At 54.2% G+C, this 57,671-nt stretch carries 56 protein-coding genes (2 of these 56 running past the window's edge); 15 read left to right on the top strand and 41 right to left on the bottom strand.

What is annotated here, in order from left to right:
• The 5 genes from argH to OGV38_RS01000 all read right to left on the bottom strand — a co-directional run.
• Positions 1–181: the beginning of an argininosuccinate lyase gene (gene argH / locus OGV38_RS01020; protein WP_286472850.1), read on the bottom strand. Its footprint begins 1,112 nt before the window's first position; only the first 181 of its 1,293 coding nucleotides appear in the window; the start codon lies at positions 179–181; its stop codon lies off the left edge, out of view.
• 456 nt (positions 182–637) lie between these two features.
• The gene (yfeX, locus tag OGV38_RS01015; RefSeq protein WP_049041039.1) at positions 638–1,537 is read right to left on the bottom strand and encodes a porphyrinogen peroxidase; all 900 of its coding nucleotides are present in this window, start codon (positions 1,535–1,537) and stop codon (positions 638–640) included.
• Positions 1,538–1,631: 94 nt separating this feature from the next.
• Positions 1,632–2,207 carry an RpoE-regulated lipoprotein gene (locus OGV38_RS01010; RefSeq protein ID WP_053388615.1) on the bottom strand — a complete coding sequence of 192 codons (576 nt, stop codon included), beginning with the start codon at positions 2,205–2,207 and terminating at the stop codon, positions 1,632–1,634.
• A 59-nt stretch (positions 2,208–2,266) separates the two neighbouring features.
• Entirely contained in the window at positions 2,267–2,716 is a 450-nt protein-coding gene (locus tag OGV38_RS01005; protein ID WP_016157098.1) for a DUF2919 domain-containing protein, read from the bottom strand.
• Complete coding sequence (locus OGV38_RS01000; protein ID WP_003038048.1) at positions 2,703–3,128, bottom strand: GNAT family acetyltransferase; 426 nt, start codon at positions 3,126–3,128, stop codon at positions 2,703–2,705. The genes OGV38_RS01005 and OGV38_RS01000 overlap by 14 nt, the downstream gene beginning before the upstream one ends.
• 211 nt (positions 3,129–3,339) lie before the next feature.
• On the opposite strand from OGV38_RS01000, the gene amiA reads away from it, so the two are divergent.
• Together amiA and hemF are read left to right on the top strand one after the other, a co-directional pair.
• The gene (amiA, locus tag OGV38_RS00995; RefSeq protein WP_016153942.1) at positions 3,340–4,209 is read left to right on the top strand and encodes an N-acetylmuramoyl-L-alanine amidase AmiA; all 870 of its coding nucleotides are present in this window, start codon (positions 3,340–3,342) and stop codon (positions 4,207–4,209) included.
• Between the two features lie 2 nt (positions 4,210–4,211).
• Positions 4,212–5,111: an oxygen-dependent coproporphyrinogen oxidase gene (hemF, locus tag OGV38_RS00990; protein ID WP_016157099.1), complete on the top strand. Its 900-nt coding sequence runs from the start codon at positions 4,212–4,214 to the stop codon at positions 5,109–5,111.
• Between the two features lie 67 nt (positions 5,112–5,178).
• On the opposite strand, the gene eutR is transcribed toward hemF, so the two are convergent.
• The 18 genes from eutR to maeB form a co-directional block, all read right to left on the bottom strand.
• Complete coding sequence (gene eutR, locus OGV38_RS00985; protein ID WP_019077354.1) at positions 5,179–6,231, bottom strand: HTH-type transcriptional regulator EutR; 1,053 nt, start codon at positions 6,229–6,231, stop codon at positions 5,179–5,181.
• Positions 6,232–6,279: 48 nt separating this feature from the next.
• Positions 6,280–6,810, bottom strand: a complete 531-nt coding sequence (eutK, locus tag OGV38_RS00980; protein WP_016157100.1) for an ethanolamine utilization microcompartment protein EutK — start codon at positions 6,808–6,810, stop codon at positions 6,280–6,282.
• An 11-nt stretch (positions 6,811–6,821) separates the two neighbouring features.
• Positions 6,822–7,481: an ethanolamine utilization microcompartment protein EutL gene (gene eutL / locus OGV38_RS00975; protein WP_016153946.1), complete on the bottom strand. Its 660-nt coding sequence runs from the start codon at positions 7,479–7,481 to the stop codon at positions 6,822–6,824.
• Between the two features lie 9 nt (positions 7,482–7,490).
• Entirely contained in the window at positions 7,491–8,387 is an 897-nt protein-coding gene (gene eutC, locus OGV38_RS00970; protein WP_016153947.1) for an ethanolamine ammonia-lyase subunit EutC, read from the bottom strand.
• A 20-nt stretch (positions 8,388–8,407) separates the two neighbouring features.
• On the bottom strand, positions 8,408–9,769 hold the full coding sequence (gene eutB, locus OGV38_RS00965; RefSeq protein WP_003038029.1) for an ethanolamine ammonia-lyase subunit alpha: 1,362 nt from the start codon (positions 9,767–9,769) through the stop codon (positions 8,408–8,410).
• A gap of 11 nt (positions 9,770–9,780) precedes the next feature.
• A complete protein-coding gene (gene eutA / locus OGV38_RS00960; protein ID WP_286472849.1) occupies positions 9,781–11,184 on the bottom strand; it encodes an ethanolamine ammonia-lyase reactivating factor EutA in 1,404 nt (467 codons plus the stop codon).
• Positions 11,181–12,413, bottom strand: coding sequence for an ethanolamine utilization protein EutH (gene eutH, locus OGV38_RS00955; RefSeq protein WP_016153950.1), 1,233 nt, complete (start codon positions 12,411–12,413; stop codon positions 11,181–11,183). Before eutH ends, eutA begins: the two co-directional genes overlap by 4 nt.
• Positions 12,414–12,440: 27 nt before the next feature.
• Positions 12,441–13,628 (bottom strand): ethanolamine utilization ethanol dehydrogenase EutG, encoded by a 1,188-nt coding sequence (gene eutG, locus OGV38_RS00950; RefSeq protein ID WP_016153951.1) that lies wholly within the window; start codon positions 13,626–13,628, stop codon positions 12,441–12,443.
• Positions 13,618–14,457 (bottom strand): ethanolamine utilization protein EutJ, encoded by an 840-nt coding sequence (gene eutJ / locus OGV38_RS00945; protein ID WP_016153952.1) that lies wholly within the window; start codon positions 14,455–14,457, stop codon positions 13,618–13,620. The genes eutG and eutJ overlap by 11 nt, the downstream gene beginning before the upstream one ends.
• A 12-nt stretch (positions 14,458–14,469) precedes the next feature.
• Positions 14,470–15,873, bottom strand: a complete 1,404-nt coding sequence (locus tag OGV38_RS00940) for an aldehyde dehydrogenase family protein (protein ID WP_016153953.1) — start codon at positions 15,871–15,873, stop codon at positions 14,470–14,472.
• An 11-nt stretch (positions 15,874–15,884) separates the two neighbouring features.
• Positions 15,885–16,172, bottom strand: coding sequence for an ethanolamine utilization microcompartment protein EutN (gene eutN / locus OGV38_RS00935; protein ID WP_016153954.1), 288 nt, complete (start codon positions 16,170–16,172; stop codon positions 15,885–15,887).
• Between the two features lie 114 nt (positions 16,173–16,286).
• Complete coding sequence (gene eutM / locus OGV38_RS00930; RefSeq protein WP_003835054.1) at positions 16,287–16,580, bottom strand: ethanolamine utilization microcompartment protein EutM; 294 nt, start codon at positions 16,578–16,580, stop codon at positions 16,287–16,289.
• 36 nt (positions 16,581–16,616) lie between these two features.
• A complete protein-coding gene (gene pta, locus OGV38_RS00925) occupies positions 16,617–17,633 on the bottom strand; it encodes a phosphate acetyltransferase (protein ID WP_269517388.1) in 1,017 nt (338 codons plus the stop codon).
• Positions 17,630–18,433 (bottom strand): ethanolamine utilization cob(I)yrinic acid a,c-diamide adenosyltransferase EutT, encoded by an 804-nt coding sequence (gene eutT, locus OGV38_RS00920; RefSeq protein WP_049282277.1) that lies wholly within the window; start codon positions 18,431–18,433, stop codon positions 17,630–17,632. Before eutT ends, pta begins: the two co-directional genes overlap by 4 nt.
• A 9-nt stretch (positions 18,434–18,442) precedes the next feature.
• Positions 18,443–19,147: an ethanolamine utilization acetate kinase EutQ gene (eutQ, locus tag OGV38_RS00915; RefSeq protein ID WP_049270083.1), complete on the bottom strand. Its 705-nt coding sequence runs from the start codon at positions 19,145–19,147 to the stop codon at positions 18,443–18,445.
• Complete coding sequence (gene eutP, locus OGV38_RS00910; RefSeq protein WP_016153958.1) at positions 19,125–19,604, bottom strand: ethanolamine utilization acetate kinase EutP; 480 nt, start codon at positions 19,602–19,604, stop codon at positions 19,125–19,127. Before eutP ends, eutQ begins: the two co-directional genes overlap by 23 nt.
• A 12-nt stretch (positions 19,605–19,616) precedes the next feature.
• Positions 19,617–19,952 (bottom strand): ethanolamine utilization microcompartment protein EutS, encoded by a 336-nt coding sequence (gene eutS, locus OGV38_RS00905; protein ID WP_003037995.1) that lies wholly within the window; start codon positions 19,950–19,952, stop codon positions 19,617–19,619.
• A gap of 160 nt (positions 19,953–20,112) precedes the next feature.
• Complete coding sequence (maeB, locus tag OGV38_RS00900; RefSeq protein ID WP_016153959.1) at positions 20,113–22,392, bottom strand: NADP-dependent oxaloacetate-decarboxylating malate dehydrogenase; 2,280 nt, start codon at positions 22,390–22,392, stop codon at positions 20,113–20,115.
• Positions 22,393–22,672: 280 nt separating this feature from the next.
• On the opposite strand from maeB, the gene tkt reads away from it, so the two are divergent.
• Entirely contained in the window at positions 22,673–24,667 is a 1,995-nt protein-coding gene (gene tkt, locus OGV38_RS00895; protein ID WP_016157105.1) for a transketolase, read from the top strand.
• On the opposite strand, the gene OGV38_RS00890 is transcribed toward tkt, so the two are convergent.
• The 3 genes from OGV38_RS00890 to aegA all read right to left on the bottom strand — a co-directional run bounded on the left by OGV38_RS00890 (position 24,657) and on the right by aegA (position 28,536).
• On the bottom strand, positions 24,657–25,700 hold the full coding sequence (locus tag OGV38_RS00890; protein WP_103766637.1) for a DUF1176 domain-containing protein: 1,044 nt from the start codon (positions 25,698–25,700) through the stop codon (positions 24,657–24,659). The two genes, tkt and OGV38_RS00890, sit on opposite strands and share 11 nt — an antisense overlap.
• 123 nt (positions 25,701–25,823) lie before the next feature.
• Complete coding sequence (nudK, locus tag OGV38_RS00885; protein ID WP_016157107.1) at positions 25,824–26,399, bottom strand: GDP-mannose pyrophosphatase NudK; 576 nt, start codon at positions 26,397–26,399, stop codon at positions 25,824–25,826.
• Positions 26,400–26,556: 157 nt separating this feature from the next.
• Positions 26,557–28,536, bottom strand: a complete 1,980-nt coding sequence (gene aegA, locus OGV38_RS00880) for a formate-dependent uric acid utilization protein AegA (RefSeq protein ID WP_016157108.1) — start codon at positions 28,534–28,536, stop codon at positions 26,557–26,559.
• A gap of 263 nt (positions 28,537–28,799) precedes the next feature.
• On the opposite strand from aegA, the gene narQ reads away from it, so the two are divergent.
• Both narQ and acrD read left to right on the top strand, forming a co-directional pair.
• Positions 28,800–30,497, top strand: a complete 1,698-nt coding sequence (gene narQ, locus OGV38_RS00875; RefSeq protein ID WP_016157109.1) for a nitrate/nitrite two-component system sensor histidine kinase NarQ — start codon at positions 28,800–28,802, stop codon at positions 30,495–30,497.
• A 184-nt stretch (positions 30,498–30,681) separates the two neighbouring features.
• Positions 30,682–33,795 (top strand): multidrug efflux RND transporter permease AcrD, encoded by a 3,114-nt coding sequence (gene acrD / locus OGV38_RS00870; RefSeq protein WP_286472848.1) that lies wholly within the window; start codon positions 30,682–30,684, stop codon positions 33,793–33,795.
• 75 nt (positions 33,796–33,870) lie between these two features.
• Here acrD and ypfM read toward each other — a convergent pair whose 3' ends face one another.
• A complete protein-coding gene (gene ypfM, locus OGV38_RS00865) occupies positions 33,871–33,930 on the bottom strand; it encodes a protein YpfM (RefSeq protein ID WP_001386977.1) in 60 nt (19 codons plus the stop codon).
• A gap of 389 nt (positions 33,931–34,319) precedes the next feature.
• Here ypfM and OGV38_RS00860 point away from each other — a divergent pair, with 389 nt between their 5' ends.
• Genes OGV38_RS00860 through OGV38_RS00850 form a run of 3 tightly spaced genes read left to right on the top strand, consistent with a single transcriptional unit; the run spans position 34,320 to position 36,035 of the window.
• Entirely contained in the window at positions 34,320–34,676 is a 357-nt protein-coding gene (locus OGV38_RS00860; protein WP_016153966.1) for an ArsC family reductase, read from the top strand.
• Positions 34,677–34,679: 3 nt separating this feature from the next.
• On the top strand, positions 34,680–35,807 hold the full coding sequence (gene dapE, locus OGV38_RS00855) for a succinyl-diaminopimelate desuccinylase (RefSeq protein ID WP_049270076.1): 1,128 nt from the start codon (positions 34,680–34,682) through the stop codon (positions 35,805–35,807).
• Positions 35,808–35,834: 27 nt separating this feature from the next.
• Positions 35,835–36,035, top strand: coding sequence for a YpfN family protein (locus OGV38_RS00850; protein ID WP_003835080.1), 201 nt, complete (start codon positions 35,835–35,837; stop codon positions 36,033–36,035).
• Between the two features lie 48 nt (positions 36,036–36,083).
• Here OGV38_RS00850 and ypfH read toward each other — a convergent pair whose 3' ends face one another.
• The 6 genes from ypfH to dapA all read right to left on the bottom strand — a co-directional run bounded on the left by ypfH (position 36,084) and on the right by dapA (position 42,636).
• On the bottom strand, positions 36,084–36,782 hold the full coding sequence (gene ypfH, locus OGV38_RS00845) for an esterase (RefSeq protein WP_016157110.1): 699 nt from the start codon (positions 36,780–36,782) through the stop codon (positions 36,084–36,086).
• A 73-nt stretch (positions 36,783–36,855) separates the two neighbouring features.
• Entirely contained in the window at positions 36,856–38,871 is a 2,016-nt protein-coding gene (locus OGV38_RS00840; protein WP_049041582.1) for a tRNA(Met) cytidine acetyltransferase TmcA, read from the bottom strand.
• Positions 38,872–38,886: 15 nt separating this feature from the next.
• The gene (gene ypfJ, locus OGV38_RS00835) at positions 38,887–39,753 is read right to left on the bottom strand and encodes a KPN_02809 family neutral zinc metallopeptidase (RefSeq protein ID WP_016153970.1); all 867 of its coding nucleotides are present in this window, start codon (positions 39,751–39,753) and stop codon (positions 38,887–38,889) included.
• Between the two features lie 128 nt (positions 39,754–39,881).
• Positions 39,882–40,595: a phosphoribosylaminoimidazolesuccinocarboxamide synthase gene (purC, locus tag OGV38_RS00830; protein WP_286472846.1), complete on the bottom strand. Its 714-nt coding sequence runs from the start codon at positions 40,593–40,595 to the stop codon at positions 39,882–39,884.
• A gap of 111 nt (positions 40,596–40,706) precedes the next feature.
• Positions 40,707–41,741: an outer membrane protein assembly factor BamC gene (gene bamC / locus OGV38_RS00825; RefSeq protein WP_016153971.1), complete on the bottom strand. Its 1,035-nt coding sequence runs from the start codon at positions 41,739–41,741 to the stop codon at positions 40,707–40,709.
• Between the two features lie 16 nt (positions 41,742–41,757).
• Positions 41,758–42,636 (bottom strand): 4-hydroxy-tetrahydrodipicolinate synthase, encoded by an 879-nt coding sequence (gene dapA, locus OGV38_RS00820; protein WP_016153972.1) that lies wholly within the window; start codon positions 42,634–42,636, stop codon positions 41,758–41,760.
• A 145-nt stretch (positions 42,637–42,781) separates the two neighbouring features.
• Here dapA and OGV38_RS00815 point away from each other — a divergent pair, with 145 nt between their 5' ends.
• Both OGV38_RS00815 and bcp read left to right on the top strand, forming a co-directional pair.
• Positions 42,782–43,354 (top strand): glycine cleavage system transcriptional repressor, encoded by a 573-nt coding sequence (locus OGV38_RS00815; RefSeq protein WP_019077363.1) that lies wholly within the window; start codon positions 42,782–42,784, stop codon positions 43,352–43,354.
• Entirely contained in the window at positions 43,354–43,824 is a 471-nt protein-coding gene (bcp, locus tag OGV38_RS00810) for a thioredoxin-dependent thiol peroxidase (RefSeq protein WP_003835095.1), read from the top strand. The genes OGV38_RS00815 and bcp overlap by 1 nt, the downstream gene beginning before the upstream one ends.
• A gap of 115 nt (positions 43,825–43,939) precedes the next feature.
• Here the strand turns inward: bcp and iadA are convergent, their stop codons facing one another.
• The 4 genes from iadA to OGV38_RS00790 form a co-directional block, all read right to left on the bottom strand.
• Positions 43,940–45,103, bottom strand: a complete 1,164-nt coding sequence (gene iadA / locus OGV38_RS00805; RefSeq protein WP_049041580.1) for a beta-aspartyl-peptidase — start codon at positions 45,101–45,103, stop codon at positions 43,940–43,942.
• Positions 45,104–45,114: 11 nt separating this feature from the next.
• A complete protein-coding gene (locus OGV38_RS00800) occupies positions 45,115–45,576 on the bottom strand; it encodes a YjiG family protein (RefSeq protein ID WP_286472845.1) in 462 nt (153 codons plus the stop codon).
• Between the two features lies 1 nt (position 45,577).
• A complete protein-coding gene (locus tag OGV38_RS00795; RefSeq protein ID WP_269517389.1) occupies positions 45,578–46,237 on the bottom strand; it encodes a nucleoside recognition domain-containing protein in 660 nt (219 codons plus the stop codon).
• A gap of 166 nt (positions 46,238–46,403) precedes the next feature.
• Positions 46,404–47,468, bottom strand: a complete 1,065-nt coding sequence (locus OGV38_RS00790) for an AI-2E family transporter (RefSeq protein ID WP_016153975.1) — start codon at positions 47,466–47,468, stop codon at positions 46,404–46,406.
• 226 nt (positions 47,469–47,694) lie between these two features.
• On the opposite strand from OGV38_RS00790, the gene bepA reads away from it, so the two are divergent.
• On the top strand, positions 47,695–49,158 hold the full coding sequence (gene bepA, locus OGV38_RS00785; RefSeq protein ID WP_269517390.1) for a beta-barrel assembly-enhancing protease: 1,464 nt from the start codon (positions 47,695–47,697) through the stop codon (positions 49,156–49,158).
• Between the two features lie 87 nt (positions 49,159–49,245).
• Positions 49,246–49,605, top strand: a complete 360-nt coding sequence (arsC, locus tag OGV38_RS00780; RefSeq protein ID WP_046275209.1) for an arsenate reductase (glutaredoxin) — start codon at positions 49,246–49,248, stop codon at positions 49,603–49,605.
• Between the two features lie 35 nt (positions 49,606–49,640).
• On the opposite strand, the gene OGV38_RS00775 is transcribed toward arsC, so the two are convergent.
• The 4 genes from OGV38_RS00775 to OGV38_RS00760 all read right to left on the bottom strand — a co-directional run bounded on the left by OGV38_RS00775 (position 49,641) and on the right by OGV38_RS00760 (position 54,063).
• Entirely contained in the window at positions 49,641–50,342 is a 702-nt protein-coding gene (locus OGV38_RS00775) for a DnaA inactivator Hda (RefSeq protein ID WP_200049399.1), read from the bottom strand.
• Between the two features lie 95 nt (positions 50,343–50,437).
• The gene (gene uraA, locus OGV38_RS00770; RefSeq protein ID WP_286472843.1) at positions 50,438–51,727 is read right to left on the bottom strand and encodes a uracil permease; all 1,290 of its coding nucleotides are present in this window, start codon (positions 51,725–51,727) and stop codon (positions 50,438–50,440) included.
• A gap of 95 nt (positions 51,728–51,822) precedes the next feature.
• Positions 51,823–52,449, bottom strand: coding sequence for a uracil phosphoribosyltransferase (upp, locus tag OGV38_RS00765; protein ID WP_003835110.1), 627 nt, complete (start codon positions 52,447–52,449; stop codon positions 51,823–51,825).
• A gap of 183 nt (positions 52,450–52,632) precedes the next feature.
• Complete coding sequence (locus OGV38_RS00760; RefSeq protein WP_155574448.1) at positions 52,633–54,063, bottom strand: 6-phospho-beta-glucosidase; 1,431 nt, start codon at positions 54,061–54,063, stop codon at positions 52,633–52,635.
• A gap of 295 nt (positions 54,064–54,358) precedes the next feature.
• Here OGV38_RS00760 and purM point away from each other — a divergent pair, with 295 nt between their 5' ends.
• The 3 genes from purM to ppk1 all read left to right on the top strand — a co-directional run.
• A complete protein-coding gene (purM, locus tag OGV38_RS00755; protein ID WP_019077369.1) occupies positions 54,359–55,396 on the top strand; it encodes a phosphoribosylformylglycinamidine cyclo-ligase in 1,038 nt (345 codons plus the stop codon).
• A complete protein-coding gene (gene purN, locus OGV38_RS00750) occupies positions 55,393–56,034 on the top strand; it encodes a phosphoribosylglycinamide formyltransferase (RefSeq protein ID WP_286472842.1) in 642 nt (213 codons plus the stop codon). Before purM ends, purN begins: the two co-directional genes overlap by 4 nt.
• A 214-nt stretch (positions 56,035–56,248) precedes the next feature.
• Positions 56,249–57,671, top strand: partial view of a polyphosphate kinase 1 gene (gene ppk1 / locus OGV38_RS00745; protein WP_003835119.1) — the 5' portion only. It continues 644 nt past the right edge of the window; the window shows 1,423 of its 2,067 coding nt (coding positions 1–1,423); it begins with the start codon at positions 56,249–56,251; its stop codon lies beyond the right edge, outside the window.

The following is a 57,671-nucleotide window of genomic DNA, read 5'->3' as shown; positions in this document are numbered from 1 at the left end:
TAATCGCATTCGCTTCATCCTGCGTGATAATCCCCTGACGGCCCAGCATAGTGGCGTGAGCAATACTCCCCTGAATATCAAAAGGGCAGAGACGTTGTTCCAGCATAATGGTCGCATTATAAGATTCGACCAGTTTATTTGTAGGCATATCAAAACGCCCACCCCATAATTTTGTAGACATAAAACCTCCAATGACCCTTTGTTGCAAAATAGTTAAATATGAATTCCGTTATTTTTCGGTCATTTTCAGATTACAAGACAGTCATTTTAATTGTCAACAAATGAAGGCATTAAATCAATTTATAGCGAAATTAATTACACTTATTATTTATTTTGTTTTCATAAATTGCATTTAAAAACCTGATCTTCCTCACATTTAAATTGTGATTTAATTCAGATATATTCAGAATTTTTAAAGTAATAAATTGGTATTAATAGTTTATTAATTCTAAATAATTCCATTTAATACCGTTGTCATAACCGAGAAACTGGCAGGTAAATAATAATGAACGTGGGAGGTGATTTTTCAGGATAAGCGTCAACGCGAGTGCATTATCAGCATAGCGGACGTTGGGTGATTCAGGGGAGAGCTATATTGTGCCAGATGGCGGCATCAGCGCCATCTGGCATCAAAAAATTACAGGGCCAGCAAACGATCCAGCGATGGCGCGAAATAATAGCCGCCGGTCACCGGTTTAGTGAAGCGCAGCATCGCATCGCGCTTGCCGTCAGTGTCGCCAAACATGCTCAGCAGTTGCTGCTCGATGTTGTGCAAACGGGCGCAATAGGCACAGAAATAGAGGCCGTGTGTACCGCTGGCGGTACCGTATGGCAGGCTCTGGCGCACAATTTTCAGTCCTTTACCGTCTTCTTTGAGATCGACGCGGCTCAGGTGAGAAGTAACCGGACGGTCATCACCGTCGATCTCTTCGTTGGCTTCCTTGGTACGCCCAATCATCATTTCCTGGTCATGAATGCTCATGCGGTTAAGCTGCTTCAGGTTATGTTCCCAACGCTGCACAAACACATAGCTGCCACCAGCATCCACGCCATCTTTAATAACCGCGACTTCACGGCGCGTTTCAACGCCTGCCGGGTTTTCCGTTCCGTCAACAAAGCCGCTGAGATCGCGCTCTTCAACCCAACGGAAACCGTGGATCTCTTCTTTGACTTCAATACTGTCGCCAAAGGCTTCCATTGCCGCCTGTGCAACGGAGAAATTCACGTCATGACGCAAAGAGAGAATATGAATCAGCACATCATACTGGGTAGCTGGCGCAAGACCTTTACCGTAAGGGATAAAGTCTTTTAACTCTTCTGCGCCAACGCCGCCGCTCAGTGTACGCCAGGTGTTGTTGCCAAAAGCAACAACCGCGCCCAGATGCGCATCCGGGAACTTCGCTTCAAAGGTCGCCAGCTTATCGGCGAAGGTTTTGCTGGCCCCACGCAGGGCCTCAACGTCGCCTTTAACATTGGCTTCAATCCAAATCGCCGCACGGCAATGTTCTGGCAAAATGCCACTCTGAACCTGAGACATTGTTCCTCCTGAAAAAAAAGATGCCACGACATCGTGGCATTGATGGGCGCTATTCTACCTGTTTTTTTAACAAGCCGATTTGTTCAGACGCAAATTAACGCCGCCAGATAATTTTGCTTACTTTCCATGCTTTCAACGTATCGTCAGACGGCATTAAGCCCTCAGGCCCGCTCCACTCACCGGAAAAGATGTAGCTAATATGTTGACTTCCCTCAGCTTTGCATTCAACGCCCGCGCTGTCATCGCCAGTCGCCTTCTGACAATTACCAAAGGCTTTAGTGTAAAGGTCGCTAAACGGTGTACCGATTTCGACACCCGCAGAAGAGGGAATATCGCTGTCGACTACATCAATACGGCTAATCGTTCCCTGATTGCCATTGATAACCATCGCCAGCTTGTCATCTTTCATCGCTTCATAAAAGCGCACCACATTACCGTTATCGGTCTTCATCCCGCTACGCAGGCGGTAATCACCGTCCAGCGCATCAGCAATGGTTTTTTCATCCAGCGGGGTTGCGCCAGTTAACGCTCCGACGCCCTGCTCAGTGACCTGCGTTGAAGAACCAAACCAGTTCCACGGATTGGCGGCAGACCAGTTCACCGATGACAACGTTGAACACCCGGTCAATAGCAGCGGCATCGCGCATAAAGTCAAACGCAGTGATTTCATTTCACTTCCTTCCTTATTTATCAACGTTGCTTGGAGTCCGGTTTCGCCAAAAAGTGCCGTTATTCTTTCTCGAGGGAAAAACAGGCGCGCAGACGTTGATTAGTTAACAGCCAGATCAGCGCAACGACATCCGCCACCAGCAGCGCCAGCCCGACACCGTTGACCGGATCGCCTGCCAGCCACATCACCGGCTGCCAGCACAGTAGCACCAGTTGAGCGAGGATCAGTAATCCTCGCAGCCAGCGCCATACCACCGGAAACGCAAAGCGTCGCCCGCTGAGTAAAAATGCCAATACCGCGGGAACGCCTGGAAGCAAACCCAGCCAGAAAGCGTCGTGATCGGGATAAAACAGATTCAGCAGCGTGTTGCCCTGCTCGCGGGAAGAACCGGCAATCACAAACAGAACCCAAGTGCGCGCCTGCAGCAGCAGCACGCACCAGAAGAGAAAAGGCAGGCGCAGACGCCCATGAGCGTCATAGTCGGCCGGATGAAACTCAGTACTCTTCATCTTCGATCAAACGCTTGCCCAGATTGAGTACATCCGCATGTTCATAACCCAGACGTTCATACATACCCTGTACGACGTCATTATCGTCACGCACCATGATTTGAATCTTCGGACAACCGCGGGCAATGAGCTTTTTCTCCAGCCGGTTGAGCAGCGCATTGGCAATGCCGCGACCGCGAAACTCAGGATGCACGCCCAGGTAATAGGCCGAGCCGCGATGCCCGTCATATCCGCCCATCACCGTACCGACCACCTCGCCATTCACTTCAGCGACCAGGAACAAGCTGACGTCATGATTGACTTTACGCTCAATGTCCATTTCAGGGTCGTTCCATGGACGCAGCAAATCACAGCGCTCCCAGAGGGTGATCACCTCTTCGAAATCTTCCTGGCGAAAAACGCGTATTTCCATGGTATTGGTTACCTTTTCAGGACGTTAAAAAGCGATTATGGCGCGAACGGCTGATTTAGCCAATATCTGACGCGAAGCGGCGGAAAAAATGGCATAATACGGAATTGTCACGTATTGAAATGAAAAGTAAAACAATTCTTATCCCGATCCGTCGCAACGGACAACGCGATACGATATAACGTTTAGAACCTTTTTTTACAACTCAGGCCGTATGAGCACTTTTAAACCACTAAAAACACTCACATCGCGCCGCCAGGTGTTGAAAGCCGGGCTGGCCGCCCTAACGCTGTCAGGCATGTCGCAAGCCATCGCTAAAGAAGAAGCGCTTAAGACCAGCAATGGGCACAGCAAACCGAAAGCGAAAAAAGCCGGCGCTAAGCGCGTTGTTGTCCTTGATCCGGGTCACGGAGGGATTGATACCGGCGCAATTGGTCGCAATGGGTCGAAGGAAAAGCACGTGGTACTGGCGATTGCCAAAAACGTGCGCTCGATTCTACGCAACCAGGGGATTGATGCGCGCCTGACGCGCTCCGGCGATACATTTATTCCGCTTTACGATCGCGTCGAGATCGCTCATAAGCATGGCGCTGACCTGTTCATGTCGATTCACGCCGATGGTTTTACCAATCCGAGCGCTGCAGGTGCGTCGGTCTTTGCGTTGTCCAATCGCGGTGCCAGTAGCGCCATGGCGAAGTATCTGTCCGATCGTGAAAACCGGGCCGATGAAGTGGCCGGGAAGAAGACCACCGATAAAGACCATTTGCTGCAGCAGGTGCTGTTCGATCTGGTGCAAACGGATACCATTAAAAACAGCCTGACGTTAGGCTCGCATATTCTCAAGAAGATCAAGCCGGTACATCGTCTTCACAGTCGCAGCACGGAACAAGCCGCCTTCGTGGTGCTAAAATCACCATCAATTCCGTCGGTACTGGTCGAAACCTCGTTCATTACCAACCCGGAAGAAGAACGTCTGCTGGGCACGGCGGCATTTCGCCAGAAAATCGCCACCGCTATCGCCAATGGCATCATCAGCTATTTCCACTGGTTTGATAACCAGAAAGCACACTCGAAGAAACGTTAACCATGAAGCCCGATGCACAGCGCGTAAAACAGTTCCTGCTCAGCCTGCAAGATGATATTTGCCAGCAGTTATCCGCCGTAGACGGCGCCGAGTTTGTTGAGGATAACTGGCAACGTGAAGCAGGCGGCGGCGGGCGCAGCCGGGTGCTGCGTAACGGCGGTATTTTCGAGCAAGCGGGCGTCAACTTCTCCCACGTTCACGGCGAGGCAATGCCGGCCTCGGCTACCGCACATCGCCCCGAGCTTGCGGGACGCAGCTTTGAGGCCATGGGCGTCTCGCTGGTGGTACATCCGCAGAATCCCTACATTCCGACCAGTCACGCCAACGTGCGATTTTTTATCGCGGAAAAACCGGGCACTGACCCGGTCTGGTGGTTTGGCGGCGGCTTTGACTTAACGCCCTACTACGGCTTTGATGAGGATGCAGTTCACTGGCACCGCACGGCGCGAGATCTGTGCCAGCCGTTCGGCGAAGACGTTTATCCCCGTTACAAGAAGTGGTGCGATGACTACTTCTTCCTCAAGCATCGCAACGAACAGCGCGGCATTGGCGGGCTGTTTTTCGATGATTTGAATACGCCGGATTTCGACCACAGCTTCGCCTTTATGCAGGCGGTAGGTCAAGGCTATACCGAAGCGTATCTGCCCATCGTTGAGCGCCGCAAAGCAATGAGCTGGGGCGAACGTGAACGCAATTTTCAGCTTTACCGTCGCGGACGCTATGTGGAATTTAACCTGGTGTGGGATCGCGGCACGTTATTCGGTCTGCAGACCGGCGGCCGTACGGAATCGATTCTGATGTCGATGCCGCCGCTGGTGCGCTGGGAGTATGACTGGCAGCCGGAAGCGAACAGCCCGGAAGCCGCCCTTAGCGCGTTTATTCAGGTTCGCGACTGGGTGTAACCCCAGACAATACCAGCCCCCAGGCCGGATAAAACGCATTTGCGTCGCATCCGGCACATTCATCGCATCATGCCCACTGGCGCATGCGCTGATGCAGCGTCAATGAAGGTTTTTCCGCAAACAGCTGCTGGTAGTCGGTGGCAAATTGCCCTAAATGCCAGAATCCCCACTGCATGGCGGCGTCTTTCACCGTCGTACTCTGCGACCACGGGCTTATCAGCTCGCGACGTACGGCGTTCAGGCGAATGCGTTTTAACCAGGCATTCGGACCGATACCAAGGATCGCGTGAAAGGCGTTTTGCAACGTCCGGCGGCTGACGTGCAGTTGATTACACAGATCGAGCACGGTCAGCGGTTCTGACATATTTTCCAGCACATATTCCCGCGCACGCGACAGCAGGCGACGATAGCTCTGATGGCTGATGCTCTCAGCCGTGATAATCGGCTGCGCCTCTTCCAACATAGTGCCCATCGCCAGCAGCAGGTTATCGCCCAGCACTTTGCGTACCGCAGGTTGATGGAGGTTTTCCGGATTTTCGCTAAACGTCGCCAGCGCCTGCTGCACAAAGCCCCATAACGCGGCTTTGTGTTGTTCTTTAACTTCCAGCGCCGACTGGTTGCGCAGCATATGCAGCACTCTTTCCGGGTTATGCAGGAAGTTGGCCTGACGGGCAATCGCCTCTTCCGAAATGACGACGCCCAGAATGGTGTAATCATCCGGCGTACTCAGTTCAAACTCTGTCCCGCCAGGGCGGGTGGCAATTTCAGCGTTCCCCAGACACTGGGTGCCAATAAATCCCTGTTCGCCGCGCGTGGCCGGAATACCAAACCAGAAAGAATTCGGCCAGACAAGACACGACTGACGCAACGCCAGTCCGGTGTATTCACGGAACACCTGAATATCATCGAGCAGGATTTCCGTGAACTCGCCATGAAATTTTCCCGGATGCAACTGGTCGTAGATCTGCTGCCATGCGGTAATCGTCAGCGCATGCTCATACACATCCGTTGTTCGCCGCTGGTGAACGTTGTCCACCTCCACTTTCGGCGTAAGTTTAACGTCTTCGGGTAATGCTTCATGATAAAGATGGTGCAGGTTTGCAGTACGGTTCTTTTTCATGATCTCTTAAGCCGGAAGCTTCAACGAAGCCCCCGGCCCTCCGACAGGTTAATTTTTTAAGCGATAGCGACTACTGCGTTTACGCAACGCTCCGTCAGAAAAGAGCTGTTCCAGCGCCTTTCTGGCTTCATCAAGTGACCAGCCAAAGTGGGCAGCCACTTCCCCTGCCGTCATTCCTTGACGGACCGATGCCAACAGCGTCAGAAGTTGATCAGAGGATTCAGGCGTCAACGGAGCGTCCTGCGTCTTCTGCGTTTTTACATCTGTTTTCACTTCTGGCTTCTGTTCTGGTTTCTTCGGCTGGCGCTTAAAACCGCCGATCAGCCACTGGGTATCATCGTCCGGTCGGCCGATTTCCTTACGGCTGATAACACGGCCTGTACGCGCAGCAGCGGCGCTGCCGGCATCCAGCGCTGCGCGGCACGCCGCCAGATCGCCTTCCACCACCAGCGTCAACCGGCCAGGATCGAGCACTTCGTGGCTAAGCAGGCGCACGTTCGCGGCTTTCAGCATGGCATCCGCCGCATCCACGGCAGCGACCATGCCATCCACTTCCAGTAATCCCAGTGCATTGATCATCACAACCTCTCTTACGCGCGCTGGATTGGGTTACGAGCAATATCCAGAACGGCATCGGCAAAGGCGTTACATGCAGCTTTACAAGCGGCCTGGCTACCGGTCATAAACGCAGCCGAATAGTTGGTTTCTGACGGCGGCGGAACGTAGGTCACCAGTTGTACATCAGCCGATTTCAGCGCAGCATCAATACCAAATGTCGCTTCCAGCGGCGGTGCCACCAGATACGCCATCGGATCGCCAAGCCGGCATCCTGCGGTCGCCGAGAGATACGAACCGGTACGCGAAACCACATGCGCCAGGAAGGCGGTATCTTCTGCGTCATTCGCCCACTGAAACGCCGCGCCGCTTTCAATATTGGCTACCATCGCGTCCAGACCTGCACGAACTTCTGCCGGGTTGGGTCCACCGAGCATAATCAGCACTTCACCCGAAGTTGGAGAGGGACTGTGCGCCGCGCCGGCATACAGCGAGCGGCCATAAACCACTTCCACCATTGCCTGTTTTGTCGCTTCGTCTGCGGCAATATACGCCACGTCATCAGAATCTGCTGTGATGAGTCCGAGGCTACGTATATGTGGCGGTAATTTAAGTTCACGGGCAAAACCGTCATTTACCGAGGCAATCACGCGCATTGCGGTGACTGAAGGTCTAATCAAATCTAATGCTGGCATGATGCCTCCTTAACGGGTCATATTGATGCCGGATGCTTTTTGCTCCAGCATGCGCTTGGCCAAATCCACAATGACCGCCGCCGCTTCAACCGGTGGCGTACCGCCCTGGTGAATGTTCGAGATACAGGTACGGTCAGCTTCAACGGTCGTCGCCACACGCGGCGAATAGACGGCGTAGCAAGAAAGGCTTTCCGACTGGCCCAGGCCCGGACGTTCCCCAACCAGCAGGATCACCGCTTTCGCGCCCAGCAGTTCGCCGATCTGATCTTCGATTTTCACGCGACCATAGCGAACAAAGAACGGCGTCCCGACCTTCAATCCGGCCTGTTTTAAGCCAGACAACAGCGGCGGCAGGATCTCTTCGTAGTTAGCGGTGATAGCGTCCGTAGACAGGCCATCAGAGATAATCACCTGCACATCCGGGTTCATTACACACTGTGATTTCAGCGCTTCAATGGCTTCCGCACTCAGACGACGCCCCAGATCCGGACGCGTCAGATACAGGTTTTTGTCACTGATTTCCGAGCGCACTTCCAGCAGCCCCTGGGCTTTTACCCACTCTTCCGGCACTTCTTTCAATACCGTATCTTTCGAACGCGAGTGGTCGGCCAGGAAGCGCAGCAGCGCCTGGGTACGCGGACGTGGACCGGCTCGACCGGTACATACACGCGCCGCAGTGCTGCGACGCAGTTCAGTCAACACCTCTGCGCGGTGCGGATTCTCAACGCCAATCCACGCTTTAGCCTCGGCTGAGCCTAAATCCATCGCACAGCTTTCACCGGTCGGCGCGGCGCACTGGGTGGTGCTGCATTGCGCTTGTACTGCCGGCGCTTGCGCCTGCGGCTGCGACTCACCCATTGACGCCATCACGCTGCGTACAATTTCTTCAATCTGTTTTTGATCCATCGTGTGTCATCCCCGCGTCATCAGAAGAACAGTGACGGATCGCCCGCCCGTTTGGTCAGGCGACCGTTTGCCATAATGCCCATGGTTTCCAGCCAGCGTTCAAACTCCGGCGACGGACGCAGGTTCAGCAACTGGCGCACGGTCGCGGTGTCGTGGAAGGCGGTGGTCTGATAGTTGAGCATGATGTCGTCACCGAGCGGCATGCCCATGATGTAGTTGCAGCCAGCGGTGGCGAGCAGAATCATCAGGTTTTCGTTGAGGTTCTGGTCAGCATCAGCATGGTTGGTATAGCAGCAGTCGCAGCCCATTGAGATGCCGCTCAGCTTGCCCATAAAGTGATCTTCCAGACCCGCGCGAATAATCTGACGGTCGTTGTAGAGATACTCCGGCCCGATAAAGCCGACAACGGTGTTCACCAGGAACGGATCGTAGTGACGCGCCAGACCGTAGTTACGTGCTTCCATCGTCACCTGATCGGCACCGAAGTTAGCGCCAGCGGAGAGCGCAGACCCTTGTCCGGTTTCGAAGTACAGGCAGTTTTCCCCAGCGATACGGTTAAACTCAGCGCCCACTGCACGCGCTTCATCCAGCATGGCCAGCTCAACGCCAAACTCTTTTAAGCCTTTCTCGCTGCCGCAGATACTCTGGAAAATCAGCCCGCCCGGCGCGCCGCGACGAATGGCTTCGATCTGGGTAGTAACGTGCGCCAGGACGCAGCCCTGGGTCGGGATATTGAATTTGTCGATGACGCCGTACACGGTATCAAGTACGCGGCTTAAGTTTTCCACGTCATCTGTTACCGGGTTAACGCCAATCACCGCATCGCCCGCCCCGAAGGACAGCCCTTCGTAGATTTGTGCCGCAATACTCTGCACGTCATCACGGGTGTCGTTCGGCTGTAAACGACAGCTGAAGGTGCCCGGCAGACCAATGGTGGTGTTGGCCTTTTTGATCACCGGCATTTTCTTACCGCCGTAGATCAGGTCCGCGTTAGAGCAGATTTTTGCAACCGCTGCGACCACTTCCGACGTTAATCCTTTGCGCGTAAACGCAATGTCATCAACGGAGGTTTCATCGCTCAGCACGTACTCGCGCAGCTCGCTGATACTCCAGTTTTTGATGCGGTTATAGGCCGTTTCGTTGACGTCGTCCTGAATCAGACGCGTCACGCAGTCCTCTTCATAGGAAATCACCGGGTTGTTGCGGATATCCGCTACCGTCATTTCCGACAGCACCTGTTTGGCCGCCACTCGCTCTTGCGAACTGGTTGCAGCTACCCCTGCCAGCACATCCCCCGAACGCAGTTCGTTGGCTTTTGCCAGCACCTCTTTAACATCCTTAAACTGATAAACATTGCCGAACAATGTGGTCTTTAGTTTCATAAGTCGTTCCCTCAGGAAGGAAATGCGAGTGATTTCACCGTCACCGGCACAACCGATCCGCCAAAAAGAGGCGTACCAATGTCGATATAGTCCCCCGCCCGGACAACCACCTCATCGATGACTGCCAGCGGGTGTTGCTGTAACTGTGGGCGTAACAGCATGCCCAGGGCTTTACCAAAATCCTGCTCGGCTACCACCAGCAGGGGATGCGGATTCGGATGGCGCGCGACAAAGGCCAGTAGCGCATCAATAACCGTTAACAGCGCGGCGTAGCGCACAGGCAGCGAACCGGGTAGCGCCAGCACGTAAGCGTCTGTTTGCGGGTCCAGATCGAGCTGCATCAGCGCTTGTTGCCAGGCGGCCACCAAATCAGCCTCATCAACCGGAATCGCCACCGGCAGATTGCGCAGCGGAAGCGCCACACCTTCCAGCCAGATGGTGCTGCCCGAAAGCGACAGCGTATGCGCACCGGCGCCAATCACCGTGGCGCGCACGGTTTGCGCCGGGAACTGCACGTTCATCTCACGCAGGCGCGGATGTTCATGCAGCGCCGTCGCTAACAGCGGCCCAATATCGGAAAAACAGAATGGATCGGCAGGCTGGTTGCGGTAGCACTCGCCCACCCCGCCGGACAACGTAATCACTTCCGGCTTCACACCCGTCGGCAACAGACCGGTTTGCATCAGCGCCTGCGCCAGCGGTGACAGCGTGCCGTCAATCACCTCAACGATCAGCGCCGCCATCCGTCGGGCCACCTGAACAAGCTGCGCCGCATTGAGGGTCCAGGCGTCGGTGCCTGGACCAAATACGTCATCAACAATCATCTGTCCTGGCTGATGCGCATGCACTACCCGCCCCTGACCGTCCGTTTCCAGCAGTCGTCCGCCGACGTTCAGGCAGGCCGAACCGCTGACTTTTCCGGCATCGAACAGGACGTAGTTCGACGTCCCGCCACCGATGTCGATATTCAGTACGCGGCACAACTTCTGCTCTGACAGGGTTTGAGCCCCTGCGCCGTGACCGGCAATCACTGATTCCAGATGCGGACCGGCGCTGGCAACCACGAAGTCCCCCAGCGACTGAGAGAGCGTCATCACCGCTGGTCGCGCGTTGCGGGTTTTGGCACTTTCTCCGGTAATGATGATCGCGCCGGAATCGACGGTCTCAGGCGCAATTCCCGCCGCCTGATACTGGGCGAGGATCAGCGCCTTAAGTTCGGCCTCTTTCAACCCGCCCTGCTTATCAACGGGGGTAAAGAACACCGGGCTTTGCCAGCTAATTTCGCGTTTGATGAATTCGTAACGCGGCACCTGCGACACTGCCGCACGGTTGACCAGCTCAAGGCGCGAGAAGATGACCTGAGTGGTGGTGGTGCCGATATCGATACCGACGCTGAGTAGCTGGCGAGTATTCACGATTGCGCCTCCGGGTTGGTTTCTGCTGGTGCCGGAACATCTTCGTCTTTCGGTACCAACAGCATAGCCACACCAATCGCCGTCACGCCGCCAATCAGCTTGCCGACAATCATTGGGAAGATCATCGCGTTCATGTTGGCCGCGGCGAAACCTAAGTGGTCACCCAGAGCGAAGGCTGCGGAGACCGCAAAAGCGCAGTTGATCACTTTGCCGCGGGTATCCATATTCTTCATCATGCCGAACATTGGGATGTTGTTCGCCAGCGTCGCCACCATGCCCGCAGCCGCAATATTATTGATTTTTAACAGGTTACCGACGCTCATCAGCGGCTTTTCAAACCAGCGGGTCAGCAGCAGTACCATTGGGTACGCACCCAGCAGCACGCAGGAGATAGAACCGATAACTTCGATGGCGCGCATCACTTCACCTGGCTTGTCACCCGGTGCCATGAAGATAGGATCAAGACCCGGAATCAGTTCCCAGCCGAGCAGGAATTTGATTACCGCTGCCGCCAGACCGATGGTGATCAGCGCCACTAGGAATTTCGCGAAGATCTGGAAGCCGTTGATCATTTTTTCCGGGATGAATTTCAGTCCCAGCGCCACCAGCACGGCAACGATCAGCACCGGGATCATGTTCATCAGGATTAGCGCGAAGGTGAACTCCACCGGCTGCCCGTTGATTTCGACACCGGAGTACATCGCGATCAAACCACCCGCAATACAGCCAATCGGAATGGTGACGATCCCAGCCAGCACGCCCAGCGCCAGATAACGACGGTCGGACGGCTCAATAATCCCCAGCGCAACCGGAATAGAGAAGACCAGCGTCGGCCCCATCATCGCCCCGAGGATCAGGCCGGAGTACAGCCACGCCGCAACGTCGCCGCCCGCCAGTTCTTTCGCCAGGAAGAAGCCGCCCATATCGCACGCCAGCAGCGTTCCGGCAAACATCGACGGGTTCGCGCCCAACATTTCGTACAGTGGAATAATCACCGGCCCGAGCACATGCGCCAGTACCGGTGCCAGCGCGGTCATACCGACCATCGCCAGACCCAGCGCGCCCATCGCCATAAAACCTTCTTCAAACTGGCCGCCCGATCCCTCAATACTCTTCCCGAACTTACCGAGGAAGCGTGCCGAACCGCCGAACTGCGACAGGATCCTGTCCACGGCGGCAATCAGCATAAAGAACATCATGATGTACATGATGATTTCGTTAATTCCCATAACCTTCACTCCCTGTCATATGTGTATTTATTGTGCCGCCGCATACAACGCGATAATGTCGGCCTGCGTGGCGGTGCGTGGGTTACTGCGAATACAAATATCCTCCAGCGCGGCGTGAGCCCATGCGCTGTAATGCTCGGGCTTTGCCCCAACGTCAGAGAGTCGTTTGGTCTGGCCCACTTCGCTAATCAGCTCGCTGACGGCGTTGATGGCATCGCGATCGTCCGACTTCTTGTTGGTTAGCGCCCGTCCGATATGGCTGAAACGCTCACGACACACCATGCGGTTGAAACCCATTACTGTGGGCAGCAGCATGGCGTTAGCCTGTCCATGTGGGATGTGCAGCGTCGCACCCGGCTGGTGCGCCATCGCGTGACACAGGCCCAGCCCCGCGCTGGAAAACGCCATCCCGGCCATACAGGAAGCCAGTAGCATGCTTTCTCGCGCCGCCAGATCCTGACCATAGCCAACGGCCTTCGGCAGCGATTTACCTATCATCGCAATCGCGCCAATCGCCAGACTGTCGGTAAACGGTGTCGCGTTCAGAGCGCTATACGCTTCAACGGCGTGCGTCAGCGCATCGATCCCGGTCATCGCCGTTACGTGTGCGGGCACACCTTCCGTCAGCGCGGCGTCAAGAATCGCCACATCCGGCATCAGGGTTGCGTGGGCCAGCACTTTTTTAAGCCCGGTCGCGGCGTCGATAATCACCGTGACATTAGTGGTTTCTGAACCCGTTCCGGCGGTAGTCGGTACGGCAATCAGCGGCAGACGCGGGCGTAACGCGCTGCTCTCATCCATGTCTGCCAGCGTCTGGGTAGGATTGGTCACCAGCAACGCCACAGCCTTTGCGGCATCCAATACGGAACCGCCACCAAAGGCCACTACGCCATCGCACTTCGATTCACGCAGTTGCGCGACCGCCGCGCAGACGTCCGTAATGCACGGTTCGCCCACCGGACATGGCCACAGCGTCATCGCCACGCCTTTCATCGCCAGGCTGCGTTCCAGTGCGGCGGTCATCCCCGCCTGGTGCAGGAAACTGTCGACCATGACGAACATATGCGTCAGGCCGCGCGTTTGTGCTTCCTGTCCGCAGGTACTGAGCGCTCCCAGTCCACACAACGTAACCGGTGGAACGCTAAACGTTTTTACGCGTTGCAGATTCAGGGTATCGAATGCCTGAAAGAGCGCGGTCTGCAATTCAGCTTGCATAGATTCCTTCCGCTTTTTCTTTTCCGCTATTTGCAATCGCCAGCGGGGTCATAAACAGGCTGTGCTGGGGTAAATGCACCTGCAGTTCCGGGAAACGCTTACGAAACAGTTCATCAACGCCCGGCTGCATACAGGAACCACCGGCCAGCCATAAATCAGCCACGCCCTGTCCGGCAATATGGTGAGCCACAATTTCCGCCATTTTTTCGTAGACCGGCTTAACCACCGGCCAGATTTCTTTACCGTTGCTGCGTTTGTACTGCTCCGCCTCTTCCAACTGGATGCGACGGTTCCCGGCAAGCGTCAGAGAAATGTGGTGCCCGCCGGTCGCTTCATCGGCGGAGTAAGTCACCTTGCCTCGCTTCACAATCGCAATCCCGGTGGTACCGCCACCGATATCCACCACGCCAGCGTTATCAAGCTGCAACAGGTCTGCCACCGCGGTCGGTTCGTCGAGCACATGACTGACTTCAAGCCCGGCAGATTCCAGCACGTTGATCGAGATCCGTGGGTCAGTTCCCGGTGGAAACGAGGTTGCCGCGTGGGTAAAGCGGCAACCCAACTGTTGTTCGAGCGTATCGAGATGGCGACGAACGATGGTCACCGCACCGAAGAAATCCCAGACGATGCCATCGCGCACGACGTCGGCCCAGTCCAGGCAAACCGCAACCGGCTGTCCGTCACTGTCGACAACCATCGACACCACATCACACGTCCCCAAATCCACGCCCAGCCACAGCGGTGAATCGCTCTTTACGGGCGTCTGGTTACATAGCGTTGCCGCTTTTAGCAATCTGGGTGTCAGCCAACGTTGTTCGTCGTGCGCCATGTCGTTCACTCCTTATACAATTCTGAAGGCATCCACCAACACACAGCGACGCAGACGCACAAACGTGCGTGCGCTGGTCACCCCTTCCCCGGTTGGCGTGGTAATGGTCATCGTGGTCCAGCCTTCGCCGCCGAGTCCAAGACCGGCAATGCACGGTCCGTTCTTAACGAAAATGCTGGTATCAATGGCGTTGGCCATGCGGTTCATGTTGTCGATATTGCGCGAGTGCATCGCCGCCGTATGGTGACAGCCGCCTTCAAGCTTGACCGCCAGTTCAATGGCCTCATCGACGTTGGCGACCCGCACGACCGGCAGAACCGGCATCATCAGTTCGGTTACGGCAAACGGGTGAGTCGCAGAGGTTTCGACGAACAACAGCCGGGTTTGCTCCGGTACGTTCAGACCAATCGCCGCAGCGATTTTTCCTGCGTCGCGACCTACCCAGTCACGACTGACCGTGCCTTTACCGCGTTCATCGACATTTTTCAGCAGCACCGGTTGCAGCTGTTCGGCCTGAGCCGTGGTCAGCTTGACTGCATGCTGGCTTTCCATCAGACGCATCAGCTCATCAGCGACGCTATCGACCACGATCAGCACTTTTTCGTCGGCGCAGATAATGTTGTTGTCAAACGAAGCGCCTTTGACGATCGACTGGGCTGCGCGTGCCAGATCAGCCGTTTCATCAACCACCACCGGCGGATTTCCCGCACCGGCGGCAATCAGACGTTTGTTGGTGTGCTTACGCGCGGCATCCACTACGGCTTCACCGCCGGTCACCACCAGCAGGCCGATGCCTGGGTACTTAAACAGACGCTGGGCGGTTTCGATATCCGGATTGGCCACGGTAACCAGCAGGTTTGCCGGTCCGCCTGCAGCAACTACCGCCTGGTTAAGCAGAGTGATAGCGCGCTGAGACACGCCCTTGGCAGCCGGATGCGGTGCGAAGACCACGCTGTTGCCAGCCGCAATCAGGCTGATGGCGTTGTTAATAACGGTCGCAGCCGGGTTGGTGGACGGTGTCACCGAGGCCACCACGCCCCACGGCGCGTTTTCAATCAGCGTCAGGCCGTTATCACCGGTCAGAACCTGTGGAGACAGGCATTCCACGCCCGGCGTGGCGCGTGCCTGCGCCACATTTTTGGCAAATTTATCTTCAACGCGTCCCATGCCGGTTTCTGTGACGGCAAGTTCCGCTAATTCTCGGGCATGTTTTTCGCCCGCCTCACGTAGAGCCGTGATAGCCAGTTGGCGCATGGCAACGCTTTTCAGCCCTTGCTGGGCCAGTTTTGCTGCCGCCACTGCGTCATCCAGGGAGGCAAAAACGCCCATTTCTTGAACGGCACTGACGGGTTGGCTGCTGTCTTTCATTTTCAGCAGTACCGCTTTCACGACCTGTTCAATATCCTGTTGATTCATGATTTTCTGCCTTATTTATGGAAGATCACCTGACCACCTGCCACCACTTCATCAACAATGCCAATCACGCACAGATCGACAGGTGATGATTCGTTACGGTGCGCCTGACGGGCTGAGCTTCCGCTGACCAGCAGCACCCACTCTCCGGTTCCCGCCCCAATGCTGTCGATAGCAACAGCACATTGCCCGTCGGGATTTCCGCAGGCATCAATCATTTCCACCATCAGCAACTTGTCGTGCGCGAGCCCCTGATGGCGTACGGTACAAACAATTTGTCCTGTGACGATTGCCAGTTTCATACGCGCCTCCGTGGCATATTTCAGGTAAAACCTCCCCCTACCCTCCGCAGAAGGTAATGTGAAAAGGAGAGAGGGTGACGCCAGCAATGAAGTCTGTGGCGTCACATGGACGACTTACATGTCGTTGCTGTCGCCTTTAAAGCTGATCGGGAACACTTCTTCCAGATCGCCATGCGGACGCGGGATTACGTGTACGGAAACCAGCTCACCAATACGCTGTGCAGCAGCAGCACCAGCATCCGTTGCGGCTTTACATGCCGCTACGTCGCCACGGACCATTGCAGTAACCAGACCGCCGCCGATCTGCTTCACGCCGACCAGTTTCACGCGTGCCGCTTTAACCATTGCGTCAGAAGCCTCAATCAGTGCAACCAGGCCCCGGGTTTCAATCATTCCTAATGCTTCCATTGTGTTTTCCTCTCATTAAGGGGTCCAGAACGGGACCTAAACAACCAGTGTGTGTGAGGCGTTTTCACGACTCATGTCAGTCTGACGCGGCACTGCTGCCACCAACGCCAGTTCGATAATTTCCTGTACGCTACAGCCGCGAGAGAGGTCATGAAGCGGTGCGGCAAGCCCTTGGATTAACGGACCTACGGCACGATACCCTCCCAGACGCTGGGCGATTTTGTAGCCAATATTGCCTGCCTCCAGCGATGGGAAGACCATCACATTGGCATTGCCCTTTAACGGACTGGCGGGCGCTTTTTGCGCGGCGACATCCGGAACAAAGGCGGCATCAAATTGCAGTTCCCCATCCACGGTAAGCTGCGGGGCACGCTCACGAACGATCTCCGTAGCCTGCTGCACGTTAGCGACGTTAGGATGACGAGCACTGCCTTGACTTGAAAACGACAGCATGGCCACGCGCGGTTCTTCACCGGTGATCGCCTGCCATGTCTGCGCGCTGGCAATCGCAATATCCGCCAGCTGTGCGGCTGTGGGCTGCGGCACGACGCTGCAATCGGCAAACCCTAATGCCGGCCCGAGGTACTGCGGCAGCATCAGGAAAATTGACGACAGCGTTTTACAGCCTGGCTGTAGCCCAATAATGCGTAACCCAGCGCGCAGCACGTTTGCTGTCGACGACAAATTGCCCGCAATACAGACGTCAGCTTTACCCGCGCTAACCATGGCGGCGGCGAACATCAGCGGATCGTTGAGTTTTTCCAGCGCATCTGCAGGCGTTTTATCTCCCGCGCGGGCCAGCCAGCGCAGCGCAAACTCTTCACGCATGGACTGGTTGCTTTGCGGGGCGATAACCTGAATGCCATCCATCGCCACCCGATGGCTGAGGGCAAACTGGCGCAGCGCAAACGGACTGGCGACGAGAACAGGATGTGCCAGACCGTGCTGATGCAGGTAATTTGCCGCTTTCAACACCCGAACATCCAGCGCATCCGGGAACACCACCCGTGCAGGTGAGCGCTGGGCGAGTTGACGAGCACGTTCAATGATCATTGCTTCTCCCCCAGTCGCTGTTGAATTTGGCTAACCGTCAGTGGATGCTTCGCTACGCTCAGAATCATCATCACGTAGACCGTACTGGAAAGGCGATTGAGCGCCTGCATGATGTCCGGTCGCATCACGTCAAAACTACGGGTGATGAATACCTGGGCCGCCACCGTCTCCGTTTCACGAACTTTGGTACGCAGCAGATTAAGCAACGCGCAATCACGGCCATGACTGGCTTCAGGCACCAGATGGTCGTGGTCCAGATAGCGCAGCGGCTGATGCGAAAGCCGGTGTAAATCTTCGTCGCTTAACCCGACGATAGCTTGTGCTGCCAGCGGCTCGTCGATAGCGTCGGCGCGCATAATGTTGCCCAGACGCGAACGGATATCCGCCAGCCACGGCTGCCACGGTTCCGCCAGCTCTATCTGCAACCACACGGCCAGGGCGATGGTGCTGTCCAGCGCGGCGCGAAATCCCAGGCGCGGGTCACTTTTAGCGACCATCTTGTCCGCTGTCAGATGCGTCAGCGTGTCTGCTTTCTTCACCACCGGTTGATGACACAGTTCGCAACTGGCCTGTGGATGCGTATCGCTGCTGGTTAAACCATGCACCGGCTGCGGCTGCTGTTCTTCGTCATCAATAAACAGGCTACCCTGCTCGTCGATAAACTTAATGCGCAGATGTCGGCTTTCCAGTAATTCCCGGGCAGATGGCGTCAGGCGAGCATCAGCGGGGAGATGAATTTCAGCCCCTTCGCTGAGCGTATGATTCGCTCTAAGCCACGCTTCGGTAATGAAATCCTTCATACATCCGCCTTAGCAGGACTGCCAGTTCGCAGGCCAGGCCACATACAGAAATTTCACCGTCGATGGCGTACCAAATTCGATGCTGGAGCCTTTCGGGATAAACATCACGTCCCCGGCTTTAGCAATCATGGTTTCGCCTTCGTGGCGAACGTGCAGCTCGCCTTCCAGAATCATGTCGATTTCGTCGTAGTTCAGCGTCCATGGGAAAAAAGCGTTATCCCACTGCATGAACCCGGCGGCCATGCTGCTACCGTCCTGGTCGGTCACCAGATCGGTTAAACCCACGCAGTGCGGCTGTGCGCCGTCAAAACGACCAAACTTCACGCTGCTGCCGTCGATGACTTTGACGCCGCCTTTGCCGGTCACCGAGTTAAAGCTCGGCTGCATTCCGCCCTGCTCCAGCGACTGTTTCTCCTTCATGACTTTGTCCATCAGTTGGGCGACCAGGCTTTCGGTAAACTGCCCTTCCGGTAACTGCGCAATGATGGTTTCGCGAATGCGCTGGCTTTCCGTTTTGCCATCATCCACCGCAGCCGGTGCAGCAGCAGCGACGGTTGGCGCGGATTCATCGCATTCACTGATGGTGACGCCCAGCAGCTCCGCAACTTCGCGCGCCTCCGGGGTGATGATGCTGGCGCGCAGAACAACCGACATTTCCTGTTCGCCGCGTGCGTGGGCCGCACGAATATCGTTAGCTGTGATGAGTTTTTTCACCTGCCCTTTCCTCCTTTTGGCTGAGCTCAGTCAGATAATCCACCAGGTGCTGCACGCTGCGCGGGTCATGGCTGTTGAGTTCGAAAATCGGCTCCTGGAACCCTATCCCGCGAAGTAGTTGTCGCGTTGCGGCGACGTCGGCATCCGGCATGTCCGTTTTGCTGATAACGGCGATTTGTCGTTTACTGGCGCCGATATCCAACAGCCCGGCAGGTAAGCGACTTTCTTTATCATTTGCCGCGTGTATATAAATCAACGTATCAACATCCTGCAGCGTGGTAATTAAGGCGTGATACCAGCGCGGATGGCTAAAATATTCTCCTGGCGTGTCGATATCGCCATTTTCATTAAACTCCACGGCCTGTGTTTTTCTGGCGAGGGAATAATTTCCCTGTAGCGCATTAAAGAGCGTTGTTTTCCCCGCCCCCACCGTACCGACAAACGCAATACGTTTCATCGCCGCCTCTGATTAACTTTTTGTCAGGTTGCACAAAGTGAAATTTAATAACCGACCCAGACCGCTTACCGTCTGTAATAACGCTTCTTCTACCGCGCCTACCGAGCCGTAGATGACCAGCGCACCGCTGAATCGATCGAGAAAGCCGATATGTACATCTGCCGCCTTCATAGCTAAGTCACCGGCAATCATCGCGGTTTCGCCTGGCGTCAGCGTCATGATGCCGATGGCACCCGCTTCGGGAACGCCGATCTTTTTCGCCAGTTCCTCACCAGGGTGCGCAATGAGATGCGCCAGCGTAACCTGTTTCCCCGGCACAAATTCCTGAATAATGCGTTCTTTTTCCATTGCTCACCACCTCCGCTAAAACTGCCCTCATCGTGGCAATTTTTTGTCAGAGTAAATAACAAAATTCGGCAACCATGTTTAAAAGGTGAAGTGGATCACTAAGAAAGGGGAAATAAAAAGGCGCGGGAGAAACCCGCGCCGGAAATAAATTAAAGTGAAATTACAGCGGCTGAGTTTGGGCTTCTACGACCGCCAGCGCCACCATATTAACGATACGACGAACAGAAGCGATCGGCGTTAATACGTGAACCGGTTTCGCAACCCCCATCAGCACCGGGCCGACCGTTACGCCTTCAGAGCTGGAAACGCGTAGTAAGTTGTAACTAATACGGGCAGCTTCCATATTCGGCATCACCAGAATATTCGCTGAGCCTTTCAGCGGACTGTCCGGCATGCGGTCATGACGGATGCTTTCCACCAGCGCAGCATCGCCGTGCATTTCGCCATCAATCATCAACTCTGGCGCACGCGCCTTAATCAGCTCCAGCGCTTCGCGCATTTTGCTGGCCGACGGACAGTTAGATGAGCCAAAGTTGGAGTGCGACAGCAGCGCTACCTTTGGTTCGATACCAAAGCGACGCACGGTTTCTGCCGCCATCACGGCGATTTCCGCCAGTTGCTCCGGCGTAGGATCGTCGTTAACGTAGGTATCGGCGATAAAGGTGTTACCGCTTGGCAGCAGCAAGGCGTTCATCGCCCCGGCTGTATGCACGCCATCGCGGTGACCAAACACCTCTTTCACCACGCTGAAGTGCTCATGGTAGTCGCCAATCGTACCGCAGATCATTGCATCCGCTTCGCCGCGCTGCACCATGATCGCGCCGATCACCGTGGTGTTGGCAATTACCGCACGCTGCGCCTGCTCCTGGGTAATACCACGACGTTTCATAATCTGGTAGTACTCGCTCCAGTACTCTTTAAAGCGCGGATCGGATTCATTGTTGACGATCTCAAAATCGACGCCCGCTTTGATCTGCAGACCCAGTTTCTGGATACGCATTTCGATAACGCTCGGACGACCGATCAGGATCGGTTTCGCCAGACCTAAAGTGATCAGCTCCTGCGTGGCATGCAGTACACGCGCCTCTTCCCCTTCAGTCAGCACCACGCGCTTCGGCGCTTTGCGTGCCAGAGAGAAAATCGGCTTCATGAACAGGTTGGTTTTGTAGACGAATTCGGTCAGCTTATCGATGTAAGCATCAAAGTCGGCAATCGGACGCGTTGCCACACCGGAATCCATCGCCGCCTTCGCCACCGCAGGGGCGATTTTGACGATCAGACGCGGGTCGAACGGTTTCGGAATAATGTATTCCGGCCCGAAGCTCAGGTCCTGGTCGCCATAGGCGGAGGCCACCACTTCGCTCTGCTCGGCGTGCGCCAGCTCAGCAATGGCGTGTACCGCGGCCAGTTTCATCTCTTCGTTGATGGCAGTAGCGCCGACGTCCAGCGCGCCGCGGAAGATGAACGGGAAGCACAGAACGTTGTTAACCTGGTTCGGGTAGTCGGAACGGCCGGTGCAAATGATGGCGTCAGAACGCACCTCTTTCGCCAGCGGCGGCAGGATTTCCGGTTCCGGGTTGGCGAGGGCCAGGATCATTGGCGCACGCGCCATCTTCTTAACCATTTCCTGCGTCAGCACTTTCGGACCAGAGCAACCGAGGAAAATGTCTGCGCCGTCAATGACATCATCCAGCGTACGCTTACCGTCATCCACCACTGCGTAAGCCGCTTTGGTTTCCGCCATGTTTGGTTCACGATCTTTGTAAATCACCCCTTTGGAGTCACAGACCACAATGTTGTGTTTCTGCATACCCAGCGCCACCAGCAGGTTCATACAGGCAATCGCCGCCGCACCTGCACCGGACACCACCATGCGCACATCAGAGATATTTTTCTCAACCACCCGCAGACCGTTAAGGATTGCGGCAGTACTGATGATTGCCGTACCGTGCTGGTCATCGTGGAATACCGGAATATTCATGCGCTCACGGAGTTTTTGCTCAATGTAGAAGCACTCCGGCGCTTTGATATCTTCGAGGTTAATGCCGCCAAACGTTGGTTCAAGCGCCGCTACCACGTTGATAAATTTATCCGGATCGAGTTCATCAACTTCGATGTCGAACACGTCAATCCCGGCGAATTTCTTAAACAGAACGCCTTTACCTTCCATCACTGGTTTACCGGCCAGCGCGCCAATATTACCCAGGCCCAGAACCGCAGTACCGTTGGAAATAACCGCAACCAGGTTGCCGCGTGCGGTGTATTTGTAGGCTGCCAGCGGGTCCTTTTCAATTTCAAGACACGGTGCAGCCACGCCCGGCGAGTAGGCCAACGCGAGGTCGCGCTGGGTTGCCAGAGGCTTGGTCGGAGAAACCTGGATTTTACCGGGTACCGGAAATTCGTGGAAATCGAGGGCGCTTTGTTTTAACTGGTCATCCATCTTGTTGTTCCTTTCACGTATCTATCAAAAAAGTGGCGCGGGTAACCATTCTACTGAGCCGCACATTATCACCTCAGTCAACGGCACAAACTTTGAAGGTCCCCATACTCTCACCTTTCAAAGAAAGAATTTGTTATCAATTTATAACATCTATGTTACCTGCTTAAGCCAGCAATACCATGCTTGTCTGCTATGCTTTTTGCTGACAACGCCCGCAATTATCTCAAAAGTGTGAATCACAACACGCATCTAACACTTTACTTTTCAAGGAGTATTTCCTATGACCCGTAAAGAGCTTGCCAATGCCATTCGTGCGCTAAGTATGGATGCCGTCCAAAAAGCTAACTCTGGCCACCCTGGCGCACCAATGGGGATGGCCGATATTGCCGAAGTACTGTGGAACGATTTCCTGCGCCATAACCCGTCCGATCCCACCTGGTACGATCGTGACCGGTTTATTTTATCCAATGGCCACGCCTCAATGCTGCTTTACAGCCTGTTGCATCTTTCCGGATACAACCTGCCGCTCGAAGAGTTAAAGAACTTCCGCCAGCTCCATTCGAAGACGCCAGGACACCCGGAAATTGGCTATACGCCGGGCGTGGAGACCACCACCGGACCGTTGGGTCAGGGTTTAGCCAACGCTGTCGGAATGGCGATTGCAGAACGCACGCTGGCGGCGCAGTTTAACCAGCCAGACCACGAGATTGTTAATCACTATACCTGGGTCTTTATGGGCGACGGCTGTCTGATGGAGGGCATTTCTCACGAAGTGTGCTCGCTGGCGGGCACCCTGGGACTTGGCAAACTCATCGGCTTTTACGATCACAACGGCATCTCAATTGATGGCGAAACCGACGGCTGGTTTACCGACGATACCGCGAAACGCTTTGAGGCCTATCACTGGCATGTAGTGCACGAGATTGACGGTCATGACCCTGAGGCGGTGAAAAAAGCGATTCAGGAAGCGCAGGCCGTTACCGATAAACCGTCGCTGATTATCTGCCGCACGGTGATTGGTTTTGGTTCACCGAATAAAGCCGGGAAAGAAGAAGCGCACGGCGCTGCGCTGGGTGAAGAAGAAGTGGCGCTGACCCGACAGAAGTTGGGGTGGCATCATCCTGCCTTTGAAATCCCCAAAGAGATTTACCGGGCGTGGGACGCTCGTGAAAAAGGCGAGAAAGCCCAACAGAGCTGGAATGAGAAATTCGCCGCTTATCGACATGCGCATCCGGATCTGGCGGCAGAGTTTACCCGCAGGATGAGCGGTGGACTGCCGGAAGAGTGGGAAGAAACGACCCAGAAATATATCACCGAGCTGCAGGCCAATCCGGCCAAAATCGCCACCCGTAAGGCCTCGCAAAATACCCTGAACGCCTACGGGCCGATACTGCCTGAGCTGCTTGGCGGTTCGGCAGATCTGGCACCCAGCAACCTGACCATCTGGAAAGGCTCCACTTCTCTTAAAGAGGATCATGCAGGAAATTACATCCACTACGGCGTGCGGGAATTTGGCATGACCGCGATTGCCAACGGTATCGCTCACCACGGGGGCTTCGTACCGTACACCGCAACGTTCCTGATGTTTGTCGAATATGCCCGTAATGCCGCACGCATGGCGGCGCTGATGAAAGCCCGACAAATCATGGTTTATACCCACGACTCGATTGGCCTTGGGGAAGATGGTCCCACGCACCAGGCCGTCGAACAGCTCGCCAGCCTGCGTCTGACGCCTAATTTCAGCACCTGGCGACCCTGCGATCAGGTTGAAGCGGCGGTAGGCTGGAAGCTGGCGGTCGAACGCCATGACGGGCCAACGGCGCTGATCCTCTCGCGGCAAAATCTGGCGCAGGTTGAGCGGACGCCTGAGCAAGTGCAGCAGATTGCCCGCGGCGGCTATGTGCTGAAGGATGGTGGTGGTAAGCCGGATGTTATTCTGATTGCTACCGGTTCAGAAATGGAAATCACGCTGCTGGCGGCGGAAAAACTGACCGGTGAAGGTCGTAACGTGCGAGTGGTTTCTCTGCCCTCAACCGATATTTTCGACGCCCAGGATGAGGCGTATAGGGAATCGGTCCTCCCCTCAAACGTCAGCGCGCGCGTGGCGGTAGAAGCAGGAATTGCCGACTACTGGTACAAATATGTTGGGCTGAAAGGGGCGATTGTCGGTATGACGGGTTATGGGGAGTCGGCTCCGGCAGACAAGCTGTTCCCGTTCTTCGGCTTTACGGTGGATAACATTGTCGACAAAGCGCATAAGGTGCTTAACGTGTGATCCACAGCGTGGGCCAGGCATCTGGCCCATGCCAGTTATCGCAGCTTGGCTCTTGGGCATAGCGCACCAGACGAAAACGCTGGCCGTCGTAGCGCCAGCGGGTCTGGATACCGCAATCTGCCAACCCTCGACCTTTAGCGAGGGTTACCAGCTCGCGCGACTTCTCATCAAACGTGGCGTTGGTCAGCTCCATATCGCGACTTTCCGCATCCGTTTTAAAAGGCAGGCTTAGCCGTACCGCCCGTGACGTCAACGGGGTAGTACGTGAAACCACCCACGCCAGATCGATGGTGTTATATGCCCCGGCTTCACAGCCGATCATAAGCAGCGCTTTATCATCCGTTAAGGCCGTGACGCGCATCTCGCGACGCAGCGGATCGATCGAACAGCGAATACCGTTGATCCGCCAGTTACCGTAATCCAGCAATTCACTGCGCTCTTGTTGCGTGAGAGGCGTTGGCGTTGGGTTAATCACAGCCACGCCTTTTAAAGCAGGAGCGGGAGGTACGCTGAGCGGAGGCTCGTCGCCTTTTTCGATCCATGCGGTTTCGCTACCGACCCGTTTTTGCTGGGCGTCGATAAAAAGCAACGCGGCTTTTAGCCCGACCAGGGACAGGTTTTGCGTCCCTTTTTGCAGGGTTATTGCCTTCGCGTCCTGTACGGTTGTTAAAAATGCGCTGATGGTGGCCGGATCATCGGTCATCAGTTGCCAGGGGGTAATACGCCAGTGTTCGCCGCGAAGCGGGAGCGGCGCACCATCCAGTAGCAGACGTGGCGCAATATCGCTCTCTTTGGCTGTGGGCGATTCCAGCCCACCCAGTTCAATACGCAACACGGCGTCGGTATGTGCCCCGGCACTGCGGCTCAAGGTCATGACCAGGCCGTGATGTTCCCCGGTATTGCGCGCCACGCAAAAGTTTTGGTTATTGCACGTCACCTGCCAGTCAGAAAACGTCTGTTGCGCGGGCGCGGCCCACAGCAAACGGACGGGTAACAACCCGAGCAGGAAAAGTAAAATAACGCGATAGCGCATGGACGGTACAACCCCGAAGTCAAAACACACAGCCTAAGCGGTATCTTCCTTGCGCGACTGATGTGGCTCAATAAGAATCGTCGGATTGGCCGAAAATTTGTAAAGAAATATAAATCCCGCGCATTAGTCCATGAGATGCGACGACTGCAAATAGTTCAGCAATAGCACTGTCTTACCGTCACGGATTTCACCCGTTTTAATCATTTCCAGCGCCTGGGTGAACGGCAGCTCCAGAACCTCAATATCTTCATCTTCCACCCCTCCGCCCGCATTTGCCCGCTGGCTGTCGCTGTATTGTGCAATAAAGAAATGAATTATCTCCGTCACGCCGCCCGGCGACATATAGAGCTCAAACAGCTTACGCACTTCCCCCACTTCAAAGCCGGTCTCTTCAATGGCCTCTTTCCGAATGCACGCTTCCGGTTCGTCGTTATCCAGCAGCCCGGCGCAGGTTTCAATCAGTTGACCGCTTTCATTACCATTGACCCAGGTGGCGACGCGAAACTGGCGGATGAGCACCACCGTTTTCTTCTCCGGGTTATACAGCAGGATAGTGGCGCCGTTGCCGCGATCGTAAACCTCGCGTTTGTGACGAATCACCTCTCCATTGCTACGGGTCAGGTCATAGGTGATATTGCGCAGGATGAAGTAGTTATCGGAAAGGACTTTATCTTTGATGAGGGTAATTTTTTGCGACATACCGGCTCCACAGCAAGAAGTGAGAAATAATACTACGCCGTGAAACCGGGTTTGTCTTGGTGCAATGTCGGCCTGATAAGCGAAGCGCCATCAGGCAATTAGGCGGCACAGAGCCGGATAGCAACGCTAACGCGCCTTATCCGGCCTTCTTAGCGACTTAGTGAGATTTGACTGATTTTACGCCCAGCCAGTCGACGATCCCCTGGGCGGCATGCCGTCCTTCCGCCATCGCCGTAACCACCAGATCAGCACCACGTACCGCGTCGCCACCAGCGAAGATTTTCGGGTTACTGGTTTGATAACGGTATGCGCTTTCAACATTGGCGGCTATGCGCCCCCAGTTATCGACCTTAACCCCATGCGTCTCCAGCCACGGCATGCCATGTGGGTGAAAACCAAACGCCATGATCACCGCATCTGCGGGCATGACAAACTCACTCCCGGCGAGGGGAACCGGGCGACGACGCCCCTGCGCGTCCGGCTCGCCAAGCTGGGTACGTAAAAAACGCACGCCGCTGACTCGGCCATCATCATGCAACACCAGCTCAACCGGCTGGACGTTAAACTCGAAGTTCGCCCCCTCTTCCCGGGCGTTCTTCACCTCTTTTTTCGAACCGGGCATGTTGGCTTCATCACGACGATAAGCGCAGGTCACCTGGCGTGCGCCGTGACGCAGCGCGGTACGCACGCAGTCCATCGCCGTATCGCCTCCGCCCAGTACAACCACGTTCAGTCCGGCGGTGTCGATGAACGGCTCTTCAGGCAGTTCATCCAGCCCCATCACCTGCTTGGTGTTGGCGATCAGGAACGGTAACGCGTCATAAACGCCAGGCGCGTCTTCATTCGGCAGATCCGCCTTCATGGAACGATAGGTTCCTACGCCCACGAACACGGCATCGTAATCCTCCAGCAGCGCCGACAGCGCCACATCCTTACCCACTTCACAGTTAAGTTCGAAATGAATACCCATGGCGCTGAAGATTTCACGGCGGCGGGCCAGCAGCGATTTGTCCAGCTTGAAGGCCGGAATGCCGAACGTCAGCAAACCGCCGATTTCAGGGTGGCGATCGTATACGGTGGCGCTGACTCCGCTGCGCGCCAGAACATCCGCGCAGGCCAGACCCGCCGGACCCGCGCCGATGATAGCAACGCGCTTATCCACTTTCTGCACGTGGCTTAAGTCCGGTCGCCATCCTTTGCTCAGGGCCCGATCAGAGATGTAACGCTCAATATTTCCGATAGTGACCGCCCCATGCTCGCTACGCACCGTACATGCCCCTTCGCAAAGTCGGTCCTGCGGACATACGCGCCCGGTCACTTCCGGCAGGCAGTTGGTCTGGTGAGAAAGCTCAACCGCCGCATCGATATTCCCGGCTTTGACCAGTTCAATCCACTGCGGAATATGGTTATGCAATGGGCAGGTCCATTCGCAAATACTGTGGTCGCCGCATTTCAGGCAGCGGGACGCTTCCCGTTCCGCCTGCGCCGTACGAAACGGCAGATAGATCTCCTCAAAGCTGGTTTTACGGGCCTCAATTGCCAGCTTATCCGGCTCACCACGCGCAGGCGTCGCCTGCATTTGCTCACGTTTGGTAATTTTATGCGAAACGAAATCGGTGGCGTTGGCGTGCCAGGGCTGGCTTTCCAGACTGGCGGTGCGTAGTCTGCGCGCTTTTGACAGACCAGTAAGCGAATTTTCCGTCACCAGTTGTAACGCTTGCGCCGGACAGTTCTCTACGCAGGCAGGTCCTTGTTCGCGTCCCTGACACAAATCGCATTTGTGCGCAGTGGCTTTCACCTTCCCTTTAGCGACAGGAGTGAGTACGATCTGCATCGTGCCGAAAGGACAAGCAACGACGCACGATTTACAGCCAATACACTTTTTCGGGTTCACCTGAACGCTGTCGTTATCATGGCTGATTGCCCCGTTCGGGCAACTTCTGGCGCAGGGCGCATCTTCACAGTGATGGCAGGTTACCGCACTGCGCTGCTGCTGATGCTTGATGACGGTAATTCGGGGCTGGAAATGCCGTTGACTCAGGACATGCTGCTCGCCGTTGTGAGCCATGACGCAGGCGACCTCACAGGCATGGCATCCCAGGCACTGCTGGCTATTAACCATAATAAAACGATTCATGGCTTCCTTCTTTTTTGGTTGCAAAAACCTTATTCTTTATATGAGTGTTGTTATTAACCGACACGGAAGGAAGCGGCAATGTTCATTTGCCCAGGAAGCACAACTATTTATCCAGAACCTGTGGCAGATCAATTTATTTCATCGCATATGAAATTGTGTTTCAGTTACCATCCAGTTTCATGGCGTTTTATTAACATTTATCAAATACACCGCATCGTTCGGGCTGTTTTAAGGCGCGACGTGTATTGTGTGAGGATGCACAAGTGACGGTAAAGCGTCCGGTCTCGGCCAGTCTGGCTAAAGCTTTTTTCTACATAGTGCTGTTGTCGATTCTCTCAACGGGTATTGCTCTGCTCACGCTGACCAGCAGCTTACGAGATGCCGAAGCCATCAACGTGGCTGGCTCATTGCGCATGCAAAGTTACCGTCTGGGTTACGATCTGCAAAGCCAAAGTCCGCAGCTTAACGCTCACCGCCAGCTTTTCCAGCAGGCGCTAAACTCGCCAGCACTACAGAACCTGAACGCGTGGTACGTGCCTCAAGCGGTAAAAAGTCGCTATGGACGTCTACATGCAAACTGGCTGGAAATGAACGCCCGTCTGATCGATGGCGATTTAAATTGGTACCAGAGCAATATCAATAACTATGTCGATCAAATCGATCTCTTCGTGCTGGCGCTGCAACATTATGCCGAACGCAAAGTGATGCTGGTTTTTGGTATTTCACTGGCGGGCGGGATCGGCATTTTCACCCTCGTTTTCTTTACCTTACGGCGTATTCGCCAGCAGGTGGTGCGTCCGCTGAATAAGCTGGTGGTGGCCAGCCAGCACATTGAACACGGTCAGTTTGACATCCCCTCGCTGGATACTGATTTGCCCAACGAACTCGGGTTGTTGGGCAAGACCTTCAGCCAGATGTCGAGTGAATTACACAAGCTGTACCGCTCACTGGAAGCGTCTGTCGCTGAGAAGACCCACGATCTCCACGAAGCTAATCGTCGTCTGGAAGTGTTGTATCAGTGCTCTCAGGCGTTAAATACCAGTCAGATTGATGTGTACTGCTTCCGCCATATTTTACAGATCGTCCGCGAGCATGACGCCGCCTATTTCCTGGAACTCACCGTCGGAGATAACTGGCGAATTAGCGAAGGCGCAAAAAGCCCCGAGCTGCCGATGCAGATCCTGCCGGTCACCATGCAGGAAACCGTCTACGGTGAACTGCACTGGCAAAGCCCGAACGTCAATGCTTCTACCCCGCTGCTTAACAGCGTCTCCTCGATGCTGGGTCGCGGGTTGTACTTCAACCAGGCGCAAAAACATTTTCAGCAGCTGTTGTTAATGGAGGAGCGGGCGACGATTGCGCGCGAGCTGCACGACTCGCTGGCGCAAGTGCTCTCTTATTTACGCATTCAGCTCACGCTGCTGAAGCGTTCGATTCCCGAAGATAACGCCCCAGCGCAAAGCATTATGGCGGATTTCTCTCAGGCGCTGAACGACGCCTACCGCCAGCTACGCGAACTGCTCACCACCTTCCGCCTGACTTTACAGCAGGCCGATCTCCCCTCCGCCCTGCATGAAATGCTGGAAACGCTGCAAAATCAGACCTCGGCTAAACTGACGCTTGATTGCCGGTTACCGACGCTGGCGCTGGACGCGCAAATGCAGGTGCATCTGCTGCAGATCGTCCGTGAAGCGGTGCTGAACGCGATTAAACATGCCAGCGCAACCGAAATTGCCGTCAGTTGCGTCACCGCGCCGGATGGTAATCACACGGTTTATATTCGCGATAACGGCATCGGCATTGGCGAGCCGCATGAGCCTTCGGGGCACTATGGGTTAAATATTATGCGCGAGCGGGCGGAAAGGCTGAGCGGCACGCTGACTTTCTCTCAACCCTCCGGAGGGGGAACGCTGGTGAGTATCAGTTTTCGTTCGGCAGAATCCGACGGAGAGCTAACGTAAAGAACCGCAAAGCGCCGTCGGTTCTCGATCCAGGCCTGACGGCGTTGGCACGAAAGGTATGCTGTAAACGGGCATGATAATTTACATTATCTTCTTTTTTTCTCCACGTTTGCCCCGTACCTTGCCGCTAAAGTGAAGCAATTCACACCCATAACGATACGCAGAAACACGAGGTCCCCTTTTAATGGCGAATTTTTTCATCGATCGCCCCATTTTTGCCTGGGTGTTAGCAATCCTGTTGTGCCTGACAGGAGCCCTGGCTATTTTTTCGCTGCCCGTTGAGCAATATCCCGATCTGGCACCGCCAAACGTGCGGGTAACCGCGAACTACCCTGGCGCGTCCGCACAAACCCTGGAAAATACCGCCACCCAGGTTATCGAGCAGAACATGACTGGTCTCGATAATCTGATGTACATGTCGTCGCAGAGCAGCGGGACAGGCCAGGCGTCAGTTACGCTGAGCTTCCTCGCGGGAACCGATCCTGATGAAGCCGTCCAGCAGGTGCAAAACCAGCTGCAATCGGCAATGCGTAAGCTGCCGCAGGCGGTACAGAATCAAGGGGTCACGGTGCGCAAGACCGGGGACACCAATATTCTGACTATCGCCTTCGTCTCCACCGATGGCTCAATGGATAAGCAGGACATCGCCGACTACGTCGCCAGTAATATCCAGGATCCGCTCAGTCGTATAAACGGCGTGGGCGATATTGACGCCTACGGTTCACAATATTCCATGCGTATCTGGCTCGACCCGGTCAAACTTAACAGCTTCCAGATGACCGCCAAAGATGTGACCGATGCTATCGAATCACAGAATGCGCAGATTGCCGTCGGGCAACTTGGCGGCACGCCTTCGGTAGACAAACAAGCGCTGAATGCGACAATCAACGCCCAGTCGCTGCTGCAGACTCCGGATGAATTCCGCGCGATTACGCTACGCGTCAACCAGGACGGCTCAGAAGTTAAACTGGGTGATGTGGCGACGGTCGAAATGGGTGCGGAAAAGTACGACTATCTCAGCCGCTTCAACGGCCACCCGGCTTCCGGTCTGGGGGTAAAACTGGCCTCCGGTGCCAATGAAATGGCAACGGCGGAGCTGGTTATCGACCGCCTGAACGAGCTCTCACAGTATTTTCCGCACGGGCTGGAATACAAGGTGGCGTATGAAACTACCTCCTTTGTCAAAGCCTCAATTATCGACGTGGTGAAAACGCTGCTGGAAGCGATCGCGCTGGTATTTCTTGTGATGTACCTGTTCCTGCAAAACTTCCGCGCCACGCTGATCCCTACAATCGCCGTTCCCGTCGTCCTGATGGGTACTTTTTCCGTGCTCTACGCCTTTGGCTACAGCGTTAACACCCTGACGATGTTTGCGATGGTGCTGGCGATCGGCCTGCTGGTCGATGATGCCATTGTGGTGGTGGAAAACGTCGAGCGTATTATGAGTGAGGAAGGCCTCTCGCCGCGGGAAGCGACGCGGAAATCGATGGGGCAAATCCAGGGAGCGCTGGTCGGTATCGCCATGGTGCTATCGGCGGTGTTTATCCCGATGGCCTTCTTCGGCGGCACTACCGGGGCTATTTACCGCCAGTTCTCGATTACCATCGTCTCCGCAATGGTTCTTTCAGTTCTGGTGGCGATGATCCTCACCCCTGCCCTGTGCGCCACTCTGCTCAAACCGTTACATAAAGGCGAGCATCACGGGCAAACCGGTTTCTTTGGCTGGTTTAACCGGATGTTTAACCGCAACGCCGAACGCTACGAAAAAGGCGTCGCCAGGATCCTGCACCGCAGCCTGCGCTGGATACTGATTTACGGCCTGCTGCTCGGCGGTATGGTTTTCCTGTTCCTGCGCCTGCCAACCTCCTTCCTGCCGCTCGAAGACCGCGGCATGTTTACCACCTCGATACAGTTGCCCAGCGGCTCCACGCAGCAGCAAACATTGAAAGTGGTTGAGGAAGTGGAGAAGTATTACTTCACCCATGAGAAAGACAACATTACGTCGGTCTTTTCCACGGTCGGTTCCGGCCCTGGCGGGAACGGTCAAAACGTGGCGCGGATGTTTGTCCGCTTAAAAGACTGGGATGATCGCGACACCACCACCGGAACCTCTTTCGCCATCATCGAGCGCGCGACCAAAGCCTTTAATAAGATTAAGGAAGCCCGCGTCTTCGCCAGCAGCCCTCCGGCGATTAGCGGTCTCGGGAGCTCTGCCGGTTTCGATATGGAGCTGCAAGATCACGCCGGTGCGGGCCATGATGCGTTAATGGCCGCGCGCGACAAGCTGATTGAGCTGGCCGGGAAAGACGCGTCTCTGACCCGCGTTCGTCATAATGGTCTGGACGACAGCCCGCAGTTGCAAATTGATATCGATCAGCGCAAAGCCCAGGCGCTGGGCGTTTCCATTGATGACATCAACGACACCTTGCAAACGGCCTGGGGCTCCAGCTACGTCAATGACTTTATGGACCGGGGTCGCGTGAAGAAGGTTTACGTGCAGGCGGCGGCAAAATATCGCATGCTCCCGGACGACATCAATCTGTGGTACGTCCGCAATAATAGCGGCGGCATGGTGCCTTTCTCGGCCTTTGCCACGTCGCGCTGGGAAACGGGTTCACCGCGTCTGGAACGCTATAACGGCTACTCCGCCGTCGAGATTGTTGGCGAAGCCGCCCCAGGCGTCAGTACCGGTACGGCGATGGACATTATGGAATCGCTGGTCCACCAGTTGCCGACCGGATTCGGCCTCGAATGGACCGCGATGTCTTACCAGGAACGGCTGTCGGGCTCTCAGGCGCCAGCTCTGTACGCCATTTCTTTGCTGGTGGTGTTCCTGTGTCTGGCGGCGTTGTACGAAAGCTGGTCGGTTCCCTTCTCCGTCATGCTGGTTGTACCGCTGGGGGTCATTGGCGCGCTGCTCGCTACCTGGATGCGCGGCCTGGAAAACGACGTGTACTTTCAGGTCGGGTTACTCACCGTGATCGGGCTTTCGGCGAAGAACGCAATATTGATTGTTGAATTCGCCAATGAGATGAACGAGAAAGGTCACGACTTGCTCGACGCCACGCTGCATGCCTGTCGCCAACGCTTACGCCCAATTCTGATGACGTCACTGGCGTTTATCTTTGGGGTGTTGCCGATGACCATCAGCAGTGGCGCAGGTTCCGGCGGTCAGCATGCGGTGGGGACTGGCGTAATGGGCGGGATGATTTCAGCCACTATCCTGGCGATTTACTTTGTTCCTCTGTTCTTTGTGCTGGTACGCAGACGTTTCCCGTTGAAGCCACGCCCAGAATAATCGGACACAAAAAAGGCGACTTACGTTGAGTCGCCTTTTATTATCCTTTGCAGGATATGAATTTCTTCCAGAAAATTATTTACGAAGCATCACTTCGATAAAGTCTTTCCAGTTCCCCAGTTCACGTTCAATCATAACAACCTCTCTTATTATTATGGGCATTCTACGAAATCATCATCATAAAAAGAAGATCATTTAACCAATGGTTGCGATTACATCCTCCAGTGTTCGGGGGTATATGTAATCACTATGCGCTAACCCCATAAATTTTATGTGACTTACTGCAATATTTTGAAATATTCATACATCATCTACGACTTTGGCAATTCTGATGGAAAAACAGGCTGATGCAAACAGGCAAATTCTGATTTTCAGTTTCCCGTGAATTTTGGAACTTTCAGGAATCATTATTCACCATTCAACAACAATGTTATATTTTTCTATAACGGTTCGATGACAATATGTATTATTCATGTTTATAGAACACGAGAATAAATATTCAAATTACGTCAATAAGGATTCAAATGATCACCCTCTACGGCATTAAGAATTGCGATACGATTAAAAAAGCCAGACGCTGGCTGGAAGACAATGGGGTCGACTACCGCTTCCATGATTATCGCGTCGACGGCCTGGACAATGCGTTATTACACGCCTTTATCAGCGAATTAGGTTGGGAGGCGCTGCTCAATACACGTGGAACCACCTGGCGCAAACTGGATGAAGCCACACGTAACCAAATCACCGATGCGTCCTCTGCTGCTGCATTGATGATTGAAATGCCTGCAATTATCAAACGCCCATTGCTCTGCGCGCCGGGTAAGCCTATGCTGCTTGGCTTTAGTGAATCCAGTTATACGCAGTTTTTTAATGAGGTATAGTCTATGTCGTGCCCGGTTATTGAGCTGACACAGCAGCTTATTCGCCGTCCTTCCCTGAGCCCGGATGATGCCGGGTGCCAGGCGTTAATGATTGAACGCCTGCGCGCGGTAGGTTTTACCGTTGAGCGTATGGATTTTGGTGACACACAGAATTTTTGGGCATGGCGCGGCAAAGGTGAGACTCTGGCATTTGCCGGTCACACTGACGTAGTGCCTGTCGGCGATGTCGATCGTTGGATTAATCCACCGTTCGAACCGACCATTCGCGATGGCATGTTGTTCGGGCGTGGCGCAGCCGATATGAAAGGCTCACTGGCGGCAATGGTCGTGGCCGCAGAACGTTTTGTCGCCCAGCATCCGAACCATCAGGGTCGTCTGGCGTTTTTGATAACCTCTGACGAAGAGGCCAGCGCCCAAAACGGCACCGTAAAAGTGGTTGAAGCACTTATAGCGCGCAATGAACGACTGGATTATTGTCTGGTTGGCGAGCCGTCCAGTACGGAAATCGTTGGCGACGTGGTGAAAAATGGGCGTCGTGGTTCACTGACCTGCAATCTGACCATTCACGGCGTGCAGGGCCACGTAGCCTACCCGCATCTGGCCGATAACCCGGTACACCGCGCGGCGCCAATGCTCAATGAACTGGTGGCGATTGAGTGGGATCAGGGCAACGAATTCTTCCCGGCGACCAGCATGCAGATTGCCAATATTCAGGCAGGAACCGGCAGCAACAATGTTATTCCCGGCGAACTGTTTATCCAGTTCAACTTCCGTTTCAGCACCGAATTAAACGATGAAATGATTAAGTCCCGGGTGCTGGAACTGCTGGAGAAACATCAGTTGCGTTATACCGTCGACTGGTGGCTTTCCGGTCAGCCGTTCCTGACCGCACGCGGTAAACTGGTGGATGCGGTGGTGAACGCCATTGAGCACTATAATGAGATTAAACCGCAGTTACTGACTACAGGCGGGACGTCCGACGGGCGTTTTATTGCCCGCATGGGGGCACAGGTAGTAGAACTGGGGCCGGTCAACGCGACCATTCATAAAATTAATGAATGTGTTAATGCCGCCGACCTGCAGCTGCTTGCCCGTATGTATCAACGTATCATGGAGCAACTCGTCGCCTGATGAGTGTTCCTGTAAGAGGAAATGAGCATGGACTGGCTGGCAAAATACTGGTGGATTCTAGTGTTGGTGTTTCTGGTAGGCGTATTGCTGAACGTGATTAAAGATCTCAAGCGCGTCGACCACAAGAAATTTCTTGCCAATAAGCCGGAGCTTCCCCCGCATCGTGATTTTAACGATAAATGGGATGACGACGACGATTGGCCAAACAAGGATCAACCGAAGAAATAAGCCAACGTAGGCCGAATGGCGGTTTCACATCGCCATCCGGCCTGCGGGTTAAATCATCTCAATCACATCATCATCGTGAGGCTTACCGCCGCTCAGCGCTTCATCAAAGTAGTGCTTCGGTACGGTAAAACGCAGGTGGTCGAGCGCAAACTGCATACTGCGTTCATCAATGGCGTGCCCCAGATTTTCGACGATATCCAGCGTCACATCCCCACCGGCACGTATTAACGCCTCCTGTGCGGCAACGGCATGAGATAACTCAATCACCCGGTCTTCACCGCCGTGAATCAAATGCACCGTCGTCGCGGTGGTTGCAACCTCCGGCAACGTGGCATAGCGACCATTAAAGGCGATGACCCGCGACGCCAGCCCAGGCTCGGCTTTAATACTCTCAAGCGACATAATCGAGCCCTGAGAAAAACCAATCAGCGCGGTCGCCTGGGGCGAAACGCCGCTTTGCTTCTGCCAGTAGCGAACGGTTTCGATAAAGACCGGCATAATCGCGTCAATACGCGCCTGGCGGTTCTCTTCCGTTATCCCCTGTACAGAAAACCACTGACGCCCGGAAGTCGTACCATAAGGCTCTGCCCCGCCAATGCTGACGATTAGCGCATCCGGAAACAGCGGCGCAAACCAGGAGCCAATTTCGCCCATGGCAACCGGGTTATCGCCGACGCCATGAAACAGCAACAAGAGCTGTTGAGCGGGTTTATCGGGACTTTGAACAACAAAATGGTCATGTTTCATGGCGATCTCCTTAACTGATGAGAATCATTCTACGCCGCTTAACCGCAATGACCATGCCAGGAAATTGAAGAAGTTAGTGAAAAAATTGCCATTGCATAATGCGATTATGTAGCCGTTGTTCACGCTCAGCATCCAGCTGTTTTAAGGCCTGCGCCGCCTCGGCGCGCTGAACTGCCAACAGCGCTTTGCGACCCGATATTTTCAGCTGTTGGCACAATTCAGCATCGCTGCGTTGAGCCTGTATACGCCCGCGCAATGCCGGAAGAGGCAACTCGCTGCGCTCAAGCAAACGACTCAGACAACCTAATGATGTCAGTAATGGTCGATGCGCGAAGGCAAACCCAGCCAGCTCACCCCAGTCATCCTCATTAAGCGTAGTCTCTTTCAGTGGTACCAGCGGAATGCGCTCTGCGTTCCACTGAGCAAGAATCTCCGCATCCCGTCGCAGGCGCTGGTGCGCCCGCCAGGCAAGGCGTTTTCCCGCTTCACTGATGGGCAGCACCGCCATAGCGGTATAACAGCCGCTGCTAGCTTCCCGATGATTGCCCATCCGTACCAGGACAAAACCGCAGCGCTGCCAGAAACGCCATATTTCAGCCGTATAACCAAAGCTGACGGACAGATAGTCGCACTGCGTGCAATAGTGCCGGGCCTGCAGAATCAGCTGTTGCCCAATACCTTCCCTTTGACGCGCGGGATGAACCGCAATTCGACTGACCCGCCGCCCGACGAGCGTCGCTGCCAATGGGTCTCCGCCGTGCGCCGCCAGTGACTGCGCAACCAAATTTCCTCTTGGTCGGCGATATCCGGCCCAGACGGCCTGGCTTAATTCTGCGGATAATCCCCCCTCGTCGACCAGCCAGACGGCACCCGCCACCGAGTCAGCAGCCGAAGCCTGAAGAAAATGCTGACCCGGCGCGTCCATCATTCGCCGCAGATCCAGTGGCGAGGTGCGATAATGCGCACCGGAAAGTAGCTGATATACCGCTAACGGCAGCGCCGGGTTTGTCTGCCATGAGAGTTGCTCAAATGCCGAGAAGTTAAGCTCCCCTAAGGGGGCATGCGCAAAGGTTTCGTCGTCAAACACCAGCGCATCGCTGACGATTTTCTCCAGCGGACATCCCTGCGCCCAGCGTACGGGTTGTTGCAACTCATAGCGTCGAAGATGGGGAAAGCGGGCGCAGAATTTCAGCAAAAAGCCTCTGCCGGTTCCCTCGTAGCCCTGTACGGTGGTGGTTAACAGCGTACGAGGGAAACGCGCAACCAGTTGGTGTAGCAGCGGCGCGGGGATCGCGGCGGCTTCATCCACAATCAGCCAGTCTGCGGTTGCAGAGCTGCTTAACAGCGCATCCGGGGCCATAAAGCGGTATCGCTCTGCGGCAAATTGCGCCAGCACATCCGTTGCCGCTTTAGCAGGCGCGGTGACAATCGCGGTCCCGTTGATACGTGCTATCAGTTGCCCTGCCAGAGCCGATTTGCCCCGGCCACGTGCAGCTGTGACCGCAGCCACGCCGGGAGGCATATCCAGCAACTGGGTTAAAATCATCGCCTGTTCAGGCTGAGGATCACCGGTTGCCGCGTGCCAGACTGCACGAACAGGAAAACGCGGGCTGGAAACTGCGTGATGCTGCTGCCAGTGCAGAGCCTGTCCGTCACGGGAAATCACCCGTTTGACATGTTCAACAAAGTGCGGCGTTGGGATAGGTTCAGCACAGTCGCTCCAGCGCAGTGAATCCACGTCCGGATGCGTGTGCCAGGTATGCCAGGGGGGAGTCAGCAAAACCAGCCAGCTCCCGGCGATCAGCGTTCCGCTTAAGGCGGCAAACGCCGCAGCGTCAAATCCCTGCCCGGCGTCAAAAACCGCATGACGAAACTCGCGGCCTAATAACGTTTGCAGCGCCTGTGGCGTACAGTTCGGCTCAGCAGGGGCTTGTGCGCCCACCCATAACCAGTCGCCGGGTAACGTGTCGCGTAGCGCTAAAGCCCGCTCCTGACACCAGTTCCCCTCACCACTGATAATCAGCAGACGACGGATCCCTTCGTGGGCCATCTGTTCGGTTAACGCGCTCAGCGCCGTGTTATCAGACATCCCTGCCTCAGTAGCTTAAATGCCTTTACCAAAAGTATTACATTGTCCCGGATCGCCGCTGTCAAAACCGCGTTTGAACCAGCTAAGCCGCTGCTCAGAAGTGCCGTGGGTAAAGCTGTCCGGCACAACGCGTCCTTGTCCCTGCTGCTGCAGGCGATCGTCGCCAATAGCCTGAGCGGCGTTCAGCGCTTCAGCCAGGTCGCCGGACTCCAGCACGCCCTGCTGCTGCATACTGTTGCCCCAGACGCCGGCAAAGCAGTCCGCCTGCAGTTCCATACGTACGGAAAGACGGTTCACCTCAGCCTGTGAGGCATTCTGCTGCATCTGGCGAACTTTCGGTTCAATACCCAGCAGTTTCTGCACGTGGTGGCCCACTTCATGGGCGATAACATAGCCCTGAGCAAAATCACCATCGGCGCCCAGCTTGTTTTTCATGTCATCATAAAATGAGAGGTCGATATACACCGTGCCATCCGCCGGGCAGTAAAACGGCCCCATCACGGACTGACCCGCGCCACAGCCAGTACGCGTCGCTCCGCGATACATTACCAGCTTCGGCTGTTGGTAGGTCCGGCCCATTTTTTCAAACTGCTGCCCCCAGGTATCTTCCGTGGTGGCCAGAATCACCGAGGTAAATTTTGCTGCTTCATCATCATTTGGGCTGATGGAGTGTGATGATTGCTGTTGGGAAACTGGCTGGCCGGTCATTAATCCGGTGAGATCCACGCCATAATATCCCGCCACCAGCACCACAATCAGCAGGATGATGCCGCCTTTACCACTGGGCAAACGAAAACCAGGGCCGCCTATAGAAGGGCCGCCACCGGAGCTATTTCGTCTGTCTTCCACATTGTCACTTTCACGACGCCCTTGCCAGCGCATAATCACCTCAACTTTTTATTCATTATGATGATGATCGTAGGCGGTTCGGAACAGGATTACCATAAGAAACAGTAATCAAAATCGGCGGGATTGATGAGCCGGAGAGCGATCGCCGGCTCAGGGGAGGGTTAGTCTAACTTCACACCCAGACGATGCGCGACGGCTTCATAGGCTTCGATCAGGCCGCCCAGGCTCTGGCGGAAGCGATCTTTGTCCATTTTATCCAGCGTTTCTTTGTCCCACAGACGGCTACCGTCCGGTGAGAACTCATCGCCCAGGACCACTTCACCTTTATACAAACCAAACTCAAGTTTGAAGTCGACCAGAATCAGACCGGCATCATCAAACATCTTTTTCAGCACGTCGTTGGCTTTGTAGGTCAGCTCTTTCATACGCGCCAGATTCTCTTTGCTCACCCAACCAAAAGTTTCACAATAGGAATCGTTAATCATTGGATCGTGCATAGCATCGTTTTTCAGGAACAGATCAAACAGCGGCGGATTCAGTTCAATACCTTCCTCAACGCCTAAACGCTTAACCAGGGAGCCTGCTGCGCGGTTACGAACCACACATTCAACCGGTACCATCTCCAGTTTTTTCACCAGACATTCAGTATCGGAAAGCAGTCGCTCCATCTGGGTAGGAATGCCCGCTTCTTGCAGTTTAGTCATAATGAAATGGTTGAACTTGTTGTTCACCATGCCTTTACGATCAAACTGTTCAATGCGCGCGCCATCCCCTACTGACGCATCATTGCGGAATTCGAGCACCAACAGGTCCGGGTTTTCCGTGCTGTATACGGTCTTCGCTTTACCACGATACAACTCAGCTTGCTTTTGCATCTTTATTACTCCTGGGTGTGAATTAACGATAAATATTGCGTTTTTCTGCCGACGCACACGTTTGCGTATCATATCAGAAAAAAAGGGCTGGAGTTATCCAGCCCTTTATTTTTACTTACTGAACGCTGCCTGGAAGACGGCGACCAGCGCGTCGTTCTGGCTTTGCGTTAGGGTATGCCCCTTCGGATCGATAAACTGCAAGCTACTGCGGTTGTCTAAATCACCGACCTGCAGTTTATAGTCGCCGGATACCAGACCCGGATCGCTTGCGCCCAGCTCCTGCCAGTTGCTATCAGACAGAGGTTTGTAGGTCACGGCGATGCTGCCCTGAGAACGGGTGCTGTCGGTCACTTTCATCCCCACTTTCTCAAGCGCTGCCGGCAGACGTTGCCATACCACGTTGAACGGTCCACGTACCACCAGCATCGGTAAACCGGTGTCATCGGCAGCACTTTGAACATCCATGGTGGCGGCAGAGCGGTTCTGCGCGGCATTCGCGGCATCAGTGGCGTTCTTATCCAGACCTGCGGAGATAACGTTCATCATCTCAGCGCTGTAACGCTGCATTGATGCTGGATCAGCTACGGGTTTACCCGCCTGCTCGAGGTTAATCAGTTTCACCGTTACCGCTTGCTGATAACCCTGCGGTTTAACCGAGATTTGATAACGTCCACGGTACTGCTCGTCTTCATCCAGACGGTTCCAGTTAACCCAGTCGGTGGTCAACGTCTGGCTGGCATCATCACGTTTGGTGATCGTGTAGTTTTTAGACTGAATGACGCTAACGACCTGTGGCCACAGCGTGTTGCCACGACCATTTTCCACCAGCAATGTCGACGTATCACCCGCGATCTGAGTGCGAGCGCCGGTGACTAATGCTAACGGCTGAGCCGGCGGGCGAATGTCCAGCGCTTTACCAACGGCACCGCTGCCGTTGGTGACCGGGATATTATAGTCACCCGACATAACCGGCAGAATCATCCCAGCTGGAGCGTGAAGCTCAGCAAGCGGTGCGGCCTCCAGATAGGATTCATCACCGCTCACCTGGCGCTTATAACGCGAGTCAGAACTACAGGCCGCGAGCAACATAACAAGCGAAACACCCGCAACCTTGGCCAGGCGCGACTTTTGTACTGAGTAAGCCATCAAATCTCCCTAAACTTTACAGCAAACCGGCATGCTTAAGCGCCGCCTTGACGATTTCACGAGCATTATCCGTGATTGGCGTCATCGGCAGACGTAGCGTATCGGTCGCCACAAGTCCCAACTCCTTACACGCCCATTTCACTGGGATAGGATTGGGTTCGACAAATAGTTTGTTGTGTAACGGCATCAGACGCTGGTTAATCACCCGCGCCTCGGCAAAGTTCCCGGCTGCCGCCAGTTTGCACATTTCGGCCATATCGCGTGCCGCAACGTTAGACGTCACGGAAATCACGCCATGACCACCGAGCTGCATAAAATCCAGTCCGGTCGCGTCATCACCGCTGAGCAGAATAAAGTCGTCTGAAACCAGCTCTTTGATCTGGTGAACGCGACTTAAGTTCCCCGTGGCCTCTTTAATAGCGATAATATTTTTTACTTTCGCCAGGCGACCAACGGTTTCCGGCAACATATCGCAGCCGGTACGGGACGGTACATTATACAGAATTTGCGGCAGGTCAGTATGTTCAGCGATGGCTTTGAAATGCTGGAACAAACCTTCCTGGGTTGGGCGGTTGTAGTAAGGCGTCACCGTCAGGCAGCCGACAACACCACTGTCGTTGAAACGCTGCGTCAGACTAATGGCTTCCGCGGTCGCATTAGCGCCGGTTCCGGCAATCACCGGAATACGCCCGTCGGCCAGCTCCAGGGTCATCATCACCACATCGCCATGCTCATCATGACTCAGGGTGGCAGACTCACCGGTGGTGCCAACCGAAACGATCGCCGAGGTGCCGCTGGCGACATGATAATCAATCAGTTTTTTCAGGCTCGACCGGCAGACTTTACCTTTCTCATCCATCGGCGTAACAAGCGCGACAATACTTCCCGTGAACATGGGCCATCCTCTGTGCAAACAAGTGTCTCAATGGTACGTTTGGTACGACAATAAAAGCAAGCGACCAGAGCCGTTCTGATTGTTGTATGCATGTTTTTTTTATGCTTTCCTTATGATTACCTCACCGCTCAAAGGAAGAACAGGTTTGACATCGTCATCGCAACACTATCTGGTCATTACTGCGCTGGGTGCTGACCGCCCGGGAATTGTGAACACCATCACACGTCATGTCAGCAGTTGCGGCTGTAATATCGAAGACAGCCGACTGGCCATGCTGGGTGACGAGTTCACGTTTATCATGTTGCTGTCGGGCACCTGGAATGCCATAACCCTAATTGAATCAACCTTGCCGTTGAAAGGTGCAGAGCTGGATTTACTGATTGTGATGAAGCGCACGACCGCACGCCCCCGTCCGGCGATGCCCGCTACGGTATGGGTGCAGGTCGATGTTCCTGATTCTCCGCATTTGATTGAACGCTTTACCGCCCTGTTTGACAGCCACCAAATGAATATTGCGGAACTGGTTTCACGCACGCAACCGGCTGAGAACGAAAAGGCGGCACAGCTGTTTATTCAAATTACCGCACATAGTCCTGCGTCACATGATTCGGCAAATATTGAAGATGCGTTTAAAGCACTCTGTACAGAACTCAATGCGCAAGGCAGTATTAACGTCGTCAATTACTCACAGCATGATGAACAGGATGGAGTTAAGTAATGAACCCACTGAAAGCCGGTGATATCGCACCGAAATTTAGCTTGCCGGATCAAGACGGAGAACAAGTAAATTTAACCGACTTCCAGGGACAGCGTGTTCTGGTTTATTTTTACCCGAAAGCCATGACACCCGGCTGTACCGTACAGGCCTGCGGCCTGCGCGATAACATGGATGAGTTAAAAAAAGCAGGTGTTGAAGTGCTGGGAATCAGCACCGATAAACCAGAGAAGCTTTCCCGATTCGCGGAGAAAGAAGTCCTTAACTTCACGCTCCTGTCCGACGAAGATCACCAGGTTTGCGAGCAGTTCGGCGTCTGGGGTGAGAAGTCATTTATGGGCAAAACCTATGATGGCATCCACCGCATCAGCTTCCTGATTGATGCTGAAGGGAAAATTGAGCATGTGTTTGATGACTTCAAAACCAGCAACCACCACGACGTGGTAATGAACTGGCTGAAAGAGAACGCCTGATTTACATTTTGCCGGATAGCGCCTGATGGTGACGCCACGCGTCTTATCAGGCCACCATCCGCATAACTCCGTAGCCGGATAAGGCGTTTACGCCGCCATCCGGCATCAACGTCGTTTATTCAAATGTCCCTTTTATACAGGCTTTTTTCTCTCTGACGACGACTTTTCCCTTCGCCCACAGGTGATGAACTTCAAGCGCATCATTGAGCACCAGAATGTCGGCATCGCATCCCACCGCCAGACGCCCTTTATGTTCCAGTCCCAAAAATTCTGCGACCGTTCGCGTCAGCGGACACAGCGCCAGTTCCAGCGGTATGGCATGAACCTTCACCAACTGGCGCACTGTTTCAGCCAGTGATTCAAACCCTGCGACACCGATGCCGATAAGATTACCGTAGTCATCAAATTCCGGCTGGCTACCGTTGCCGTCTGAACTCAAGGTAATACGCGACAGCGGCACGTTCTGGCGTAGTGCCGTGGCGATAGCCGTGGCCGGGTCGACGGGTTCATCAATGCTGCTGGTAATGTCGATATAACCGCCTTTGCGGGCATACTCCAGCGCCGACTGAAACAACGGTTCCGCACGATTGACGTGTGTGGGCAGCAGCTTGGTAATCGGTACATCGCAGCTGTCGAGGATCTGGTACAACGGCTCCAGCATGCGCGGGCTGTCGCCCATATGGAAGACGCTAATCCCCGGCTTGCGCCCTAACAATCCGCCAACGCGCGACTGCGCCGCCATGTTTGCCAGCGCCGAGGTGTCCGGGGCTGAAGAACGATGGTCCGAAACAGCACATTTCACGCCAATAATTTTATCGATCAGCGCCACATCGCGATCGATACTGCCGGTGATGGTCGGGGAAGGCAGAGAATACGCCCCGGTCAGCATCCATGCGCTGATGCCTTCAAATTCCAGCGCGCGGGTTTTCGCCAGCAGCGATTCAGGGTGACGGGTAATACCATCTGTCCCCAGCAATCCCACCACCGAGGTGACGCCAGCTTCAACCAGCCGCGACAAGCGTACTTCCGGCGTGCGGGTGTGCGGCCCCGCTTCTCCACCGCCGCCAATCAGATGGACGTGTTGATCGATAAATCCTGGGCACACAATCGCACCGTCAAGATTGATACACTCGCAGCCAGGAAAATCGTCAGGGGAAATCGACGGCGCGATGGCAACAATTTTGCTGTCAGACACCAGTATATCCTGGCGTCCTAAGTCTTCCGGCGCGTACACGTGTCCCTGCTGGAACAACGTCAAATTAAGAATGGAACAGTTCATAACCTTCCTTGTCAGGCAATAACCTGCATAACCCAAATAGAGAGCAGCGCATTAATTACGCATACCGCAATAATAAGCGGGTAATAACGGGGATGGACTCCCGCGGTAACCAGACAGCGTCCCACATTTTGCACCGGATTGCCCATCAGGTAGATAGCCGGTAACAGCACCGTAGCATCATGTCCCGAAAGCGTACCGGCGACAACCAGGCTGGCGCAAACACCGACGCCGCCTCCCATACTCATCACCGCCGCCAGCAGTACGGTAGCAGATTCGCCCGGCAGTCCCCACAGCGCCATTACCGGCTCACATACCCGCCCGACAATATCGAGCAGTCCCGTCACCTTCAGCGCCTGAATAATCACAAACGCCATTACCACGTTAGGCAACAGGCTGGTTGTTGCAATAGTGAATCCGCGCCGTGCGCCATCGATAAACATATCCATGACGTTTTTACGTACTTGCGTTGTCATCTCACGCCTCCTGCTGCGTACGGCGATTTTCCAGCTGCGCAATCCACAAACGCAGCAGGTTCGCCCCCACAAATTTGAAGACAAGGATCACCGCCAGCGGCGTAATCACCGGAACGGTAACCATCGTAAACAACGCAGCACCCGAGGAAAAATAGTTGGTAATACACGCACTGCCGCTGGTTTGCCAGCAGGCAAAAATGGCACGTTCCTGTTCAGTGATAATGCCCTCTTCCGCCATTTCTTTAGTCATCCCTGCCGCAGCATCGGTATTTTGCATATTCGCAATCAGCGCCAGCGAACAAATACCCGGAATACCGAGTAACGGGCGCAGGACTGGCGTCATCAGTTGCTGTGCCGCACGCAACCCTCCCAGCCCTTCGGTGACGGAAATTATCCCGAGTGAAATAATGACGGAAGGCGCCAGCTCAAGCGCGAATAAGAAGCCGTCTTTTGCGCCCATACCGCCCGTGCCGCGAAAAGAGACCGCCGTGTCCCCCGCCGCATTAATCTGCCCAAACGCACCGTTGAGAACGGTGAAATCAAAGACTCGCCACCATTCGGTACTTTTCGCAAACATGCCGGAAAAAAGAATAATAGTAATAAAAAAAGCGAGATAACCGCCCCATTCCACCTTCTGCTGCGTGTGTGTGTTGTGACCCATTTTGTTCTCCTGTTGGCCTTATTCCTTGCGTGACTTAAAGACATCACGCGGGTCAAGTTAAAGACAAACGCAGAGAAAAACGACACCAGAGGAGATTATTCAGAATGTGTGGATAGAGGTCAGACAAGTTCGGCTCCGGCGACATTGCATCGCCGGAGCAAACAGATTAGGGTTCATCAACGACCTGACCATCCGGCCAGGCATGCATTACCGCTTTGATTAACGTCGCCAGAGGAATCGCAAAGAATACGCCCCAGAATCCCCACAGGCCGCCGAATATCACCACTGAGAGAATAATCACCAGCGGATGCAGATTTACCGCCTCGGAGAACAGCACCGGCACCAGCAAATTACCGTCCAGCGCCTGGATTATCAGGTATACGGCAAAACAGCTCCAGAACTCGGTGCCAAGCCCGAACTGGAACAATGCCACACCGACCACCGGAATAGTGACCACGAAAGCGCCGATGTACGGGATCAGCACGGAGAAGCCTACCAGCACCGCCAGCAGCAGCGAATAGTTGAGGCCAAACAGCAGGAAGCCGAGCCAGGTCGCCACGCCAACCACCACCATTTCCAGCACCTTGCCGCGGATATAGTTGGTGATTTGCTGGTTCATCTCTTTCCACACCTGCCCCGCCAGTCCGCGATTACGCGGCAGCACCCGACGCACAGCGTTCAGCATTTGTCCTTTATCTTTGATCAGGAAGAACACCATCAACGGGACGAGAATCAGATACACCGCCAGCGTCAGCAATCCGACCAGTGAAGCTAGCGAATATTTCACCACCGAATCGCCCATGGTGAGCATTCGCGAGCGCATATTCTCCGCCATCGCATCAATAATGCCCGCATCCATCAGCGCCGGATAACGCCGCGGTAAGGTGGCGGCAAAATCAGACAATTTATTGAGCATGCCGGGCATATCGCGGATCAGGTAGATCCCCTGTTGCCATGCAACGGGCATTACCACAAACGCCATCAGCAGCAAAATACCGACAAACACCACCAACACAATCGATGTTGCCCAACGCCGTGAACAACCAATATGTTCCAGCCGTACTGTCGGCCATTCGAGCAGGTACGCCAGCACAATGGCGACCAGCAGCGGCGCCAAAAGACCGCTAAAAAAGAACAGGATGCCAAAACCGGCAACCAGAATAATCAGCAAGGCGATGGCTTCGGGGTCGCTAAAGCGGCGGCGATACCATTGCATCAACATTTCGAGCATAAAACCCTTCCATGAATCCAATAGCGGGATTGCGATCCCGAATTGTATCGAAATGTCACAAAAAAGACTTCGCTTTTTATAGCGGATTACGCAAAGTGAAAAGTCATTTTTCCTGGGTGTTCATCGTCAGGTTTCGCAGTTACACTCCCTAAGCTTGCGGAGTGTGAACGAAACTTCACGGCATTGGTCAAATGGCTATCTCAAAAAAGAATACAGGACAGAGGTTATGTTCAGGCAGTTGAAAAAAAACCTGGTTGCTACCCTCATTGCTGCACTGACCATCGGTCAGGTTGCGCCCGCATTTGCAGAAACCGCGGACACCCTACCTGATATGGGAACCTCGGCAGGGAGTACGCTTTCCATAGGACAGGAAATGCAGATGGGCGATTATTATGTACGCCAGCTGCGCGGCAGTGCGCCATTAATTAACGATCCGTTGCTGACGCAATACATTAATGCGCTGGGGATGCGTCTGGTCTCGCACGCCGACTCGGTAAAAACGCCCTTCACCTTCTTTTTGATTAACAACGATGAAATCAACGCCTTTGCTTTCTTTGGCGGCAACGTTGTTTTGCACTCCGCACTGTTCCGCTATTCCGATAACGAAAGCCAACTGGCATCGGTTATGGCGCACGAAATTTCCCACGTTACGCAGCGTCACCTGGCGCGTGCAATGGAAGACCAGAAACGCAGCGCGCCGCTAACGTGGGTGGGTGCGTTAGGGTCAATTTTATTGGCGATGGCCAGCCCGCAGGCGGGTATGGCGGCGCTGACCGGTACGCTGGCGGGTACACGTCAGGGGATGATTAGCTTTACGCAGCAAAACGAACAGGAAGCAGACCGCATCGGTATTCAGGTACTGCAACGCTCGGGATTCGATCCCCAGGCCATGCCGACGTTTCTGGAAAAATTGCTCGATCAGGCCCGTTACTCTTCGCGTCCACCAGAAATTTTGCTGACTCACCCCCTGCCAGAAAGCCGTCTGTCGGATGCCCGTAACCGCGCCAACCAAATGCGTCCGGCTGTCGTCCAGTCTTCAGAAGATTTTTATCTGGCCAAGGCACGCACCTTAGGCATGTACAACTCTGGTCGCAACCAGCTGACCGATGACCTGCTGAGTAACTGGTCGAAAGGCAACATACGTGAGCAACGTGCGGCGCAGTATGGCCGGGCATTGCAGGCAATGGAGGCCAGTAAATATGACGAGGCACGTAAAGCACTGCAACCGCTGCTGGCGGCAGATGCTAACAATGCCTGGTATCTCGACCTGGCAACGGATATCGATCTCGGTCAGAAGAAAACCAGCGATGCCATTAATCGGTTGAAAAACGCCCGCGACCTGCGCACCAACCCGGTACTGCAGCTCAACCTGGCAAATGCGTATTTACAGGCCGGGCAAGCCAAAGAGGCAGCGACCATCCTGAATCGCTATACGTTTAACCATAAGGACGACCCTAACGGCTGGGATCTGTTAGCGCAAACGGAAGCCAACCTGAACAACCGCGACCAGGAGCTGGCAGCCCGCGCGGAAGGGTATGCCCTCGCAGGACGTCTGGATCAGGCGATTTCGATGCTCAGCAGCGCAAGCTCACAGGTCAAGCTGGGTAGCCAGCTGCAGGCCAGATACGATGCCCGTATCGACCAGCTACGCCAACTGCAAGAGCGCTTTAAACCGTATACGAAAATGTAATTATCGAACCCTTGCCGGATGGCGATATGTAGGCCGGATAAGGTCTTTTGGTCGCCATCCGGCAGGATTGTTATGCAAGGAGAAGTCATGTCAGACGCGATTAAAATCTACCATAACCCACGCTGCTCCAAGAGCCGTGAAACGCTGGAGTTACTGAAGTCCAACGGTGTGGACCCGGAAGTGGTGTTGTATCTGGAAACCCCGGCTGACGCCACAACCCTGCGTGAATTGCTGCAGATGCTGGGCATGTCCAGCGCGCGCGAGCTGATGCGCCAGAAAGAAGATCTCTATAAGTCACTTAATCTGGCGGACGTAAATCTGAGTGAAGATGCGCTGATTCAGGCAATGGTGGAAAACCCGAAATTGATGGAGCGCCCGATTGTGGTTGCCAAAGGCCAGGCGAGAATTGGACGCCCGCCGGAGCAGGTACTGGAAATCATCGGTTAACCTGAAACCTGCCGCAGTTTTTTCGGCTGCGGCGCTTACAGCTTCAGTATCTCTTTTACGAATGGAATGGTCAGCTTACGCTGGGCGGTGATCGATGCGTGATCAAGCTGATCCAACGTCATAAACAGCGTACGCATTTCTCGATCCAGACGCTTGAGCAGGAAGCGTCCCACATCTTCCGGCAGTTCAAACCCACGAAGTCTGGCGCGTAATTGCAACGCCTGCAGCTTATCTTCATCGGAAAGCGGCTGCAGCTTGTAGATTTGTCCCCAGTCCAGGCGCGAGGCGAGATCCGGCAACCCCAGATTCAGCTGTCTTGGCGGGCGATCGCCGGTGATCAGCAGACGCGTTTTCCCCGACTCCAGGATGCGGTTGTAGAGATCAAAGATCGCCATTTCCCACAGCGAATCCCCGGCCACACATTCGATGTTATCGATGCATACCAGCGATAAATGCTCCATACCGTCGAGCACCTCGGGGACGAACCAGGTACGCTTGTCGAGCGGCACATAGCCTACCGCATCGCCGCGCGCGGACAGTTCCGCACAGGCTGCATGCAGCAAATGACTACGGCCAGCGCCTTCACGCGACCAGAGATAAATATACCCGCTATGGTCCTGACGCAGCACGTTTTGCAGTGCAGCCAGTAAAGAGGAGTTATCCCCCGGCCAGAAACTTGCGAAAGTTTCGTCGTCAGGAAGATAAAGTGGCAAAGAGAGCTGTGCCGGTGTGTTCAGAGATACCTCAACCCAGGATTTCATAAAATCGCGTTGAGTTTAACACAGAAATACGTCGTGATAGAACCGGGCAGCATCGCCACCCGGTAAGAGATTTACTGTTGCGGACTGTCGGCATCTTCCGCGTCAAGCACGACTTCTTCCGGACGCAGCAGGCTGATAACTTTGAAAATCAGGCTCAGACAAACGCCAACAATGGTCGCCAGCGCCATGCCTTTCAGCTCAGCGGCACCAATGTGAACTTTCGCACCACTCACGCCAATGATCAAAATAACCGAGGTCAGGATCAGGTTTTGCGCTTTGTTGTAGTCAACTTTTGACTCGATCAGTACGCGAATACCGGAAGCACCAATCACGCCGTACAGCAGCAGCGATACGCCACCCATGACCGGCAGTGGAATGATTTGGATCGCCGCCGCCAGCTTGCCCACACAGGAGAGCAGAATGGCAAAAATTGCCGCGCCGCCGATAACCCAGGTACTGTAAACACGAGTAATCGCCATTACGCCAATATTTTCACCGTACGTGGTGTTCGGCGTAGAGCCGAAGAAACCAGAGATAACCGTAGACAGGCCGTTGGCAAACATTGAACGATGCAGGCCAGGATCGCGAATCAAATCTTTTTTCACGATATTCGCCGTTACCACCAGGTGTCCAACGTGTTCAGCGATGACCACCAGCGCCGCCGGCAGGATGGTCAGAATGGCAACCCATTCAAAGCGCGGCGTGTAGAACGTTGGCAGAGCAAACCAGTGGGCCTGCGCAATCGGCGTGGTGTCCACGACTCCCATCACGAAGGAGAGCGCGTAGCCGGCCAGCACCCCAATCAGAATCGGGATAATCGCCATAAAACCGCGGAACAGTACAGAGCCAAATACCGTAACCGCCAGCGTCACCATTGAGATGATGATGGTTTTTGAATCCGGTAATTGTCCCTCTGCGGGCAGTAACCCCGCCATGCCCGCAGCGACGCCAGCCAGCTCCAGACCGATGACGGCAACGATTGCGCCCATCGCCGCAGGAGGGAACATGACATCCAGCCGGCCGGTTCCTGCTTTCTTAACGATGAAAGAAACCAGGCAGAACAGAACGCCGCACATAATGAAACCACCCAGCGCCACTTCATACCCTAACGGCAGCAACAGCAGTACCGGGGAAATAAATGCGAAGCTGGAACCCAGATACGCAGGAATTTTACCTTTACAGATAAAGAGATACAGCAACGTACCAATGCCGTTAAACAGCAGAACGGTAGCCGGGTTGATGTGGAACAGGACTGGCACCAGTACCGTTGCGCCAAACATGGCGAACAGGTGCTGCAAACTAAGCGGGATTGTCTGTAAAAGCGGCGGTCTTTCACTCACCCCGATAGCACGGCGCGTCATAGTGTTTTCCTCTGAGTGTTGTTTGTTATTAGCCTTGGGTTGTTATATTCAAAAAAAAGCCGACTCTTAAAGTCGGCTTCTTTTCACTTATTCGTTTACTTGGTACCAAAAATCTTATCGCCGGCATCGCCGAGCCCCGGAATAATGTATCCGTGCTCGTTCAACCCCTGATCGATGGAGGCCGTGTACAGCTCAACATCCGGGTGCGCTTTTTCCAGTGCCGCGATACCTTCCGGTGCCGCAACCAGGACCAGCACTTTAATGCTGGTGCAGCCTGCATTTTTCAGCAGGTCGATGGTGGCGATAACGGAACCGCCGGTTGCCAGCATCGGGTCAACGATCAGCGCCATACGCTCATCGATGTTAGATACCAGCTTCTGGAAGTACGGAACCGGCTCCAGCGTTTCTTCGTTACGGTACATACCAACCACGCTGATACGCGCGCTCGGAACGTTTTCCAGTACGCCTTCCATCATGCCCAGGCCCGCACGCAGGATTGGCACAACGGTGATTTTTTTACCTTTGATTTGGTCAACTTCAACCGGACCGTTCCAGCCTTCAATGGTCACCTTTTCGGTTTCCAGACCAGCGGTTGCTTCATAAGTCAGCAGGCTGCCAACTTCCGAGGCGAGTTCACGAAAGCGTTTAGTGCTGATGTCGTTTTCACGCATCAGTCCCAGCTTGTGTTTGACGAGTGGGTGTTTGACTTCCACGATCTTCATACTCTTCTCCTTTCCTCAGACGAGTGGCAACCACAAAAAAAATCGCCGGATTATACCGCTTTTCGTCTCTGGCGCAACACTGGATACGCTTGATATGGATCAACCAAAGTCGTTTGCGTCTGGATGATGAGTATAAAACAAGCCCCGCATTATTAGCGGGGCTGGCTGTCAATGCTATGAATTTTATAGATATTCAGCATTGGTCTGGATAACGTTTTGATACCATGAAAAAGATTTCTTCGGCGAGCGTGCTAACGTTCCGCTTCCGTCATTATTTTTATCAACATAGATAAAGCCGTAGCGTTTTTTCATCTCCCCCGTCCCGGCTGAGACTAAGTCAATACAACCCCACGGGGTATAACCCATCAGGTCCACGCCATCTTCCACTACCGCTTTTTTCATTTCGCTGATATGTGCGGCCATATAGTCAATACGATAGGAATCATCCACCGATCCGTCGGCCTGCTGCACGTCAATCGCACCAAAGCCGTTTTCGACGATAAACAGCGGCAGTTGGTAATGATCCCAGAACCAGTTCAGCGAATAGCGCAGACCAACGGGATCAATCTGCCAGCCCCAGTCCGATTTCTGCACGTACGGGTTGGAAACCAGGCTTTTCGACTCGTCGTAGTCCAGCTGTGGGTTGTCTACCGTGGCCTGCGTTGCGAAAGACATATAGTAGCTAAAGCCGATGTAATCGACACAACCCTCGGTCAGCGCCTGACGGTCTTCCTCGGTGATATCAAGATCAAAGCCACGCCGGGCAAAGTAGTTGAGAAGATGCTGCGGGTATTTGCCGCGCACATGGACATCGGTAAACCAGTAACGCCGGTGCATGGCGTTCATCGCCATCATCATATCGTCCGGCGCGCAGGTCAGTGGATAGATAGGACACATGGCAATCATGCACCCTATCTGCAATGCCGGGTTAATCTCACGCGCAGCCTTTACCGCCAGTGCGCTTGCCACCAGTTCATAGTGCGCCGCCTGGTACATAACCGGCTCGCGGTCTTCACCGGGCTGGTATTTCAGGCCAGAGTTAGTAAAAGGCGCGAAGTCTTCGTGATAATTTGCCTGGTTGTTAATTTCATTAAACGTCATCCAGTACTTCACTTTGTGCTGGTAACGGGTAAAAACCACTGCGGCAAAACGGACAAAGAAATCGATAAGCTTACGGTTACGCCAGCCGCCATATTCCGTCACCAGATGGTATGGCATCTCGAAATGCGACAACGTAATCACCGGTTCAATGCCATATTTCAGGCATTCGTCAAACAGGTCATCATAGAACTGCAGGCCAGCCTCATTGGGTTGCGCTTCGTCGCCTAAGGGGAAAATACGCGTCCAGGCAATCGAAGTACGAAAACATTTAAACCCCATTTCGGCAAACAGTTTAATGTCGTCTTTATAGCGGTGATAAAAATCGATGGCGTCGTGGTTAGGGTAGTTTTTACCGGCAATCACACCGTCAGTGATTTCACGCGCCACGCCATGCGCCCCCGCCGTCATGACATCGGCAACGCTAATTCCTTTTCCACCTTCCTGCCAGCCACCTTCCAGTTGATGAGCGGCTACGGCACCACCCCACATGAAATCTGCTTTAAATCCTGACATCCCCTTCCCCTCTCGTGATTACTCTGTGCAAAACGCTGTTGATGAGGTCTGCAACAGAAAACAGAAACCGGTTTCAGTACGATACTGTGTATTCAGCAGGCAGGTTTCAAGCACAAGACTGTACCCGGTTTCATTTTCGTGGCGCAGTTCAAACAAATAGATAAATGATTGTAAAATGCTGAAAAAATCAGCACATAAAACTTGATGCAGAGCAGGCTCGCAAACGTTTGCTTTCCCTGTTAGAATTGCGCCGAATTTAACTTTTACTGCAAGTAAACATGTGGGGAAGCAGGCAGTGACCGATAAAACCTCTCTTAGCTACAAAGATGCCGGTGTTGATATTGATGCAGGTAATGCTCTGGTTGATCGAATCAAAGGCGTAGTAAAGAAAACTCGTCGTCCGGAAGTTATGGGTGGTCTGGGTGGCTTCGGTGCGCTGTGCGCATTGCCGCAAAAATATCGTGAACCGGTACTGGTTTCCGGCACTGATGGCGTCGGCACAAAACTGCGTCTGGCGATGGATCTGAAACGCCACGACACTATCGGCATTGACCTCGTCGCAATGTGCGTCAACGACCTCGTGGTTCAGGGCGCTGAGCCGCTGTTTTTCCTCGACTACTATGCTACCGGCAAACTGGATGTGGATACCGCAGCCAGCGTCATTAACGGTATTGCCGAAGGCTGTCTGCAGTCTGGCTGTGCGCTTGTCGGCGGTGAAACGGCTGAAATGCCGGGGATGTACCACGGCGAAGATTACGACGTGGCAGGCTTCTGCGTTGGCGTCGTCGAAAAATCAGAGATCATCGACGGTTCAAAAGTGGCTGACGGCGACGTACTGATTGCACTCGGCTCCAGCGGTCCGCACTCCAACGGCTACTCTCTGGTGCGCAAAATTGTTGAAGTCAGCGGTTGTGACCCGGAAACCACCGAGCTTGAAGGCAAGCCGCTGGCCGATCACTTACTGGCCCCGACCCGCATTTATGTCAAATCCATTCTGGAATTGATTGAGAAGGTTGATGTGCATGCCATTGCCCACCTGACCGGCGGTGGTTTCTGGGAAAATATTCCACGCGTTCTGCCAGACAACACGCAGGCTGTGATCGACGAATCTTCATGGCAGTGGCCAGCCGTCTTCAACTGGCTGCAAACGGCGGGTAACGTCAGCCAGCATGAGATGTATCGCACCTTTAACTGCGGCGTAGGCATGGTTATCGCCCTGCCAGCTTCTGAAGTGGACAAAGCCCTTGCTTTGCTCAATGAGAAAGGTGAAAACGCATGGAAAATCGGTATCATCAAAGCTTCTGATTCCGAACAGCGTGTGGTCATTGAATGAAAAACATTGTGGTGCTCATTTCCGGCAACGGAAGCAATTTGCAGGCGATAATCGATGCCTGCGAACAGAATAAAATCAATGGCACCATACGTGCAGTATTCAGTAACAAGGCCGATGCGTTCGGCCTTGAGCGCGCACGCGAAGCGAATATTCCTGCACACTCGCTGGAAGCCGCCCAGTTTGCCAGTCGCGAAGCATTCGACCAGCAACTGATACAAGAGATCGACGCTTATGCCCCCGATGTCGTGGTGCTGGCCGGTTATATGCGCATTCTAAGTCCGGCGTTTGTTGCTCACTATTCTGAACGATTGCTGAATATCCACCCGTCTTTATTGCCGAAGTATCCTGGCCTGCACACGCACCGTCAGGTTCTGGAAAACGGCGATGAAGAGCATGGCACCTCCGTCCATTTCGTCACCGATGAACTGGACGGCGGACCGGTTATTCTCCAGGCCAAGGTTCCGGTATTTGAAGGCGACAGCGAAGATGATGTCACGGCACGAGTCCAGGCCCAGGAACATACCATTTACCCGCTGGTGGTAAGCTGGTTTACTGATGGTCGCCTGAAAATGCGTGATAACGCAGCATGGCTGGACGGCGCTCGTCTGCCGCCACAAGGCTACGCCGCCGACGAATAATAAAATCAACCTGTAAACCGGATCTCACCATCCGGTTTACAGGCATAAATACCTTTTCCGGTTAACATCTCCGGTATTCATCTACGCCCCCCCCTTTCTCTTTGCTATCAGACGGTTTATTGTCATATTTTTCTGGCACTGTTGGACATCTGAGAGCAATGCTCGCCATAATAAATCGGTAGTGTCCCGTGAATGAAACGGAGTAAAAGTGGTAATGGGTCAGGAAAAGCTATATATCGAGAAAGAACTCAGCTGGTTAGCGTTCAACGAACGTGTACTCCAGGAAGCTGCTGATAAGTCAAACCCGTTGATCGAACGGATGCGTTTCTTAGGCATCTATTCCAATAATCTCGACGAGTTTTATAAGGTTCGTTTCGCCGAACTGAAGCGCCGAATCATTATTAGCGAAGAACAGGGTTCAAACTCTCACTCCCGCCATCTGTTAGGTAAAATCCAGGCCCGCGTATTAAAAGCCGATCAGGAATTTGACGGCCTGTACAACGAGTTGCTGCTGGAGATGGCGCGCAACCAGATTTTCCTTATCAATGAACGTCAGTTGTCGGTCAATCAACAGAGCTGGTTACGCCACTACTTCAAACAATATCTTCGCCAGCACATTACACCGATCCTGATCAACCGCGAGACGGATTTAGTTCAGTTTCTGAAAGATGACTACACCTATCTGGCGGTGGAAATTATCCGCGGCGATACGATCCGCTACGCGCTGCTGGAAATCCCTTCCGACAAGGTTCCCCGTTTTGTGAATCTACCGCCGGAAACCCCGCGCCGTCGCAAACCGATGATCCTGCTGGACAACATCTTACGCTACTGCCTTGACGACATTTTCAAAGGGTTCTTTGATTACGATGCGCTGAACGCCTATTCGATGAAAATGACTCGCGACGCCGAATACGATTTGGTGCACGAGATGGAATCGAGCCTGATGGAGCTGATGTCGTCCAGTCTGAAACAGCGTCTGACCGCAGAGCCTGTACGTTTTGTCTATCAGCGCGACATGCCCAATGCACTGGTCGAGGTACTGCGTGAAAAGCTGACGATTTCTCGCTACGACTCGATTGTTCCCGGTGGGCGTTACCATAACTTCAAAGACTTTATTAATTTCCCCAACGTTGGCAAAGCTAACCTGGTGAACAAACCGCTGCCGCGTTTGCGCCATATCTGGTTCGATAACGAGAAGTTTCGTAACGGCTTTGACGCCGTTCGCGAACGCGACGTGCTGCTATATTATCCGTATCACACTTTTGAGCACGTTCTTGAACTGTTGCGCCAGGCCTCTTTCGACCCGAGCGTGCTGGCGATAAAAATCAACATCTACCGTGTGGCCAAAGACTCGCGCATCATTGATTCGATGATCCATGCTGCGCACAACGGTAAGAAAGTCACCGTGGTGGTAGAATTGCAGGCTCGCTTTGATGAAGAAGCCAACATTCATTGGGCCAAGCGTCTTACCGAGGCTGGCGTTCACGTCATCTTCTCCGCGCCGGGCCTGAAAATTCACGCAAAATTGTTCCTTATCTCGCGTAAAGAAGGTGATGAAGTTGTGCGCTATGCGCATATCGGGACGGGGAACTTCAACGAAAAAACGGCGCGTCTCTATACCGACTACTCGTTACTTA

It is taken from the genome of Citrobacter sp. Cb080 (genome assembly GCF_030334745.1).
GTDB lineage: Bacteria > Pseudomonadota > Gammaproteobacteria > Enterobacterales > Enterobacteriaceae > Citrobacter > Citrobacter braakii.
This window is presented reverse-complemented; position numbering and strand designations above follow the sequence as displayed.

Excerpts from the sequence above, each read along its gene's own strand:
- yfeX (WP_049041039.1), bottom strand. The coding sequence starts at position 1,537 with ATGTCTCAGGTTCAGAGTGGCATTTTGCCAGAACATTGCCGTGCGGCG.
- OGV38_RS01010 (WP_053388615.1), bottom strand. The coding sequence starts at position 2,207 with ATGAAATCACTGCGTTTGACTTTATGCGCGATGCCGCTGCTATTGACC.
- OGV38_RS01005 (WP_016157098.1), bottom strand. The coding sequence starts at position 2,716 with ATGAAGAGTACTGAGTTTCATCCGGCCGACTATGACGCTCATGGGCGT.
- OGV38_RS01000 (WP_003038048.1), bottom strand. The coding sequence starts at position 3,128 with ATGGAAATACGCGTTTTTCGCCAGGAAGATTTCGAAGAGGTGATCACC.
- amiA (WP_016153942.1), top strand. The coding sequence starts at position 3,340 with ATGAGCACTTTTAAACCACTAAAAACACTCACATCGCGCCGCCAGGTG.
- hemF (WP_016157099.1), top strand. The coding sequence starts at position 4,212 with ATGAAGCCCGATGCACAGCGCGTAAAACAGTTCCTGCTCAGCCTGCAA.
- eutR (WP_019077354.1), bottom strand. The coding sequence starts at position 6,231 with ATGAAAAAGAACCGTACTGCAAACCTGCACCATCTTTATCATGAAGCA.
- eutK (WP_016157100.1), bottom strand. The coding sequence starts at position 6,810 with ATGATCAATGCACTGGGATTACTGGAAGTGGATGGCATGGTCGCTGCC.
- eutL (WP_016153946.1), bottom strand. The coding sequence starts at position 7,481 with ATGCCAGCATTAGATTTGATTAGACCTTCAGTCACCGCAATGCGCGTG.
- eutC (WP_016153947.1), bottom strand. The coding sequence starts at position 8,387 with ATGGATCAAAAACAGATTGAAGAAATTGTACGCAGCGTGATGGCGTCA.
- eutB (WP_003038029.1), bottom strand. The coding sequence starts at position 9,769 with ATGAAACTAAAGACCACATTGTTCGGCAATGTTTATCAGTTTAAGGAT.
- eutH (WP_016153950.1), bottom strand. The coding sequence starts at position 12,413 with ATGGGAATTAACGAAATCATCATGTACATCATGATGTTCTTTATGCTG.
- eutG (WP_016153951.1), bottom strand. The coding sequence starts at position 13,628 with ATGCAAGCTGAATTGCAGACCGCGCTCTTTCAGGCATTCGATACCCTG.
- eutJ (WP_016153952.1), bottom strand. The coding sequence starts at position 14,457 with ATGGCGCACGACGAACAACGTTGGCTGACACCCAGATTGCTAAAAGCG.
- OGV38_RS00940 (WP_016153953.1), bottom strand. The coding sequence starts at position 15,873 with ATGAATCAACAGGATATTGAACAGGTCGTGAAAGCGGTACTGCTGAAA.
- eutN (WP_016153954.1), bottom strand. The coding sequence starts at position 16,172 with ATGAAACTGGCAATCGTCACAGGACAAATTGTTTGTACCGTACGCCAT.
- eutM (WP_003835054.1), bottom strand. The coding sequence starts at position 16,580 with ATGGAAGCATTAGGAATGATTGAAACCCGGGGCCTGGTTGCACTGATT.
- pta (WP_269517388.1), bottom strand. The coding sequence starts at position 17,633 with ATGATCATTGAACGTGCTCGTCAACTCGCCCAGCGCTCACCTGCACGG.
- eutT (WP_049282277.1), bottom strand. The coding sequence starts at position 18,433 with ATGAAGGATTTCATTACCGAAGCGTGGCTTAGAGCGAATCATACGCTC.
- eutP (WP_016153958.1), bottom strand. The coding sequence starts at position 19,604 with ATGAAACGTATTGCGTTTGTCGGTACGGTGGGGGCGGGGAAAACAACG.
- eutS (WP_003037995.1), bottom strand. The coding sequence starts at position 19,952 with ATGGAAAAAGAACGCATTATTCAGGAATTTGTGCCGGGGAAACAGGTT.
- maeB (WP_016153959.1), bottom strand. The coding sequence starts at position 22,392 with ATGGATGACCAGTTAAAACAAAGCGCCCTCGATTTCCACGAATTTCCG.
- tkt (WP_016157105.1), top strand. The coding sequence starts at position 22,673 with ATGACCCGTAAAGAGCTTGCCAATGCCATTCGTGCGCTAAGTATGGAT.
- OGV38_RS00890 (WP_103766637.1), bottom strand. The coding sequence starts at position 25,700 with ATGCGCTATCGCGTTATTTTACTTTTCCTGCTCGGGTTGTTACCCGTC.
- nudK (WP_016157107.1), bottom strand. The coding sequence starts at position 26,399 with ATGTCGCAAAAAATTACCCTCATCAAAGATAAAGTCCTTTCCGATAAC.
- aegA (WP_016157108.1), bottom strand. The coding sequence starts at position 28,536 with ATGAATCGTTTTATTATGGTTAATAGCCAGCAGTGCCTGGGATGCCAT.
- acrD (WP_286472848.1), top strand. The coding sequence starts at position 30,682 with ATGGCGAATTTTTTCATCGATCGCCCCATTTTTGCCTGGGTGTTAGCA.
- OGV38_RS00860 (WP_016153966.1), top strand. The coding sequence starts at position 34,320 with ATGATCACCCTCTACGGCATTAAGAATTGCGATACGATTAAAAAAGCC.
- dapE (WP_049270076.1), top strand. The coding sequence starts at position 34,680 with ATGTCGTGCCCGGTTATTGAGCTGACACAGCAGCTTATTCGCCGTCCT.
- OGV38_RS00850 (WP_003835080.1), top strand. The coding sequence starts at position 35,835 with ATGGACTGGCTGGCAAAATACTGGTGGATTCTAGTGTTGGTGTTTCTG.
- ypfH (WP_016157110.1), bottom strand. The coding sequence starts at position 36,782 with ATGAAACATGACCATTTTGTTGTTCAAAGTCCCGATAAACCCGCTCAA.
- OGV38_RS00840 (WP_049041582.1), bottom strand. The coding sequence starts at position 38,871 with ATGTCTGATAACACGGCGCTGAGCGCGTTAACCGAACAGATGGCCCAC.
- ypfJ (WP_016153970.1), bottom strand. The coding sequence starts at position 39,753 with ATGCGCTGGCAAGGGCGTCGTGAAAGTGACAATGTGGAAGACAGACGA.
- purC (WP_286472846.1), bottom strand. The coding sequence starts at position 40,595 with ATGCAAAAGCAAGCTGAGTTGTATCGTGGTAAAGCGAAGACCGTATAC.
- bamC (WP_016153971.1), bottom strand. The coding sequence starts at position 41,741 with ATGGCTTACTCAGTACAAAAGTCGCGCCTGGCCAAGGTTGCGGGTGTT.
- dapA (WP_016153972.1), bottom strand. The coding sequence starts at position 42,636 with ATGTTCACGGGAAGTATTGTCGCGCTTGTTACGCCGATGGATGAGAAA.
- bcp (WP_003835095.1), top strand. The coding sequence starts at position 43,354 with ATGAACCCACTGAAAGCCGGTGATATCGCACCGAAATTTAGCTTGCCG.
- iadA (WP_049041580.1), bottom strand. The coding sequence starts at position 45,103 with ATGAACTGTTCCATTCTTAATTTGACGTTGTTCCAGCAGGGACACGTG.
- OGV38_RS00800 (WP_286472845.1), bottom strand. The coding sequence starts at position 45,576 with ATGACAACGCAAGTACGTAAAAACGTCATGGATATGTTTATCGATGGC.
- OGV38_RS00795 (WP_269517389.1), bottom strand. The coding sequence starts at position 46,237 with ATGGGTCACAACACACACACGCAGCAGAAGGTGGAATGGGGCGGTTAT.
- OGV38_RS00790 (WP_016153975.1), bottom strand. The coding sequence starts at position 47,468 with ATGCTCGAAATGTTGATGCAATGGTATCGCCGCCGCTTTAGCGACCCC.
- bepA (WP_269517390.1), top strand. The coding sequence starts at position 47,695 with ATGTTCAGGCAGTTGAAAAAAAACCTGGTTGCTACCCTCATTGCTGCA.
- arsC (WP_046275209.1), top strand. The coding sequence starts at position 49,246 with ATGTCAGACGCGATTAAAATCTACCATAACCCACGCTGCTCCAAGAGC.
- uraA (WP_286472843.1), bottom strand. The coding sequence starts at position 51,727 with ATGACGCGCCGTGCTATCGGGGTGAGTGAAAGACCGCCGCTTTTACAG.
- upp (WP_003835110.1), bottom strand. The coding sequence starts at position 52,449 with ATGAAGATCGTGGAAGTCAAACACCCACTCGTCAAACACAAGCTGGGA.
- OGV38_RS00760 (WP_155574448.1), bottom strand. The coding sequence starts at position 54,063 with ATGTCAGGATTTAAAGCAGATTTCATGTGGGGTGGTGCCGTAGCCGCT.
- purN (WP_286472842.1), top strand. The coding sequence starts at position 55,393 with ATGAAAAACATTGTGGTGCTCATTTCCGGCAACGGAAGCAATTTGCAG.